General features: G+C 71.2%; 37 protein-coding genes and 1 rRNA gene (1 of these 38 running past the window's edge). 16 read left to right on the top strand and 22 right to left on the bottom strand.

The genetic code is table 11. The features are described 5' to 3' along the window. The 3 genes from prfB to ACFWU9_RS25725 all read right to left on the bottom strand — a co-directional run. On the bottom strand, positions 1-571 hold the 5' portion of the coding sequence (gene prfB / locus ACFWU9_RS25735; RefSeq protein ID WP_384322326.1) for a peptide chain release factor 2. The gene continues 536 nt to the left of window position 1, outside the view; only the first 571 of its 1107 coding nucleotides appear in the window; its start codon is at positions 569-571; its stop codon lies beyond the left edge, outside the window. Between the two features lie 75 nt (positions 572-646). After that, entirely contained in the window at positions 647-1897 is a 1251-nt protein-coding gene (locus ACFWU9_RS25730) for a protein kinase (protein WP_384322324.1), read from the bottom strand. Between the two features lie 177 nt (positions 1898-2074). Then, positions 2075-3730, bottom strand: coding sequence for a serine/threonine-protein kinase (locus tag ACFWU9_RS25725; RefSeq protein WP_384322321.1), 1656 nt, complete (start codon positions 3728-3730; stop codon positions 2075-2077). Positions 3731-4194: 464 nt separating this feature from the next. On the opposite strand from ACFWU9_RS25725, the gene ACFWU9_RS25720 reads away from it, so the two are divergent. The 6 genes from ACFWU9_RS25720 to ACFWU9_RS25695 all read left to right on the top strand — a co-directional run bounded on the left by ACFWU9_RS25720 (position 4195) and on the right by ACFWU9_RS25695 (position 14749). Further along, entirely contained in the window at positions 4195-7518 is a 3324-nt protein-coding gene (locus tag ACFWU9_RS25720; protein WP_384322423.1) for an FHA domain-containing protein, read from the top strand. 141 nt (positions 7519-7659) lie between these two features. Continuing rightward, positions 7660-8364 carry a VanZ family protein gene (locus ACFWU9_RS25715; RefSeq protein ID WP_384322319.1) on the top strand — a complete coding sequence of 235 codons (705 nt, stop codon included), beginning with the start codon at positions 7660-7662 and terminating at the stop codon, positions 8362-8364. 319 nt (positions 8365-8683) lie between these two features. Then, a complete protein-coding gene (locus ACFWU9_RS25710; protein ID WP_384322317.1) occupies positions 8684-10084 on the top strand; it encodes an ABC transporter substrate-binding protein in 1401 nt (466 codons plus the stop codon). A 4-nt stretch (positions 10085-10088) separates the two neighbouring features. Continuing rightward, the gene (locus ACFWU9_RS25705; protein ID WP_384322316.1) at positions 10089-11453 is read left to right on the top strand and encodes a carbohydrate ABC transporter permease; all 1365 of its coding nucleotides are present in this window, start codon (positions 10089-10091) and stop codon (positions 11451-11453) included. Continuing rightward, the gene (locus ACFWU9_RS25700) at positions 11450-12367 is read left to right on the top strand and encodes a carbohydrate ABC transporter permease (protein WP_384322314.1); all 918 of its coding nucleotides are present in this window, start codon (positions 11450-11452) and stop codon (positions 12365-12367) included. Before ACFWU9_RS25705 ends, ACFWU9_RS25700 begins: the two co-directional genes overlap by 4 nt. A 138-nt stretch (positions 12368-12505) precedes the next feature. After that, positions 12506-14749 (top strand): CDP-glycerol glycerophosphotransferase family protein, encoded by a 2244-nt coding sequence (locus ACFWU9_RS25695; RefSeq protein WP_384322312.1) that lies wholly within the window; start codon positions 12506-12508, stop codon positions 14747-14749. A 37-nt stretch (positions 14750-14786) separates the two neighbouring features. Here the strand turns inward: ACFWU9_RS25695 and ACFWU9_RS25690 are convergent, their stop codons facing one another. The 7 genes from ACFWU9_RS25690 to ACFWU9_RS25660 form a co-directional block, all read right to left on the bottom strand. Continuing rightward, a complete protein-coding gene (locus ACFWU9_RS25690) occupies positions 14787-15953 on the bottom strand; it encodes a glycosyltransferase (RefSeq protein WP_384322310.1) in 1167 nt (388 codons plus the stop codon). After that, the gene (locus ACFWU9_RS25685; protein ID WP_384322308.1) at positions 15950-18901 is read right to left on the bottom strand and encodes a CDP-glycerol glycerophosphotransferase family protein; all 2952 of its coding nucleotides are present in this window, start codon (positions 18899-18901) and stop codon (positions 15950-15952) included. Before ACFWU9_RS25685 ends, ACFWU9_RS25690 begins: the two co-directional genes overlap by 4 nt. Further along, the gene (locus ACFWU9_RS25680; RefSeq protein ID WP_384322306.1) at positions 18898-22491 is read right to left on the bottom strand and encodes a CDP-glycerol glycerophosphotransferase family protein; all 3594 of its coding nucleotides are present in this window, start codon (positions 22489-22491) and stop codon (positions 18898-18900) included. Before ACFWU9_RS25680 ends, ACFWU9_RS25685 begins: the two co-directional genes overlap by 4 nt. A 54-nt stretch (positions 22492-22545) precedes the next feature. Continuing rightward, positions 22546-23430, bottom strand: a complete 885-nt coding sequence (locus ACFWU9_RS25675; RefSeq protein ID WP_384322304.1) for a TylF/MycF/NovP-related O-methyltransferase — start codon at positions 23428-23430, stop codon at positions 22546-22548. A gap of 59 nt (positions 23431-23489) precedes the next feature. Beyond that, a complete protein-coding gene (locus ACFWU9_RS25670; RefSeq protein WP_384322302.1) occupies positions 23490-24338 on the bottom strand; it encodes a methyltransferase domain-containing protein in 849 nt (282 codons plus the stop codon). Between the two features lie 139 nt (positions 24339-24477). After that, positions 24478-26247: a glycosyltransferase family 4 protein gene (locus ACFWU9_RS25665; protein WP_384322300.1), complete on the bottom strand. Its 1770-nt coding sequence runs from the start codon at positions 26245-26247 to the stop codon at positions 24478-24480. A 1123-nt stretch (positions 26248-27370) separates the two neighbouring features. After that, positions 27371-28000, bottom strand: a complete 630-nt coding sequence (locus ACFWU9_RS25660) for a TetR/AcrR family transcriptional regulator (protein ID WP_384322420.1) — start codon at positions 27998-28000, stop codon at positions 27371-27373. A 137-nt stretch (positions 28001-28137) separates the two neighbouring features. On the opposite strand from ACFWU9_RS25660, the gene ACFWU9_RS25655 reads away from it, so the two are divergent. After that, positions 28138-29094 carry an ABC transporter permease gene (locus tag ACFWU9_RS25655; protein ID WP_384322298.1) on the top strand — a complete coding sequence of 319 codons (957 nt, stop codon included), beginning with the start codon at positions 28138-28140 and terminating at the stop codon, positions 29092-29094. Next, complete coding sequence (locus tag ACFWU9_RS25650; protein ID WP_384322296.1) at positions 29087-29878, top strand: ABC transporter ATP-binding protein; 792 nt, start codon at positions 29087-29089, stop codon at positions 29876-29878. Before ACFWU9_RS25655 ends, ACFWU9_RS25650 begins: the two co-directional genes overlap by 8 nt. A gap of 156 nt (positions 29879-30034) precedes the next feature. On the opposite strand, the gene ACFWU9_RS25645 is transcribed toward ACFWU9_RS25650, so the two are convergent. The 3 genes from ACFWU9_RS25645 to ACFWU9_RS25635 all read right to left on the bottom strand — a co-directional run bounded on the left by ACFWU9_RS25645 (position 30035) and on the right by ACFWU9_RS25635 (position 36759). Further along, positions 30035-35074, bottom strand: coding sequence for an NAD-glutamate dehydrogenase (locus ACFWU9_RS25645; protein WP_384322294.1), 5040 nt, complete (start codon positions 35072-35074; stop codon positions 30035-30037). 462 nt (positions 35075-35536) lie between these two features. Further along, positions 35537-36208, bottom strand: coding sequence for an HAD family hydrolase (locus ACFWU9_RS25640; protein ID WP_384322292.1), 672 nt, complete (start codon positions 36206-36208; stop codon positions 35537-35539). A gap of 44 nt (positions 36209-36252) precedes the next feature. Continuing rightward, on the bottom strand, positions 36253-36759 hold the full coding sequence (locus tag ACFWU9_RS25635) for a DUF6912 family protein (RefSeq protein WP_384322290.1): 507 nt from the start codon (positions 36757-36759) through the stop codon (positions 36253-36255). A 409-nt stretch (positions 36760-37168) separates the two neighbouring features. Here ACFWU9_RS25635 and ACFWU9_RS25630 point away from each other — a divergent pair, with 409 nt between their 5' ends. Next, positions 37169-37519, top strand: a complete 351-nt coding sequence (locus ACFWU9_RS25630; protein WP_384322418.1) for an Rv3235 family protein — start codon at positions 37169-37171, stop codon at positions 37517-37519. Positions 37520-37995: 476 nt separating this feature from the next. Here ACFWU9_RS25630 and secA read toward each other — a convergent pair whose 3' ends face one another. Next, positions 37996-40836 carry a preprotein translocase subunit SecA gene (secA, locus tag ACFWU9_RS25625; RefSeq protein ID WP_384322288.1) on the bottom strand — a complete coding sequence of 947 codons (2841 nt, stop codon included), beginning with the start codon at positions 40834-40836 and terminating at the stop codon, positions 37996-37998. Positions 40837-41076: 240 nt separating this feature from the next. Here secA and ACFWU9_RS25620 point away from each other — a divergent pair, with 240 nt between their 5' ends. Continuing rightward, entirely contained in the window at positions 41077-41682 is a 606-nt protein-coding gene (locus ACFWU9_RS25620) for a GNAT family N-acetyltransferase (protein WP_384322286.1), read from the top strand. A gap of 69 nt (positions 41683-41751) precedes the next feature. Further along, positions 41752-42942 carry a winged helix-turn-helix domain-containing protein gene (locus ACFWU9_RS25615; protein WP_384322282.1) on the top strand — a complete coding sequence of 397 codons (1191 nt, stop codon included), beginning with the start codon at positions 41752-41754 and terminating at the stop codon, positions 42940-42942. Here the strand turns inward: ACFWU9_RS25615 and ACFWU9_RS25610 are convergent. The 7 genes from ACFWU9_RS25610 to mtnA form a co-directional block, all read right to left on the bottom strand. Continuing rightward, positions 42935-43696, bottom strand: coding sequence for a response regulator (locus tag ACFWU9_RS25610; RefSeq protein WP_384322280.1), 762 nt, complete (start codon positions 43694-43696; stop codon positions 42935-42937). The two genes, ACFWU9_RS25615 and ACFWU9_RS25610, sit on opposite strands and share 8 nt — an antisense overlap. Positions 43697-43884: 188 nt before the next feature. Continuing rightward, complete coding sequence (hpf, locus tag ACFWU9_RS25605) at positions 43885-44574, bottom strand: ribosome hibernation-promoting factor, HPF/YfiA family (protein ID WP_384322278.1); 690 nt, start codon at positions 44572-44574, stop codon at positions 43885-43887. A gap of 315 nt (positions 44575-44889) precedes the next feature. Continuing rightward, positions 44890-45612 carry a ComF family protein gene (locus ACFWU9_RS25600; RefSeq protein ID WP_384322276.1) on the bottom strand — a complete coding sequence of 241 codons (723 nt, stop codon included), beginning with the start codon at positions 45610-45612 and terminating at the stop codon, positions 44890-44892. Positions 45613-45762: 150 nt separating this feature from the next. Next, on the bottom strand, positions 45763-47613 hold the full coding sequence (locus ACFWU9_RS25595; RefSeq protein ID WP_384322274.1) for an LpqB family beta-propeller domain-containing protein: 1851 nt from the start codon (positions 47611-47613) through the stop codon (positions 45763-45765). Continuing rightward, positions 47603-49687: an MtrAB system histidine kinase MtrB gene (gene mtrB, locus ACFWU9_RS25590; RefSeq protein ID WP_384322272.1), complete on the bottom strand. Its 2085-nt coding sequence runs from the start codon at positions 49685-49687 to the stop codon at positions 47603-47605. The genes ACFWU9_RS25595 and mtrB overlap by 11 nt, the downstream gene beginning before the upstream one ends. 1 nt (position 49688) lies before the next feature. Then, positions 49689-50366: a two-component system response regulator MtrA gene (mtrA, locus tag ACFWU9_RS25585; protein ID WP_005486885.1), complete on the bottom strand. Its 678-nt coding sequence runs from the start codon at positions 50364-50366 to the stop codon at positions 49689-49691. A 232-nt stretch (positions 50367-50598) separates the two neighbouring features. Next, a complete protein-coding gene (gene mtnA / locus ACFWU9_RS25580) occupies positions 50599-51747 on the bottom strand; it encodes an S-methyl-5-thioribose-1-phosphate isomerase (protein ID WP_384322270.1) in 1149 nt (382 codons plus the stop codon). A gap of 183 nt (positions 51748-51930) precedes the next feature. Here mtnA and ACFWU9_RS25575 point away from each other — a divergent pair, with 183 nt between their 5' ends. The 5 genes from ACFWU9_RS25575 to ACFWU9_RS25555 are packed head-to-tail and all read left to right on the top strand — an operon-like array spanning position 51931 to position 57454. Continuing rightward, positions 51931-53181, top strand: coding sequence for a hypothetical protein (locus ACFWU9_RS25575; RefSeq protein WP_384322269.1), 1251 nt, complete (start codon positions 51931-51933; stop codon positions 53179-53181). 4 nt (positions 53182-53185) lie between these two features. After that, entirely contained in the window at positions 53186-53875 is a 690-nt protein-coding gene (locus ACFWU9_RS25570; RefSeq protein WP_384322267.1) for a DUF4129 domain-containing protein, read from the top strand. A 50-nt stretch (positions 53876-53925) separates the two neighbouring features. Next, positions 53926-55152: a DUF4350 domain-containing protein gene (locus ACFWU9_RS25565; RefSeq protein WP_384322265.1), complete on the top strand. Its 1227-nt coding sequence runs from the start codon at positions 53926-53928 to the stop codon at positions 55150-55152. Further along, positions 55149-56132 carry an AAA family ATPase gene (locus ACFWU9_RS25560; RefSeq protein WP_384322263.1) on the top strand — a complete coding sequence of 328 codons (984 nt, stop codon included), beginning with the start codon at positions 55149-55151 and terminating at the stop codon, positions 56130-56132. Before ACFWU9_RS25565 ends, ACFWU9_RS25560 begins: the two co-directional genes overlap by 4 nt. An 11-nt stretch (positions 56133-56143) precedes the next feature. After that, positions 56144-57454 carry a DUF58 domain-containing protein gene (locus ACFWU9_RS25555; RefSeq protein ID WP_384322261.1) on the top strand — a complete coding sequence of 437 codons (1311 nt, stop codon included), beginning with the start codon at positions 56144-56146 and terminating at the stop codon, positions 57452-57454. A 125-nt stretch (positions 57455-57579) separates the two neighbouring features. Here ACFWU9_RS25555 and rrf read toward each other — a convergent pair. Beyond that, positions 57580-57671, bottom strand: a 5S ribosomal RNA gene (gene rrf / locus ACFWU9_RS25550); the annotation flags it as partial.

Here is a 57671-nt window from a genome sequence, read left to right as displayed (position 1 = left end):
GCGTGCCGTAGGCGTACGGCGCCTTGACGACGAAGGTGGTCGACTTGATGCCGGCCTCCTCCGCGTACGACGTCTCGTAGACCTCGGTCGGGTAGTTGTGCCGCTCGGCCCAGCGGACGTACATGCGCTGGAGCTGCTCGGCGAAGTCCGCCGCGTCGACGCCGCCCGCCTCGGCCCGGATGTTGACGAGCGCCTGGCGTTCGTCGTACTCGCCGGACAGGAGGGTGCGGACCTCCATCTCGTCGAGCGCCTTCTTCACGGAGGCGAGCTCGGACTCCGCCTCGTGACGGGCGTCGGCGTCGCCCTCGCTCTCGGCGAGTTCGAAGAGCACCTCGACGTCGTCGATACGGCTCCTGAGCGCCTCGGTCTTGCGCAGCTCGGCCTGGAGGTGCGACAGCTTGCTGGTGATCTTCTGCGCCGCCTCCGGGTCGTCCCAGAGGGAGGGCGCCGCCGCCTGGTCCTCCAGGACGGCGATCTCGGCCCTCATGTTGTCGAGGTCGAGGACCGCCTCGATCGACCCCATGGTCGAGGAAAGGGACTTCAGCTCTTCGGATACATCGACGACTGCCACGCACCCAGCCTAACGGCTGAGCGCCGAAACCCCGCCGCCGCTCCCGCGGGGGCCGCCGCAGGGGCGGCCCCGGGGTTAGGGAACCGGCGACGCCGAGCGTGTGGAGCCACCCGGGTCGGCCTCCGCGCCGTCGCTGCTCGACGCCAGCCAGCCGCCGACGCCGAGGACGGCGACCAGCAGGACGGCCGTCACACCCAGCGTGATACGGCGCTTGCGCACGGCCTCCGCCTTGTGCCGCGCCGAGCCGGGCCTGCGCTGGCCCGCCGCGCGCGGGGCCCTGGCCGTGCCGCGCGCGCCGCCCGCCAGCTCGTCGGGGGCCGGGACGCGCATGCTCGTGTGGGTGTCCCGGTTGGAGTCGGGGGCCGCTCCCGGGACGAGCGAGACCGCGCCCCTGCGGCGCGGCTGCTCGCCCGCCGGTGACTGCGCGGCGTCGGCCTCGGCGTAGGACCGCTCCTCCTCGATGGGCCCGCTGTCGGGCTCGTCCACCTCCAGGGAGGGGATGCCGGCCAGCTGGGGAAGCTGCTCGCGGAGCCGGGCGGCCAGCTCGGAGGCGCGCAGCCGGGAGGCCGGGGCCTTGGCCAGGCACTGGACGAGCAGCTGCCACAGCTCGTCCGGGATGCCGGGCAGCGGTACGACGGTCTCGGTGACATGGCGGCGCAGCACGGCTCCGGGGTGGCCTCCGCCGAAGGGCGTGAAACCGGCGAGGAGCTCGTACAGGACCGTCGCGAGCGCGTAGATGTCGACGGCGGCGCGCGGCGGCAGGCCCTCGACGATCTCCGGCGCCAGATAGTCCGGCGTACCGATGATCTTGGTCGCCTTCGTACGGCGGGGGGTGTCGATCAGTTTGGCGACCCCGAAGTCGGTGAGCAGCGCGGGGTGCGAGCCGCCCGGCCCGATCGGGCCCTCCATGTCGAGCAGGATGTTCTCCGGCTTGACGTCGCGGTGGACGACACCGGCGGCGTGCGCGGCGGCGAGGCCGTCGGCGACATCGGCGACGACGGCGACCGCGGCCTCGGGGGCGAGACGGCGCTCGCGGTCGAGGCGGGTGCGCAGGTCGGTGCCGCGCACCAGCTCCATCACGAGCGCGAGGTCGTTGCCGTCCACGACGAGGTCGCGGACGGCGACCACGTGCGGGTGGTCGAGCCCGAGCAGCGCGGTGCGCTCCTGGACGAAGCGCCCGACCAGCTCCTGGTCGGAGGCGAGGTCCTCGCGGAGCAGCTTGATGGCGACGGGCCCTTCGGGTCCCTCACCGAGCCACACCGTGCCGGCGCTGCCCCGCCCGAGGATCTGATGGGCGGTGTACCGGCTGCCGATATTCCGTGCCAAGACTGCTCCCTCAGCGGCTGGCTTTGCCCATCAAAGTACGCGGGTATCGGGGTGTTCACTGCCCGGTACCGCGTCAACGTTCACTTCTACGGGGGAATTGATCCCGCGGGAATCGACAAAGCGACAGACGCGCCCTGCCGGTGCCGATGCCGGTGGGAGGCCCCGCCGGCGCCGGTGTCAGTTGCTTCCGGTGGACCCGGAGGTCGTTCCAGAGGTGGATCCGCTGTCCGAACCGCCGAGCTCCGTGACCCAGTCGGACACCGTGTTGAAGGTGTCCTTGACCGCGTTCCAGTAGCTCTTGCCCTCGCCGATCCAGTCCTGGAGCGGAGTGAGCTCCCAGACGAGCCAGCTGGCGACGACCAGCAGGACGAGCGTGAACAGACAGCCCTTGAGGCAGCCGAGCCCCGGAATCCGCATCGGGTTGGCGCCGCGCTGCCGGGGCGGGCGCGGCGCGGGCTGCTGGGGCGGCGGCTGCTGCGGCGGGGCGTAGCGCTGTTGCTGCTGCGGGGGCGGGGCGTACCGCTGCTGCTGCGGCGGGTGGGCCTGCTGGGGCGGGTACGGCTGCGGTGCCCGCTGCCGGCGCTGCTGCTGGGGCGGCGGGGGCTGCTGGCCCTGGGGCCGCTGCGGCCTGCGCCGGAGCGGGTCCTCGCTCGGGTCCAGGTACTGGACCTGGGTCTGCTCGTTGCGGTCGCGCGCGGCCCTGAGCTGGTTCTGCCAGGGGTGCGGGTCCTCGGGGCGCGGTCCGCCGTCGGGGCCGCCGGGGCCGCCCGCGCCGACCGGCATCACGGACGTCGGGTCGGCGGCGCCGGGCGCGTTCGTCGGCAGCACGCTGGTCGCGGCGGCCGGGTCGTACGATCCCGCGTTGCTCGGCAGGACCTGGGTCGGGTCGGCCGCGCCGGGCTCACCGGGCACGGCGGTGGGGGACGGGTCGGGCGCCAGCAGGGCGCCGACGCCCATCGCCGCGTTGATCTGGGCGGAGTTCGCGCGCGCGCCGATGCCGGAGGCGACGGTGCGCAGGGCGCGGGCGAGGTTGACCGCGCTGGGCCGCTCGTTCGGCTCCTTGCGGAGGCAGCGCTCCATGACCGTCCACAGCGGTTCCGGGACGCTGGAGGGACGCCGGGGCTCCTCGCTGAGATGGCGGTGGAGCACTTCGAGGGCGGTTCCGCCCGCGAACGGCGGGCGGCCGGTGACGAGCTCGTACATGAGGATGCCGGCGCCGTAGATGTCCACGGCGGAGGTCTGCGGGCGGCCTTCGGCCGACTCCGGCGCGACATAGGCGGGCGTGCCGACGAACTCGTGGGTCCGGGTCAGCCCGGGCGAGTCGGCGAGCCGGGCGATACCGAAGTCGGTGAGCATCGGGTGCAGCTGGTCGCCGTCGTCCTTCAGGAGGACGTTGGCGGGCTTCAGGTCGCGGTGCACGACGCCGTCGGCGTGGCTGGCGGCCAGCGCGTCCGCGATCTGGGCCGTGAGCAGTGAGGCCGCGACGGGGCTGAAGGGGCCGTTCTGCCGCAGGTAGTGGTGCAGGTCGGGGCCCTCGACCAGGTCCATGACGAGGGCGAGGAGGTCACCCTCGACGACGAGGTCGCGGGTCCGCACGATGTTGGGGTGGGTCAGCCGCAGCAGGACGGAGCGCTCCCGCAGGAAGCGCATCACCACGTCCGCGTCGTTCGCGAGCTCCTCCTTGAGGACCTTGATCGCGACGGTCTCGCCGGGCTGCCCGGCCACCGCGGCCTCGGCGCCTGCGGTCTCCCGCTGACGGGCTCTCCAGACGGTGCCCGTGGCGCCGCGCCCGAGGGGCTCCTCCAGGAGGTACTTGCTGCCTACCGGCCGCACGTCACGCTCTCCCTGCTGCTGGTGGTCCTTGCATGGCCCCGGGGCCACCCGGGTGTCCGACCCACTTTAGGGCCTGTCGTTCGAATCCTGTCGGGCTCGCGGGGCCCGGACGCCGTTCGTGGGTCCCCGGGCCGGGTTCCCCGCGCTCATGTTCGGGTGGAAGACGCGCGCCTCCTGCGGATGGTTGCCGTTCACGTGTACCCGCGGGGGCCGGGACGATCCCAACACGCTCCCAACCACGCACTTTTGCACCCACAGCCGACCATTCAAGATCACTTGCCGGTGGTCCGTGGGCGTGTTGTCGGTGGCAGGTGCGAAGATGCCACCCAGCACTCGATGTGTGGGGTCGTTCGCTCACCGTCCGTGCCGACCTGTACCGGACGATGTGTCGGTGCCGGGTGGGGGGATTCACACAGGGCAGCACCCCTGCCGGGCACCCCGCGCAGAAGGGACCGCTGACGGCGATGCAGATCCGGCTGACCGTCCTCGCGCCGCGCAGCGGCCATCCCGCGGGGCGCGCGTGCGACGTGCTCGTCACCGCCCCGGCGGGGACGGCTCTCGCGGCCGTCGCCTCCGGTCTGGCCACGGCCGTCGCCGGACCCGATGTCTCGGGCCCGGTCGTGCTGTACGCGGGGCGGGAGCGGCTGGACACCCAGCGCCGCACGCTGGGCGAGCCGCCGCTGGTCGACGGCGCGGTGCTCTCCCTCCAGGTCCCCGGTGAGGACGACGCGCCCGCCGACGACGTCCCGGCCCAGCTCCATGTGGTCGCGGGTCCGGACGCGGGCGGGGTGCATCTGCTGCACGGCGGTCAGGTCAGGATCGGCCGTTCGGCCGAGGCCGACGTACCGCTCGACGATCCGGACGTCTCACGGCTGCACTGCGCGGTGACCGTCGCCGACGACGGCCATGTCTCGGTGGCGGACCTGCATTCCACGAACGGCACGACCCTCGAAGGCGTACGGGTCGGGTCCTCGGCCGTGCCGCTCCCGGCGGGCGCCCTGCTGCGGCTGGGCGAGTCCGCGCTGCGGCTCACCTCGGGCGGCCGGACGCCGACGCTGGCGGCCACCCCGGACGGCGAGGGGCATCTGCGGGTCGCGCGCGGCGCCGTGAGCGGCCCGGCAGGCGGCGAAGCGGGCGCCGCGACGGCGTCCGGCGCCCGGCCCGGCCAGGACTCCGCTCCGTACGGACCGGGCGCCGGTCCCGCCGGCCGGACCGTCCACGCGCAGGGCGGCCCGGCCGTCACACCCCGCGTGCCCGACCCGCGCACCCCCCGGTCGGAGGCCGACACCCGGTACGGCGACGCCCTGTACGTGCCGGTGCCCGGCGCCGGCCGGCGTCCCGCCCACGACCGGGCCGAGAGTGACGAGACTCACGGCGCCCCCGACGAGGACGGCCCGCAGGGACACAGCCGTACGCCCGGCTCCCGCGGCCAGGGCACGCCCACCCGCGGCACGGAGCTGCCCGAGGGGCCCGGCAGGCGTCGCGGCGGGATAGGCGCCTGGGCCAGACGGCTGGCCGGCACCCGCGACGAGGAGTTCGCGGACGACGACCTCCCGGAGGCCACGGCATCCGGGCCCCGCGCCACCGGCCGGGCGCCCCTCGACGACACCTGGCCCGACCCCGCCTCCGTACTGATGACGGCGCTCGGCCCCGGCCCCCGGCTCTGGGAGCGCGGCCCCGGCCACCCCGAATCGCTCGTCCTGCGCCTCGGCACGGCCGAGCGGCACTCCCCCGACGGAGGGGTTCCGGGGCCCACGGCCCCGGTGACCGTGAGCCTGCGCGAGGCCGGTTCGCTCGGTCTCGCCGGTCCCAGGGAGCGGCTGACCGGTCTCGCCAGGTCCGCCGTGGCCCAGCTCGCCGCGCTGCACGCCCCCGCCGATCTGGAGATCGTGCTGGTCAGCGCGGACCGCAGGAACAGTGTCGAGCAGCGCAAACGGGAGTGGGGCTGGCTCGGCTGGCTGCCGCACGTGCGCCCGGCCCACGGCCAGGACTGCCGGCTGCTCCTCGCGTACGACCGCGACCAGGCCACCGCCCGGCTCGGCGAGCTGACGCGCCGGCTGGACGAAGGACCGCTCGGTACGGGGTGGGCGTCGGCCGACAGCGGGTCGATCGCGGAGGCCGCCCGGCGGTACGTGGGGGCGGCGACGCTGGTGGTCGTGGACGGCGATCCCGGTTCGGCGGCGCTGCGTGAGACGGCCGCGCGGCTGGCGGGCGCCGGCTCCGTGGCCGGTGTCCATGTGATCTGTCTCGCGGAGACCCCGGCGGCCTCCCCCGTCTCCCCGGTCGCCGCGACGTACGAGACGGCGTGCGCGGCCTCGGTCGCCTTCCGTGAGTGCGGGGCGGTGGCCCTGCTGAGCGGCGATGTCGCGACGGCCCTGCGGCTGCTCCGTACGACGGTGGGACAGCCCGCCGGGCACGGCACGGTCGCGACGGTGGACGCGGTGTCCTCGGCGTGGGCCGAGCGTTTCGGCCGGGCGCTGGCTCCCCTCCGTACGGAAGGGGGCACGCAAACCCCGGGGCGCAGCCGGCAGGCGGCCGAGCTGCCCCGGTCGGCCAGGCTGCTGGACGAGTTGGGGCTGGCGCGCGCCACGCCCGCGTCGCTGATGGCCCGTTGGGCGACGGCGGCCGGGAGCACCACGGTGCTCGGCACGGGGCCGCACGGCCCGGTGACGGTGGATCTGGTGGAGGAGGGCCCGCATCTGCTGATCGAGGGCCCGCCGGGCAGCGGCCGTACGGAACTGCTCCGCGCGGTGGCCGCCTCGCTGGCCGCCGGGGGCCGTCCGGACCGGCTGGGTCTTCTTCTGGTGGACGGGGCGGGCGGTGAGCGCGGCGAGGGTCTGGGTGCCTGTACGGAACTGCCGCATGTGACCGAGCACCTGGTGGCGTCGGACCCGGTCCGGATGCGGGAGTTCGCACAGGCGCTGGGGGCGGAGCTGAAGCGGCGCGCCGAGGTGCTGGGGCGGCTGGACTTCGCCGAGTGGCACAACAGACGTGAGGTCGCGGAGCGGATGGTGGGCCAGCGCGCGCCGAGCCCGGCCGAGCAACGCGGTCCGCGGCGTGAGCGCGCCGAGCAGCAGATGCCGGGGCAGCAGCAGGCGGCCGGGCCCAGAACGCCCTCGGGGGGCGCCCAGGGTCCCCCGGTCACGGGCGGGCCGGAGCAGCCGCCGACGGGCCCTCCGGGCGCGGGCGGCGCCCCGGACGGCGGCACCCTGCGGCTGCGCCAGACCTCCGCCCGTACGCGCGGCGAGCCCGGCCCCGGCCCCGTCCTCCCCCGGCTCATCGTCCTCGTCGACGACTACGACGCCCTGGTGGCGCCCGCGCTGGGCAGTCCGGGCCGGCCGGCGGCCGGTTCGGTCGTACGGGCCCTGGAGGCGATCGCGCGCGACGGCGAGCGGCTGGGCGTCCATCTGGTCGCCACGTCCGCCCGCCCGGAGCGGACGTCGGAGACGGAGCTGGCGGGCCGGACCCGGCTGCGGGTGGTGCTGGACACCCCGCCGACCGCGCCCGGCCCGGACGATCCCCTGCCGGGCCGCGGCAGGCTCGGGCATCCGGACGGGCGCGTGACGCCGTTCCAGGGCGGCCGGGTGACCGGCCGTATCCCACGTACGGCGACGCAGCGGCCCACGGTCGTCCCGCTGGAGTGGGAGCGCATGGGCGACCCGCCGACCCGCCGGCCGGTACGTGAACTGGGCAACGGGCCCACCGATCTGGCTCTGCTCGCGAGTGCCCTGGAACGTGCGGCCCGTTCGGTCTCCGCGGTACCGGTGGGACCCCTGGGGCGCGTCTGACGACGACCAAAGGCGGCCCCCGTGAGGAGGGCCGCCGGTCACCGTCGTCAACAGCCGCCCCGCCGCCGGGGATTGGATGTATCGCGGGCATATCGAAAACCGGATACGCCACCGCAACATCCCGCCGTCTTCAATGGGTTCATGAAGCACGACGCATCCCCGTCGGCACGGCCCCGCCGCACGCGCGGGACCGTGCTCCTCGTCCTGGCCGTCCTCGCGCTGGCGGGCGCCGCCCTCGTCGTACGGGGGCCGCTCATGATGGCCGCCCCGAGGTGCGCGGCGGGGCGGTGGCACGGCTGCTACGACACGTTCAACGGTGTGCTGCTCATGATGGTGGTGACGCTGCCGCTGTCGGCGCTGGTGGTGTGGGCCCTGGCGTACCGCCGGCGTGGCGACGGTGTCACCTGGGCGTGGCGGAGGTCGCTGGCCGAGGTGGGCATGGTCCATGGGACGGTGCCGCTGGTGTGGCTGATCCTCATACCGGGGGCGGCGGCGGGGAGCGTCCCCGGACGGGTGAGTCTGGTACCGCTGCGTGACCTGGCCACGATGGGGCCGCTCGGGATCACCGGCAATCTGCTGATCTTCGCGGCGCTGGGGTTCTTCGCCCCGATGCGCTTCGCGGCGCTGGCGTCCCTGCCCCGGATTCTGGCGCTCGGTGCCGGCTGCTCGGCTCTGGCCGAAACCGCGCAGTATGTCCTTCAGCTGGACCGGGTGTCCTCCGTGGACGACGTCCTGGTCAACGCCACCGGTGCCGTACTCGCCGCGCTGGCGTCCCGCCGCTGGTGGCGCGACTCGCCCTCGGCGCCCTCGGACCTGCCTCGCCCGGCCCTCGCGCCGGCCGGCTGAGCCGTCCGTCCGGCAGGGGTCGCCAGGGGGTCACCCGGTGACCGAAAGCGGACATCCTGACTCCATGGACCATTTCCGTCCGGATCTCGACGGCCGCCCTGCCTTCACATCTCTGAAATTACCCCTACGTCCGTAAACCACGTCACGAGCCCATCACGATCTTCGAATTGAAGCTCAAGACAGTATTGCGGCCTACGGTCACTGCGCGTAGGACTTACCGCACGGGACAAGGACGGCGTCGTCGGCTCGCTCGGGGCGCGCGTCCGCATGCGTAAACATGCGTCAAGATCCGCACGCGCACGGAAGAGACGGGGCAGTCATGCGTACAACTCTTAATGGCCGCAAGGCATTTGGAGCCGGAGCACGCTCAGCAGGCCGGGGGTCGCACAGAGCGGTGGTGGCGGCCGTCGCCGTGGGCGCCGTGGTGCTCACCGGTTGTAGTGGCGGCTCCGACGACAAGGAGGACGGTGGCGGCGAGAGCAAGAAGCCCGCGGCCACGGTCGAACTGCCCAAGTTGGACGGCGAGAAGATCCAGGTCGCCGCCGTGTGGACCGGCCCCGAGCAGGCCAACTTCACCAAGGTGCTGGACGAGTTCGAGAAGCGGACCGGGGCGACCGTCACGTTCGTCCCCGCGCAGGACCCGATCGTCAACTTCCTCGGTACGAAGATCGCGGGCGGCAGCCCGCCGGACGTCGCGATGCTCCCCCAGGTCGGCGCGATCACGCAGGCCGTGGAGAAGAAGTGGGCCAAGCCCGTCGGCGCCGAGGCGAAGGCGCAGCTGACGAAGAACTACAGCAAGGGCTGGCAGGACCTCGGCGCGGTCGACGGCGAGCAGTACGGCGTGTACTACAAGGCCGCCAACAAGTCCCTGGTCTGGTACAACAACACGGCCTTCGAGAACGCGGGCGCGGCCGAGCCCAAGACCTGGAAGGACTTCCTGACGACCGCCGACACGATCTCGGCGTCGGGTGTCACCCCGGTCTCCGTCGGCGGCGCCGACGGCTGGACGCTCACCGACTGGTTCGAGAACATCTACCTCTCGCAGGCCGGCCCGGAGAAGTACGACCAGCTGGCCAAGCACGAGATCAAGTGGACCGACGCGTCGGTTGCCACCGCGCTCACCACGCTCGCCGAACTGTGGGGCAAGCCGGCCTTGATCGCCGGCGGCGCCGACGGCGCGCTCCAGACCGAGTTCCCCGCCTCCGTCACCCAGACCTTCACCGGTGGTGACGCGCCGAAGGCGGGCATGGTCTTCGCCGCCGACTTCGCGGGCGTCAACGTGACCGAGGCCGGCGCCAAGGTCGGCACGGACGCGAAGGTGTTCCCGTTCCCGGCCGTCGGCGCCGACTCCCCGGTGGTGACCGGTGGCGACGCGGCCGTGGCCCTCACGGACAGCAAGGGCGCGCAGGCGCTGCTGACCTTCCTGGCGTCCACGGACGCCGCGCAGATCCAGGCGGAGGCCGGCGGCTTCATCTCGCCGAACAAGGCCCTGGACGGCGCGGCGTACCCCAACGACGTGCAGCGCGACATCGCCAAGGCGCTCATCGACGCCGGTGACGACTTCCGGTTCGACATGTCGGACCAGATGCCGCAGTCGTTCGGCGGTACGCCCGGCAAGGGCGAGTGGAAGGCCCTCCAGGACTTCCTGAAGAACCCGAAGGACGTCAAGGGCGCTCAGCAGCAGCTGGAGTCGGACGCCGCCAAGGCTTTCAAGAGCTGACGCGGTGAAGTCGGCGACAACAGGGGGCACCGACACCGCGGTGCCGGCGCCCCCGCCCCCCACCAAGGGGAAGCGCAAGAGCGTGACAGGCACACGTAAAGGCCTCGCGGTGGCGTTCCTGCTGCCCGCGCTGGTCCTGCTGGGCGCGCTCGTGGTCTACCCGATCGGGTTCTCCGTCTACAGGTCGTTCCTCGACCAGTCCGGCGACAACTTCGCGGGCTTCGACAACTATGTGGAGATCTTCACCGAGGACACCATCCGGACCGCGATCAAGAACAACTTGATCTGGGTGGTGGTGGCCCCCACGGTCGCGACCGCTCTCGGTCTGATCTTCGCCGTACTCACCGAACGGGTGCGCTGGGGAACGGCGTTCAAGATGATCGTCTTCATGCCGATGGCGATCTCGATGCTCGCCTCGGGCATCATCTTCCGGCTGGTGTACGAGCAGGCTCCCGAGCGCGGCATCGCCAACGCCGTCGCCGTGGGCGTGCACGACACGTTCTCCGAGTCGGCGGGATATCCCAAGGCCCGCCCGCTGCCCGTGCATCCGCTGAAGCCGGGCGACGCCAAGGGCTCGTTCGTCACCAAGCAGCCCGTCTCGGCGGGCACGCCGGTGCTGATCCCGCTGGTCGGCGTACCGCCGGACAAGATGCCGTCCGACGCCCAGCCCGCCAAGGCCGCCGAGAGCGGCGGCGGCGAGATCACCGGCACCGCCTGGCTGGACTTCACCAAGGGCGGCGGCGGCAAGCCCAATATCGTCGACTCCAAGGAACTCGGCCTGGGCGGCCTGAAGATCGAGGCGGTCAAGGACGGCAAGGTGATCGCGTCGGCGAGCGCGGCCTCCGACGGTACGTTCACCCTGCCGGCCTCGGCCGACGGAGCCGTACTCCAGCTGCCCGAGAGCAACTTCAAGGAGCCGTACAACGGTGTGGACTGGCTCGGCCCGTCCCTCGTGACCCCCGCGATCATCGGCAGCTACCTGTGGATGTGGGCGGGCTTCGCGATGGTGCTGATCGGCGCCGGTCTGGCGAGCATGCCCCGTGAACTCCTGGAGGCGGCACGGGTCGACGGCGCGAACGAGTGGAACGTGTTCCGCCGGATCACCGTCCCGCTGCTCGCTCCGGTCCTGGCCGTCGTCATGGTCACCCTGATGATCAATGTGCTGAAGATCTTCGACCTGGTGCTGATCATCGCGCCGGGCTCCGCCCAGGACGACGCGAACGTGCTGGCGCTCCAGCTCTACCGCTCGTCGTTCGGCACGGACGCCGACGTCGGCGTGGGCAGCGCGATCGCCGTATTCCTCCTGCTGCTCGTGATCCCGGTGATGCTCTTCAACATTCGCCGGATGCAGAAGGAGAACCGCCGATGACCACGACAGACACAGCGGTACAGGCGGAGCGGCCCCTGCCGGCGGAGACGTCGGTGAAGCCGAAGCCGTCCCTGCCCGCCCGTATCGCGGCGAAGACCGGCGGCGGGGCCGTCTCGGTCTTCCTCATCCTGGTCGCCCTGTTCTGGATGATGCCGACGATCGGTCTGCTGATCTCCTCGCTGCGCGGCTCGTCGGACATCGCGGCGAGCGGCTGGTGGGAGGTCTTCACCAAGCCGGCGCAGCTGACCACCGAGAACTACTCGGAGCTGCTCTCCAACGACATCATCACCAACTCCCTCTGGTCCACGGTGATGATCACGGTCCCCTCGACCGTGCTGGTCGTGGTGATCGGCTCGCTCGCCGGGTACGCGTTCGCGTGGATGGACTTCCCCGGCCGCGACTGGTGGTTCATGCTCGTCGTCGGCCTGCTGGTCGTCCCGGTGCAGGTCGCGCTCATCCCGGTCTCCGAACTCTTCGGTGAGATCGGGATCTTCGAGACGACCTTCGGCGTGGTCATGTTCCACGTCGCCTTCGGACTCCCCTTCGCGATCTTCCTGTTGAGGAACTTCTTCGCGGAGATCCCGAGGGAGCTCCTGGAGGCCGCCCGGCTCGACGGCGCGGGCGAGATCCGGCTCTTCACGCGGGTCGTGATGCCGCTCGGCGGTCCTGCCATCGCCTCGCTCGGCATCTTCCAGTTCCTCTGGGTCTGGAACGACATGCTGGTCGCGCTGATCTTCGCGGACTCAGACTCCCCGCCGATCACGGTCGCGCTCCAGCAGCAGGTACGGCAGTTCGGCAACAACATCGATGTGCTGGCGCCCGGCGCCTTCCTCTCGATGATCATCCCGCTGGCCGTGTTCTTCCTGTTCCAGCGGCAGTTCGTCTCGGGCGTCATGGCGGGGGCGGTCAAGTAGGGCCACTTCGGGCACCCGTTCGACGGAGAAGTACGCCAAAAGGGGCGGGCCGGTTCAACCACCGGCCCGCCCGGCGTATTTGTCCCCCGTATGCCACGTCTGGCGTAACCAGGTCACTCCATCGGCCGTTCCCGAGCCATGGCCCGGTTCAGCATCATCGTCCCCGCGTACAAGGTCCAGGCGTACTTGCAGGAGTGTCTGCGGTCGGTGCTCGACCAGACCTACGAGGATTTCGAACTCATCGCCGTGGACGACGGATCACCCGACGCCTGCGGGACCATTATCGACGAGACCGCCGCCGGGGACCCGCGTGTGGTCGCCGTACACCTTGCCGAGAACGAGGGCCTCGGCCCGGCCCGCAACGCGGGAATGGCCCATGCCACGGGCGATTATCTGATCTTTCTCGACGGTGACGACACCCTGACCCCCGGCGCCCTCCAGACCATCGCGGACCGGCTCAAGGAGACCGACGGGCCCGATGTCCTGGTCTACGACTACGCCCGTACGTACTGGTCCGGCGAGGTCGTCCGGAACGTCCTGTGCGACCTGCTCGACGAGAGCGGCCCGGCGCCCTTCCGGCTCACCGACCGGCCGGGGCTGCTGCGGGTGCTGATGGTCGTCTGGAACAAGGCCTACAGCCGCGAGTACATCGCCCGCCACGGCTTCAGCTTCCCGCCGGGCTACTACGAGGACACGCCCTGGACGTTCCCCGTCCTGATGGCCGCCGACTCGATCGCGACGCTCGACCGGGTCTGTGTGCACTACCGGCAGCGGCGCCAGGGCAACATCCTCTCCACGACCAGCCGCAGGCACTTCGACATCTTCGACCAGTACGACCGGGTCTTCGCCTTCATCGACTCACGGCCCGCGCTCGACGAGTGGCGCCCCGTGCTCTTCCGGCGGATGCTCGACCACTTCTCCAAACTCGTCGCGGCGGGCGGGCGGTTGCCGCGCCGCAGCCGGCCCGAGTTCTTCCGCCGGGCCCGCGCCCACCACCGCCGGCACCGCACCCCCGGCTCGGCGCCGCTGCTGCGGGCGCGGCTGCGCCACACCCTGTTGCGGTTCGGCGCCCACCGTACGTACCGCGCCCTGTGGACGGCGCAGCACCTGCAACTCGGCGCCCACCGGATCGCGACGACGCTCGGCCGGGCCGTCCGCGCCGGGGCGTTGCAGCTGCACTACCGGATCCAGCGGTGCCTGCCGGTACGGCAGAACAGGGCGGTCTTCGCGGCGTACGACGGCCGGGGGTACGCGTGCAACCCGGCGGCCATCGAGGAGAAGGTGCGCGAACTCGCCCCGCACATCGCCACGTCGTGGATCGGGCGCGCCGAGTACCACCACACCGTGCCCACCGCCACCCGCAAGCTGCGCCCCGGCAGTTTCGGCTACTGGACCGCCCTGGCCCGCGACAAGTACCTCGTCAACAACGTCAACTTCGACCCGCGCCTGGTCAAGCGCCCCCAGCAGGTCCTGCTCCAGACGCACCACGGCACCCCGCTCAAGTCGATGGGCCTGGACCTCCAGGACCACCCGGCGGCGGCGGGCCGTACCGAGTTCGACCGGCTCCTCGCGGGCGCGGACCAGTGGGACTACTCCCTGTCCGCGAACCGCCACTCCACCCTCGTCTGGGAGAAGGCCTATCCGGCGGGGCACACGGCCCTCGAATACGGCTACCCGCGCAACGACGTGTTCCAGCGGGCCACTTCGGCGGACGTGGCCCGGCAGCGGGAGTGCCTGGGCATCCCGGACGGCTTCACGGCCGTGCTGTACGCGCCCACCCAGCGCGACTACCGGCGCACCCCGTACGTCCCGCTGGACCTGGAGCGGCTCGCCCAGGCGCTGGGCCCCCGCTTCGTGGTGCTGACGCGCGCCCACCACACGTACGAGGCCCCGCTGCCGCACACCCCGCACCCGCGCATCATCGACGTCTCGGGGCACCACCGGGTCGAGTCGCTGTGCCTGGCGGCCGACGCGCTCATCACGGACTACTCGTCGCTGATGTTCGACTACGTGAATCTGGACCGTCCCGTGGTGATCCACATCGACGACTGGGAGGCGTACGAGGCGGCCCGCGGCACCTACTTCGACGTCCGCGCTTTCCCACCGGGCGCGGTGGCCCGCGACGAGGACGACCTGATCGACATCTTCACCACGGACCACTGGCGCGGCTCCCGCTCGGCCCAGCTCCGCGCGGCCTTCCGCGCTCGCTTCTGCCCGTACGACGACGGCCACGCGGCGGAACGGGTCGTGCGCCGCGTCTTCCTGGGCGAGACGGCGAACCTCCCGGAACCGATCCCCCTGGAAGGGCGCACCCCGGCACCCTCCCCCCTGTCGCTGCCGCACCAGCGGCACGGACGGAAGATGTCGCAGCTACGGCGCTGAGGCGCGCGGGGGCCAGGGGGGGGAGCTTCGACGGGCTCTAGAGGTCCAGCAGCGCGAACAGCTCGTGCCAGCGGCGCAGGATCTCCGGCTGTGAGTAGCGCTGGACGTTCGCGCGGGCGCGGTCGCCCAGGGTGTCGCGGAGGCGGGGGTTGCCCGTCAGACGGAGCAGGCGGTCCGCCAGGGCGTCCGTGTCGCCGGGGGGTGCGAGGAGGCCGTCCTCGCCGTCCGTGATGATCTCCCGGACGCCCGGGGCGCAGTCGAACGCCGCGCAGGGCAGGCCGCTCGCCATCGCTTCCATCAGGGCCAGCGGAAAGCCCTCGCCCCGCGAGGACTGGACGAAGACCGAGCTCTCGGCCAGCGCGGCCGGTACGTCGTCGGTGCGGCCCATCCAGTCGACCGAGCCGTCCAGGCCCAGCGCGGTGCACCGCTTCCTCAGCGCCTCCGCGTCCTGGCCGGCGCCGTAGATCCGCAGGCGCCAGTCGGGGCGCTCCGCCGCCACCGCCGGCCAGGTCTCCAGGAGCAGATCGATGCCCTTCTGGTCGTCCAGCCTGCCGATGCTGGCGACAGTCTTCCCGGTGCGTGGCGAGGGCTGTTCGGGGAGGGAGCCGAGCGCGTTGGGCATGGCGCCGACGTTGTCGAAGCCCTCCGCGATCCAGGCGTCCGCGTCCTCCTGGGTGAGGGTGAGCCAGCGGTCGACCCGGGGGTAGCTGTTCTTGATCCAGCGGAAGCGGTGGCACCGCTTGCTGTACTCGTACGACTCGTGGCTCATCCCGATCAGCCGCAGACCCGTGGTGTCGGCCTCCAGGACCCACTCCATCGGCCAGACCTGCGTGATGATCACCAGCGCCCCGGGCCCGGCCGCCCGGAAGATCTCCGTCAGACGGGCGACGGCACGCCGTTTGTCCGCCACCCTGGCCGCCTCGCGGCGCCGTGCGCGGAGGTCGAAGCGGTCGAGCGGGGTACGCGGCTGCCAGGGGGTCGGCGGGTGGGAGGGGTAGAGCGCGGTCACCGGATAGGCGGGCGGCTCGGGGAGGGTGAGTTTCAGCTCGGCCTCGTGGATGCCGACGACCTGGACGCGGTGACCGTTCGCGCTGAAGAGGCGGGCCATCTGGTGGGTCCAGGCCGTGACGCCGCCGAGGACGTCGGTGGCGTTGGCGAGGAGGATCAGCTCGCGGGGGACGGTGGTGAGCGCGGTGCCGGTCACCGGCGGGTCCTTCCTGCGAAGAGCACGTCCAGGGCGGTACGGGCGGCCAGACCGCTCTCGAAGCCGCCGAACTTGTGGGCGAAGCGGGCGCGTTCCGCCCGGTGCCCGGTGTCGGAGAGCTTCAACTCCGCCATCACTCGGAGCAGTTCGTCCTGGGTGGCGACCACAGGTCCGGGGGCCTCGGCGCGCAGGTCGAAGTAGCTGCCGCGGGCCGCCACGTACTCCTCCAGGTCCGGGGCGAAGAAGACCATCGGCCGGTCCAGCAGGGCGTAGTCGAACATGATCGAGGAGTAGTCGGTGATCAGCACGTCGGCGAGACAGAGCAGTTCGCTGACGTCATGGTGGCGGGACACGTCGATCACCGTGCCGGGCGGACAGACGGGCAGCACGGCGGACTCCAGATAGTGCGCCCGTACGAGCAGGACGTACTCGTCACCGAAGCGCTCCGCGAACCGCTCCGCGTCGAGGGGCAGTCGCACCGCCCGGCCCTTCTTCGGCATCCCCCGGAAGGTCGGCGCGTACAGCACCACCGTGCGATGGTCGGGGATGCCCAGCTCGGCCGCGAGCGCGGGGCGCGGGAAGCGGCCCCGGGTCTCGTCGTCGGCGCGGGCGCGGACCAGCCGGTCGTTGCGCGGATAGCCGCAGCGCACCAGGGACTCGGGGGCCTGCCGGTAGTCGCGTGCCAGGGTCGTCACATCGTGCTCGGACCGTACGAGGAAGTGGTCGAAGCGGGCGAGCGCGGCGCTCAGCTTGTCGCGCTCGGAGACGTTCTGCGCCTTGATCCGGCTCTCGGCGAACCCCATGCGCTTGTACGCGGAGCCGTGCCAGGTCTGGAGGTACGTGGTGCGGGGAGGCTTCCTCAGGTCGAGCGGGAAGCCCTGGTTGTCGACCCAGAACTGGGCGCGGGCCAGCGTCCACAGATACCGCCAGGAGAGCCGGCGGACCAGCCGCGCGTCGGCGGGAAAACCGTCGGTGGACGACGCGTACGACCAGGCGCAGCGCACCTTGCGGCGGCCCTGCGCGCGCAGTTCCTCGTACATGGCGCGCGGGCTGTCGCCGTAGCACTTGCCCATATGGCTCTCGAAGATCACCGAGCCCCTGCGGACGGGGAGCCGGATCAGCAGCCGGTTGTAGACGCGCGTCTTGATGGAGCGGGAGGAGAGCCGGTCGAAGCGCCGGCGTACCCCCTTGGCCAGCCGCTTCAGCTTGCGCGCCGGGCGGAAGTGGGTGAGGTAGTGCAGGGCCGCCGCCGCGACGCGTCCCGGGAGGCGGCGCGCTTCGAGTTGCAGCGCGAGGTGGTGCTTGACCGTGACGTACGGCTTCCAGGTGTCGCCGAACAGCCGCCCCGGGCGCGGACGCGCCAGGTAGCTGCCCGCCGCCTCGACCCGCTCCCGCTCCAGGAACAGCGGACCGCTGGTGGTGCCCGCCGGTGTGTGCAGGGCGAGGTGCGGGTCGCACACGCGCTCCCGCGCTCCGCCGACGCGCAGCAGCGCGCCGATCTCGACGGAGGCGCGCCAGCGCACGGCGTCGCCCTCGCGCCACACCTCGTCCACGGGTGCCCGGAACACGCGCCGCCCGTCGCTGCCCCGGGCCAGGAACTCCAGCGTGGCGGTCAACGGGGCTTCGGGGGCGAGGAGTTGGAGCGGCGCCGGGAGCCGTCCTTCGAGAACGAGCCGCTCGCCCTCCTGCCCGCAGTGGGTGAGGCGGTTCATCAACGGGGTGCCGGCGAGGGGCCGGTACTGGTGGCCCAGCGCCGTGACGTCGAGCGCGGCCCGCTCCCTCGGGTCCTCGGGCAGCGCCGCACGCCAGTAGACCCGCCCGTCCCGCTCGGCCAGCGCCGAGGTGACGGTGTCGGGCCTGCCGAGCGCGTAACCGGCGGCCAGGGCGCCGTCGGCGTCCCCGTCGACGAGGAGTTGGAGGCAGACCCGCTCCAGGGGCGCCAGGTCGAGCCTGAGGTCCGGGTCGGTACGGACGGCGGGCAGTGCGGCGACCAGGGCGGCGGCGCGGGCCCGCGCGTCCGCGTCGAGCTTGGGGAACTGGCGGGCCAGCGGCAGCAGCCGGTCGGTGAGAAAGGCCCGGTCGCGGGCCTCGCGCAGCGCCGTACGGTTGCGGAACAGGGGCAGTTCGGCGACGCGTACGTGCGCGGCGAGCTGTCCTTCCAGCGTGCCGGCCGGGTCCTCGGCCGCCCGCCCGCTGACGACCAGGTTGGGGACGAGCGTGATCCGGCGTGCGGCGGCGGCCATCTCCGCGCCGAACAGGATCTCGGCGCGGTCGAGGTCCTCGGCGTATCTGAGTCCCGCCCGGTCGAGGAGCGCGGTGCTGACACAGAATCCGGTCACCAGGGCGTCGGCGACGACGAGTTCGGGGGCGTCGCCCAGCTCGTCGACGGTGCGGGAGCGCGCGTAGAGCTGGCTCTCGACGATCCGGGCCGGGGGCTGCTCCTTGACGCGGCGCCCGGCGCGCCGGGTCCACCGGCCGGCGACGAGTTCGGCGCCGGAGCGTTCGGCGGCCTCCCAGAGATTGCGGCAGGCGTCCTGCTGGAGGCGTTCGCCCTCGCCGAGCACGGTGGCGTACCGGCCGCGCGCCTGGTCCAAGCCGTGGTTGCGCAGTGCGGCGGTGGTGGGGGCCTCGGCGCCGGACGTGACGATCCTGACGCGCGCCGGGTCCAGCGCGGCGAGTTCGTCGGCCACGGCGCGTACGTCCTCGGCGGCTGAGTCGGCGTCGGCGAAGCCCGCCGCACCGGCCGGCCGCCCGGGGCCGAGCCCCTCACCGCCGGCGTCCCCCGCGCCCCCGCCCGCGGTCTCCGGCGGCCCGGCGGCCGTCAGCCCGAGCACCACCACCGCCTCCGTGGCCCGCATGGTCTGGGCGACGACGGACTCCACCGACCTGCGCAGCGCCTGCGCGTCCCGCCCCGCCGTGACGACACAGCTGATCTCGACCGCGCTCATGCGCCGCCCCCCACGGGCATCAGGTCCGCGACACGGCGGGCGGCGCTGCCGTCGTCCAGATCGCAGAAGGTCTCCCGGAACCGGTCGTACGCGTCGTTGGGCAGCCGCGTCCGGGGGTCCCGCAGGGCCGCCACGAGTGCGGCGGTGTCGGCGACGACCGGCCCCGGCGCCTTGGACGCGAAGTCGAAGTAGAAGCCGCGCAGGGTGTCCCGGTAGTGCTCCAGGTCGTACGCGTGGAAGTACATCGGCCGGCCCGTCTGCGCGAAGTCGAACATCAGCGACGAGTAGTCGGTGACCAGGACGTCGCTGATCAGCATCAGCTCGGCGACGTCCGGGTAGCGGGACACGTCCCGTACGAAGCCGGACCCCGCGCCCGGGACCGTGCCGCCCACCAGATAGTGGCGGCGGACGAGCAGCACATGGTCGTCCGCCAGCTCCTCGGCGGCGTGTTCCAGGTCGAGCCGGAGGTCGAGCCCGTACCGGCCGCCCTTTCGTGGCTGGTCCTCGCGCCAGGTCGGCGCGTAGAGGATCACGCGCTTGTCCTCCGGAATCCCGAGGTGTTCGCGCAGGGCCGCGGCGACCTTGGACCGGTCGGGCGCGTACAGCAGGTCGTTGCGCGGATAGCCGCACTCCAGGACCGTGCCCTCGTAGCCGAAGGCGCGGCGCATGATCGGGGTGGAGAAGCTGTTGGGCGAGACGAGCACGCTCCACTGCGCCGCGCGCGCCGGCAGGGTGGCGATGTACGCCTCGTCGGCGTGCGCGCCGCCGGTGAGATCGCGGCCGATGCGCTTGAGCGGCGTGCCGTGCCAGGTCTGTACGACGTGCTGGCCGTCCGCCCGCTCGAACCACTCCGGCAGATGGGTGTTGGTGACGATCGACCGGCTGCGGGCCAGCGCCTCGTACCACTCCGCGCTGTGCAGTTCGACGGCGCGCACGTCCCGCGGCAGGGCCACCTGCCGGTCGCGTACGACCCACAGGTGTTCCACGGGGGCCCGTCTGCGCACCAGTTCCTCGTGGACGGCGCGTGGCGAGTCGGAGTACTGCCTGCCGTCGAAGCTGCTGTAGAGGACGGCGTCGCGCAGGGGGCCCGCCGTGCGGCGGTCGGAGTAGAGGCGGCGCAGCCGTTGCTGCCGGTAGGCGCCCCGGTCCTGCTCGGGGAGGACGGACCCGGAGTGCAGCTGGAGCATGTCCTGCTGGTGCCGGTCCAGGGTGAACTCGCGTCCGTCCAGGCTTCGTACCAGCGGGAGCGTCTGATGGCGCGAGGGCTGGATCCGTACGGCGGTGTAGCGCTCGGGGTCGCTCTCGCCCGGCTCGCGCACGGACAACAGCCAGCGTCCTTCGGGCAGTTGGTGCACTCCGTTCAGCCCTTCGACGGCGCCCGGCCGCAGGGCCGTGCGGAACCGGCCGTCCGGGAGGACATGGAGGGGGAAGACGTTCTCCTCGCGGTGGGCGCTGTGCCGGAGCACCAACTCGGCCGCGCGCAGGGCGGGTTGGCTGCCCTCAAGGACCAGCTCACCGTCGTCGGTCCAGTCGACCGTGTCGACCACCGGCTGCTCGGTCTGGTCGCTGAGGACCAGATCGCCCGCCGCGTTGGCGGTGACGTACAGCTCCCGGCCGTCGCCGAGTCCGTAGTGTCCGGGCCGGACCGCGCCGCGCGCCGCCACGGCGAAGCGGCTGCCGTTGGCCCGTACGAGATGGACGCCCCAGGGCACGGTGGCCCGCCGGCGCGCGGCGGGGTCGCCGAAGACCGACAGCGGTACGTCGGCGCTGAACCTGCCGTCCGCGAGGCGCAGCGGGAAGGCGTGGACCTCCTTGGTGTACCAGTTCTGGACGGCCAGGCGGGTCGGTGGGCTGCTGCTCGTGGGGTGGAGCAGCCCCTCGATCCGTACGGCGCCGTCGACGGCGCCGCCCCCGGTCGTGCCCTCGTCCGCCGTCGTGCCGTCATCCGCTGTCGTCGTGCGGTCGTCCGTCGTCGGGGGGCGGCCGTGGCCGGTCAGCAACGCGCGGACCGGCTCGACACGCAGTTCGAGCTTGTTGCCGGAGAGCGCGGGCACGACGCGGGTGGTGTCGTCCACGTAATGCACGGCCGGTACGGCGGGCGCCGCGCCCGAACCGGTCAGCCGCAGCGGGGCCCGCCGCAGCCGCCCCGCCCCGTACACGCCCATCTCCAGCCTCCACACGGTGCGGGAGTTACGGGATCCCGCCCCCTTCGCCTTCGCGAGCCGGCCCGGGTCGACCACGGTCTCGAACCCGGCCCAGTCGTAGGCGTGCAGCCCCTGCCTCGACTCGTACGTCGCCGCGGGCATCCGCACGGTGCGCGTCCGCAGCGGCAGCATCCGCCGCTTCCCGGTACGCAGCCACGCCAGCTTGAGGGACTTGCGGCGCGCGTCGGCGGGCACGTTGCGCACGTACGCGTAGCCCTTGAGGTGCAGTCGCCCCTCGCGCCAGACCGCCTCCGTGAGATGCGAGGTCACCGGCAGCTCCTTGGGCCTGAGGGTGGCGACGGCCCGGGGCAGACCGCCGGTGAGCACCGGGTACTCGGCGCGGGACCTGCGCAGCCCCCGTACGCCGAAGGCCCCGGGGTCGGCCTTCTCATGGGCCAGCAGCGCGAGGAGTTCGGGCATCCGGTGTTCGCGGATCAGATGCCACTTGACGCGCAGATGCAGCGGCAGGGCGTCGAAGACGCTCTGGTCGACCGTCGCGGCGAAGGCGTTGGCGTGGTCGAGGAAGGCCGCGTGGAAGTCGGCGTCACCCTCGGGCAGCGCCTCGATGAAGAGCCACAGATCGCCGGAGAGGACGTGCTGGTGGTAACGGCGCCGTGCGTCGGCCCAGTCGATGTCACCGCCGCCCGCGTCCGTACGCCCCCGCTCGGCGAGGAAGTCGCAGACCGAGGAGACGGCGGTGACCCGGTCCCGGATCCCCCTGGGCACCGCGCGCTTCGCGGTGATCGAGCCGTCCCTCGTACGCCAGTGGTAGACGGGCCCGGAGAGTACGTCGACACCGCCCGCCAGGAAGTACGCGGGGAGCACGACGGCGATGTCCTCGTACAGCACCCCGGAGGGGAAGGCGAAGGCGTGCCGGTCCCAGAAGGTCTTCCGGAAGACCTTGTTGCAGGCGATACGGTCCCCGAGCAGCACCCAGTCGCGGGTGAGCCGGGTCCCGGAGCGCTCCGTCGCCATCGGCTTGCGGAACATCGGCGCCTGGACGAGCGCGCCGCCGGGACCGAGCCTGAGCACGTTGCCGGTCGCGAAGTCGGAGCCGGAGGCGTCGAGCGCGGCGAGCATCCGCTCGTACGCGTCGTCCGGCACGACGTCGTCACTGTCGACGAAGGTGAGGAACTCCCCCCGGGCATACCGGACTCCGGTGTTGCGCGCCGCGCCGAGCCCGGCGTTCTCCTGCTCGACCAGCCGGAACCGTTGATCCCGTTCGGCGAACCGTCTCGCGATCCCCGCGCTCCCGTCCGTGGATCCGTCGTTCACCATGACGATCTCGGAGTCGGCCATGGTCTGTCCGGCCAGTGAGCGTAGGCAGTCGTCGAGGTACTCCTCCACGTTGTAGATGGGCACGACGACGGTGAGGCGGGGGGTCATGCGTGGTGCACGGTCCTTCCGAACTTCCGGATCTGCGTGGGAACAGCGGTGGATTCAGGGCTTGACGGCGATCCGGCCCTCGTCCATGCGCAGCATGAGCAGCCGTTCGCCCGTCTTCTCCAGGAACTCGTCCACGGCCTGGCGCGAGCCCTGCCAGTAGCCGTAGTCGTCGATGAGCAGCACACCGCCGCTCACCAACCGGGGGTAGAGGAACTCCAGTTCATGCCTGGTGGAGGCGTACCAGTCGGTGTCCAGGCGCAGGATGGAGATCTGCTCCGGCGCCTGCTGCGGCACGGTGTCCTCGACCATGCCCTGCACGTAGTGGACCCGCTCGCCGGGGTACGGCACCTTCTCGAAGCCCGCCTGTACGTCCTCCAGCGAGGCGATCGCCCAGATCGGCCGGTCCTTGCCCTGCGCCGCGAGCAGCTCCCGCGCGGACTTGCCGTCGCGCCGCAGATCCTCGGCGGTGGGCGGCGGCATGCCCTCGAAGGTGTCGAAGAGATGCAGGCCGCGGTCGGTCTCGCCGAGCGAGAGGAGCGTCTTCGCGCAGGCCTGCATCGAGCCGCCGCGCCAGACGCCGCACTCGACGATGTCACCGGGGATGTTGTGCCGTACGACATGGCGGGTGGCGAGGATGAAGGCGTTGAGGCGCTCCGGGGAGGTCATCGTGTACGGCTTGACCGCGCGGATGATCGACTTCGCCTCGTCGTCGTAGTCGGCGGGGAGGGCCGCCGCCTTCGGCTTGGGCTTGGGCTGTGCCTGCCCCGGCACCTGCGCCTGGCCCGGGGACTCGGCCTTCGCGGTGGCGGCCGGCCGCTCCTGCGCCGGTACGGCGGCGGGCGCCGATGTCGCCGGCCGGGGGGCGGGGACCGGGATCCGCCTGAGCTGATATCCGGTGAGCTTTTCGAGTGCGCCGTTCACTGCGCTTCGCCATGCCATGCCGACGGACGGTACGCGGAGAACTCCGCGGATGTCACCTTTCGTCAACTCCCTCCGTGTTATGCCTCTTTCGTGTCTGTCTTGGCCGTTACGGGCTCCGCGGCCCCGGGCCGTGCCTCCGGGGACGGCGCGGGTACGAGGGGGGCGGCGGGGGCCGTCGGGGTGGAGGGCGCGGAAGGCTTGGCGGGGGCTGTTGGGGCGCCGGGGCCTGCGGGAGCTGCTGGGGTGGCCCGGCCGCAGCGGTCGCGCCCGGCGACCGGCTCGGGCAGCGGGACATCCTCGACGCCGCCGACGCGGTTGGCGTACCGCACGGTCAGTTCCCGTACCGCGTACTCCCACACCCGCCGCCTCGCCCGGCGCGGCCGGCGGAACACCCCCACCGAGTCGCCCCAGTAGGCGCGCTTGCCGTCGATGGCGGCGTAGTCGAAGCGGATGCCCTTCATCGGCGGGAAGTCCGTGTAGGCCTCGGCCAGTTCGAGCCCGGCGAAGGCGGCCATGGCCCGGAACCCGTCCGGGTAGTACCGCCAGCAGTCCTGCGCGTCGTGCACATGGCCCCGGGAGGGGGCGGTGACGAACGCCAGCCCGCCGGGGCGCAGGACGCGTGAGATCTCCATCATCGACGCCCAGAAGAACGGGATGTGCTCGAAGGCCTGGCCGGAGAGCACGAAGTCGGCGGTCCTGGACCGCACCGGGATGCGGTAGGGCCTGGGCATCACGATGTCGACGTTGGGTCCGTCCAGGACATCGACCCCGATGTACTCGACATCCCGCCCGTCGAGCAGACCGCGGTGGGTGAGGGACTGGTTGGGCGAGATGCGCGAGCCCAGGTCGACCACCCGGTGGCGGCCGGACGCGGGCATGTACTCCTTGACGCAGAGCTCCATCTGCTCGTACGCGGACTTGTGCACGGTGACTCACTTTCCATCCGGCTCGTTGGGTGCGGCGCTCCCCCGACGCCGGTGACGTCTCGTCTCGTCTCCCGACGTTCGAGGACATCAACGCCCGTACGGCCGTATGGTCACGTGATCACGCGCCGGGCCCGATAGGTCAGTTGGCGGTCGCCCCCGCAGGGTCGCCGGGCTCCGTCTCCTCGCCGGGCCCCGGTCGGCCACCGGGCTTCCGCCCGCCTCCGGGCGGCGATTCGCCGGCGGGCAGCGGTCCGCGTCCGGACGCCGTTTCGCCGACGGCCGTCTCGCCGACGCCCGTCTCACCCATCGCGCGGTTGCCGACCACCGCTCCGTCCAGCGGGACCGTCGCGGCGACCGTCGCCTCCGCCGGGGCCGCGAGCAGCGTGCGGTAGACCCCGTCAAGGATGTCGGCCTGCGCCTCCCAGGTCCACTGCGCCAGCAGTCCCGGGCGGTCGTACGCCGCGCGGTAGGCGGCGGGGTCGGCGAGCACGTCCCGCGCGGCCCGTACGAAGTCGGCGGTGTCCTCGGCGCGGAACACCTCGCCCTGCCCGGTCTCGCGCACCTTCTCGGCCATCGTGCGTACGTCGCTGACGACGATGGGCAGCCGCGCGTGGGCGTACTCCATGAACTTGGTGATCAGGGCGAGTTCATGGTTCGGCCAGTGGTGGATCGGGATGACGCCGATGTCGGCGGTGGCCAGGAAGGGCACGATCTGCCAGTGCGGCACGTACGGCAGCGGGTGCACGCGGTCGGCGACGCCGAGTTCCGCCGCGTGCTCCAGCACCTTGCGTACGACCCAGCCTTCGGGCGCCGGGACGATCAGCGCCGCGTGCGCGCCCGGCAGGTGGGGCAGCGCCTCGATGAGGGTGGCGAGCCCGCGCTGCGGCGCGAGGGCGCCGCTGTAGACCAGCAGCGGGGTCGCGGCGTCGACACCGCACAACTCCCGCAGATCCGGGACCGGTTCATGGGCGCGCTCGGCGGGCGGGCCTCCGCCGGGGGCGTTGAGCACGACGACGGGCATCCGGGACAGCCGGTGCTCCTTGTGCAGCAGCTCGGCCAGCGTCTGCGAGACGGTGACGACGGCGTCCGCGCACCGCCCGTACTCCCGCTCGTGCGCGACATGCGCGGGCATCCAACGCCGGTACCCGGCGCGGGGCTTGATGCCCGGCAGATACTCGTGCGCGTCCCAGACCAGCTTCACGCTCCGGCCCCGGCCCCGCGCGCGGTGCACGGCACGGGCGCCGACCCCGATCATCCGGAAGTCGTTGGCGTGGATGAGATCGGGTTCGAGCGCGTCGACGACGGGGCCGAAGGCGAACTCGTAGTCCCACAGATACGGTTCGAGTCTGCGCCAGCAGCGGTCGCCGAGCAGGGCGCGCCACATGGCCGTACGGAGCCGCTCGGGGAGCGAGTCCGGGTTGCGTCTGCCTTCCACCAGGGCGAGTTGGCGATGCCGGAAGCCAACCCAGCGGGCCAGGATCCGCGCCGCCGTACGCCGGATCAGGAACCGCCGCCCCTCGGCGGACCTGCGGGCCAGCAGATCGGCGCGCCACGCCTTGACCCACTGCTTGCGGTGGTGCGCGATGCCGCCGCGCCGGTAGGCGAAGAGCCGGGGAAGAACGACTCTGCGGTAGTCCCTTCGGCGTTTCGCGAGCGTCATCACCACGGGGACCAGCTGGACTTCGGCGTCACCGATGGTCCAACGGTGCCGGTCCCGGTCCGGCGACTGGCCGAGCAGCACCACGTCCCAGCCGGCGTCGGCCATGGAGCGGGCGGCCTTCTGTACGCGGGAGTCACCGTTGACGGCGTTGTCGACGAGCATGACCACCCGGCCCCGGCCGCGTCCCCTGCCGCCCGCGGCGACCGGCTCTCGGGGCCGTCCGGAATCTGGTGTGGAAGCGACAGTCATGGCGCCATTCCTTCGGCTCGTCCTCACGCGCTCGGCTTCGCGCTCGTCTTCGCGGAGGGACCTGCCCTGGTCCGCCCCACCGGGCAACGAAGGTTGGTCCACCAGGGCTACGGAGACGGACACCATGTCACCCGTACGGCGGCTACAGCAGCCGGGGGGCGCGCACCGAAGCGAAGACGGGCGGGGGCGCGGACGGGGCGCATCGGACCGGCGCGGAGGGGGAGTTGGGGGTACGGACGGGGCGCGTCGGACCGGCGCGGACACGGGGTCGATCGCACGTGCTCGTGCGTATGAAACCGCGCGAGCAAGGCACGTCAAGCCGGCGTCGTCGCACGTACGAAAGCACGCGCGAGACGCGTCAGTCCCGCGCAAAAGGGGCAGCTGCGCGTACGTACCGCGGCACGGGCAGGGCGCACCAGACCGGCACGGACCCACGTACCGGTGCGCGCGAGACGCGTCAGTCCCCCGCGGACGAGAAGCTACGCATACATACCAGGGCGAGCGCCAGGCGCATCGGAACTGTGCGGACGGGGGCTCGAACGCACGTGCCGTGCGTAAGAGCCCCGCGCGAACAAGGCGCGTCCGACCGGCGCGGATGACGGGCCGATCGCACCTGCTCATGCGGTTGAGACCGCGCGAGCAAGGCGCGTGAAGCCGGCGTCGTCGCACGTACGAGTGCACACGCGAAACGCGTCAGTCCCGCGCGAAGGGGCAGTTGCGCGTACATACCAGGCAGGCGCCAGCCGCATCGGACCAGCGCGGACGCGGGGGTTGATCGCACGTGCTCGTGCGTAGGAAACCGCGCGAGCAAGGCACGTCAAGCTGGCGTCGTCGCACGTACGAAAGCACGCGCGAAACGCATCAGTCCCGCGCGGACGGGAAGCTACGCGTACATACCGGGCAGGCACCAGCCGCATCGGACCAGCGCGGACGCGGGCTCGAACGCACGTGCTCGTGCGTAAAAGCCCCGCGCGGACGGGAAGTTACGCGTACGTACCGGGGCGCCCGGCGTATCGGACCGGCGCTGAGCCGGGCGAAGGAGCCCCGCGTGGGCAAGGCGCGTCGGACCGGTGTGGTCCTGCGTACCCGGCCCGACCCCGCCGACGGCGACCCCGCCCCCCGATCACGCCCCGCCCTCGCGCGTCAGCGCGGTCACCGCCGTCGTCGCGAGGTCGTCGAGGTAGCCGGCCGGCAGATCGCCCCGTACGACGACGAGACGCCAGTACAGCGGACCCGCGATGAGGTCGAGCGCCCGGTCGGGGTCGGTGGCCCCCGGCAGCTCGCCGCGCGCGACCGCCTCGCGTACGACCACCGCCGCGATGCCCTTCTCCTTGTCCAGCAGCGCCGACTTGATCGCCTCGGAAATCTCCGGATGCCGCGCCGCCTCCACCAGCAGGTCGGGGATGACCCTGGACGCCAGCGGGTGACGCAGGGCGTGCGACGCCACTTCGAGCAGGGCGCGTACGTCCCCGTACAGCGAACCCGTCGCCGGGACGGGCAGCCCCTGGGCCGCGACGGCGGAGACCAGGTCGAGCACCAGCGCCAGCTTGGACTTCCAGCGCCGGTAGACGGCGGTCTTGCCGACACCGGCCCGTCGCGCGATGCCCTCGATGGACATCCGGGCGAAGCCGACCGCGGCCAGCTCCTCGAAGACGGCCGAGCGGATGGCGTCGGTCACATCCTCACGGAGCACGGCGGCTCCCGCTGGGGCGCGGCGTGAGAGGCGGGGATCCGTGGGCATGCCGACGAGCATAGCGTCACGCACGTCACGACGAAACGGTTGCGTTGCGACGCACTCCGCCCTAATCTCATCGTTACGACGAAACGGTCCCGTCCCGTCGCCCCGCCGACCGCGCCACCGCTCGATGTCCCTCGTCGAAAGCGATCTCCGTGAGCCAGACGACCGCACCCCCCGCCCCGGTCCGGGCCCCCGAAACCCCACCGGCCGCCCAAACCCCGGGGGCCACCCCACCCCTCCCGGACGATCTCCGCGCACTCGCCGCCCGGCACGGCCTGACCGAGAGCGGGGCGCGTCCCACGCTCCCCGCCTATCTGCGCGGGCTGCACTCCCGACGCCACTTCGTCATCGCCCTGGCCACCGCGCGGCTCACCTCCCAGTACAGCCAGGCGAAGCTCGGCCAGCTCTGGCAGATCATGACGCCGCTGCTCAACGCGACCGTCTACTACTTCATCTTCGGCCTCCTGCTCAACACCAAGGACGGCGTGCCGGACTACGTCCCGTTCCTGGTCACCGGCGTCTTCATCTGGACGTTCACCGCCGGCACCGTCACCGCGGGGACCCGCGCCGTCTCCGGCAACATCGGTCTCGTCCGCGCCCTGCACTTCCCGCGCGCGTCGCTGCCCCTCGCGTTCGCCCTCCAGCAGTTGCAGCAGCTGATGTTCTCGCTCGGCGCGCTGACCGTGATCCTGGCCGTCTTCGGGCAGTATCCGCGCCCCGCCTGGCTGCTGGCCGTGCCCGCCCTCGCGCTCCAGACCGTGTTCAACACCGGGCTCGCGATGATCTTCGCGCGGCTGACGGCGTCGACACCCGACATCGCGCAGCTGATGCCCTTCCTGCTCCGCACCTGGATGTACGCGTCCGGTGTGATGTGGAGCCTGGACACGGTGTTCAAGGACGGGGACGTACCGCATCTGGTCCGGCTGGCGCTCGAATGCAATCCGGCGGCCGTCTACATCGATCTGATGCGCTTCGCGCTCATCGACAGTTTCACCGCCGCCCAACTCCCGCCCCACGTCTGGCTGGTCGCCACCGGCTGGGCGGTGCTGCTCGGGGCCGGCGGATTCCTGTTCTTCTGGCAGGCGGAGGAGAAGTACGGCCGTGGCTGAGACCGAGCGGGTTCCGACCGTCGTCGTCGACGACGTACACGTCACTTACCAGGTGCACGGCACCAAGGCCGGCAAGGGCAGCGCCACCTCGGCGCTCAGCCGGATCGTCTCGCGCGGGCCGGCCCCCGGGGTGCGCGAGGTGCACGCCGTACGGGGCGTGAGCTTCGTCGCGTACAAGGGCGAGGCCATCGGTCTCATCGGCTCCAACGGCTCGGGGAAGTCGACCCTGCTCAAGGCCGTCGCCGGGCTGCTGCCGCCGAGCCAGGGCAAGGTCTTCACCCGTGGCCAGCCCTCGCTCCTCGGGGTCAACGCGGCGCTGATGAGCGATCTGACCGGCGAGCGCAACGTGATACTCGGCGGGCTCGCGATGGGCATGACGCGCGAACAGGTCAGGAACCGTTACGCCGACATCATCGAGTTCTCCGGGATCAACGAGAAGGGCGACTTCATCACCCTGCCGATGCGCACGTACTCCTCCGGTATGGGTGCCCGGCTCCGCTTCTCCATCGCGGCGGCCAAGGCCCATGATGTCCTGCTGATCGACGAGGCGCTGTCCACCGGGGACGCCCGCTTCCAGCGGCGCAGCAAGGAACGCATCGCCGAGCTGCGCGCGAAGGCGGGCACCGTCTTCCTGGTCAGCCACAGCAACAGGACGATCACCGAGACCTGCGACCGGGCGCTGTGGCTGGAGTCGGGGACGCTGCGGATGGACGGGCCCGCGGCCGAAGTCGTCGCGGCGTACGAGGAGTTCACGGGCGCCCCGAAGAAGAAGGCCAAACGGTAGCCCCCTCCCGGCACCGGGTCCTCCCCGGACCCGGCACCCCGGCCGGCCCGCCGGACCGGCCCGCCGGACCGGCCCGCTGGACGGGCCCCAACAGCCCGTCCGGCGGGCACGTCGAGCCCGTCCGGCGATTGAGGACAGCCCCCGCCGGGGGACCGGCTACGCGTGCGTCCGCAGCAACGTACGCATCGTCCGCATCGCGACCGACAGATTCGCCAGGTCGAAGGAGTCCGAGCTCTGGATCTCCTCCAGCGTGCTACGCGAACGCCCGAGAATCGCCGCGTTCTTCTGCTCCCACGCCTTGAAGCGCTCCTCCGGCGTCGAGGTCCCGTTACCGACGGACAGCACGTCCGACGCCAGCGCGGCGTGCGCCGCGTACAGGTCCTCGCGGATCGACGCGCGGGCCATGGACTGCCAGCGGTCGGCCCTCGGCAGCTCGATGATCCGGTCCATCAGCTGGGTGATCCGCAGCCGGTCCCCGAGGTCGTAGTACACCTCGGCCACCGCCAGCGGGTCCTTGCCCGTACGGTCGGCGATCTGCACGATGTCGAGCGCCGGGAACGCCGCGGAGAATCCGGCGACCCGCAGCGCCAGCACCTCGGGCACGCCCACCGAGGTGAGCTCCTCCAGGATGTTCTGATACCACTCCAGGTCGGCGCCGCGCAGCAGCCGCGGCAGCTCCTGCCACACCTGCTCCACGCCTTCGGAGAAGAACTCGACCGTCTCCGCGATCTCCACCGGCTGCGGCCGGTTGCCGAGCAGCCAGCGCGTACCGCGCTCGACCAGTCGGCGTGAGTGGAGCCGGATCCGGGTCTGGACATCGGCGGCGACGGTGTTGTCCAGCGCCTCGACCGCGTCCCAGACCGGTCCGAGACCGAAGATCTCCCGGGCGACCGTCTGCGCCCGTACGATCTCCTCGATCGACGCCCCGGTCTCCTCGCGCAGGCGGTGCAGGAAGGTCGAACCTCCCGCGTTCACCGTGTCGTTGACCAGCACCGTCGTGATGATCTCGCGGCGCAGCGCGTGCGCGTCGATCTGCTCGGAGAACTTGTCGCGGAGCTGCGCGGGGAAGTACGCGTACAGCAGCTTCCGCAGATACGGGTCGTCCGGGAGCTTGGTGGAGATCAGCTCGTCGGCGACGGTGATCTTGGTGTACGCGAGCAGGACGGCGAGTTCCGGCTGGGAGAGGCCCTTGCCCGCGTTGAGCAGTTCGCGGATCTGGCGGTCGGTCGGCAGGAATTCGAGCTGCCGGTCGAGGCTGCCGTCCCGCTCCAGCCTGCGCATGAACCGCTGGTGGGCGTGGAGCAGGGACGGCGCCTGGAGGACCGCGTTGGCGAGCGCCACGTTCTGCGCGTAGTTGTTGCGCAGGACCAGCTTGCCGATCTCGTCGGTCATGGCCGCGAGCAGCTTGTTGCGCTGCTTGACGGTCATGTCCCCTTCCTTGATGAGGCCGTTGAGCAGGATCTTGATGTTCACCTCGTGGTCGGAGGTGTCCACACCGGCGCTGTTGTCGATGGCGTCGGTGTTGATCCTGCCGCCCTCGCCGCCGGCGCCGCGCCGCGCGAACTCGATCCGGCCGAGCTGCGTCGCGCCCAGGTTCCCGCCCTCGCCGACGACCTTGGCCCGCAGGTCCTCGCCGTTGATCCGGATGGCGTCGTTGGCCTTGTCGCCCACGTCCGCGTTCGACTCGGCGGACGACTTGATGTACGTACCGATGCCGCCGTTCCACATCAGATCGACCGGGGCCCGGAGGATCGCCCGCATCAGATCGGCCGGCGTCAGCTTGGTCACGCCCGCCTCGATCCCGAGCGCCTCGCGGACATGCGCGTTGACGGGGATCGACTTCGCCGTGCGCGGGTGGATCCCGCCGCCCTGCGACAGCAGCGACTTGTCGTAGTCGGCCCAGGAGCTGCGCGGCAGTTCGAAGAGACGGCGGCGCTCGGCGAACGAGGTGGCCGCGTCCGGGTTCGGGTCGATGAAGATGTGCCGGTGGTCGAAGGCGGCGACCAGACGGATGTGCTCGGAGAGCAGCATGCCGTTGCCGAAGACGTCACCGGACATGTCGCCGACGCCCGCGACGGTGAAGTCCTCGGTCTGGGTGTCGTGGCCCAGCTCGCGGAAGTGCCGCTCGACGGACTCCCAGGCGCCGCGCGCCGTGATGCCCATGCCCTTGTGGTCGTAACCGGCCGAGCCGCCCGAGGCGAAGGCGTCGCCGAGCCAGAAGTCGTAGGAGATCGCGACCTCGTTGGCGATGTCCGAGAAGCTGGCGGTGCCCTTGTCGGCGGCGACGACCAGATAGGTGTCGTCCTCGTCGTGCCGCACGACGTCGGCCGGGGGCACGACCTCGCCGCCCACCATGTTGTCGGTGATGTCGAGGAGGGCGGAGATGAACGTCTTGTAGGCGGCGATGCCCTCCGCCAGCCAGGCGTCCCGGTCCACGGCCGGGTCGGGGAGGTGCTTGGCGACGAAACCGCCCTTGGCGCCGACGGGCACGATCACCGTGTTCTTGACCATCTGCGCCTTGACCAGGCCCAGGATCTCCGTACGGAAGTCCTCGCGCCGGTCGGACCAGCGCAGCCCGCCTCGGGCGACCTTGCCGAAGCGCAGGTGCACACCCTCCACGCGGGGCGAGTAGACCCAGATCTCGTACGCCGGGCGCGGCGCGGGGAGGTCGGGGATGGCCTGCGGGTCGAACTTCATCGACACATAGGTGTGGTGCTTCTCGCCCGCGCTCTTGCGTCCCGTCCCCTCGGCTACCTTGCTGGCGCTCTGGAAGAAGTTCGTGCGCAGGGTGGCCTTGATGACGGTGAGGAACGAGCGCAGGATGCGGTCCTCGTCCAGACTCGCCACCTGGTCGAGGGCGCCGGTCAGCTCTTCGAGGAGGCCTTCGATGAGCTCCGTGCCGGCCCGCTGGCGGTTGGGCGCCATCCGGGCCTCGAAGAGCGAGATCAGCAGCCGGGTGGTGTGGACGTTGTTACGGAGGGTGTCCTCCATGTAGTCCTGGCTGAAGGTCGCTCCGGCCTGGCGCAGGTACTTCGCGTAGGCGCGCAGCACCATCGCCTCGCGCCAGTTGAGCCCGGCGCGCAGGACGAGGGAGTTGAAGCCGTCGTTCTCCGCCTCGCCCGTCCAGACGGCGGCGAAGGCGTCCTGGAAGCGCTCGCGGGCGTCCTCGGCGAGGTGGTCGTCCTTGGCGTGAGCGCCCTCGCCGTGCGGCATACGGAGGCCGAAGTCGTAGATCCAGGCCTGTGCGCGGTCCGAGCAGCGCAGCTCGTACGGCCGCTCGTCCACGACCTCGACACCGAGCTGCTGGAGCACCGGCAGGACGGCGGAGAGGGAGACCTGCTCTCCGGTGCGGTAGATCTTGAAACGGCGCTCGCCGGGGCCGGCGCCGACCGGCTCGTAGAGGGAGAGGGCGAAGTCCTTCTCCTCCCGGCTCAGCTCCTCCACCCGTACGAGGTCGGCGACCGCGGCACGCGGCGAGTGGTCGGCCTTGTACCCCTCGGGGAAAGCGTTGCCGTAGCGGCGGAGCAGCTCGGCGGCGCGCTCCTCGCCCAGCTCGGCGTTGAGCGCCTCGCCGAAGCCGTCGGCCCAGGAGCGGGCGGCCTCGACGAGCCGTGCCTCGATACGGTCGACGTCCGGGTCGGTGAGCCCGGCGAGCTCGGTGCCCTGCGGGACACGCACGACGAAGTGGAGCCGGGAGAGGATCGACTCGGTGTTCCAGGCGGTGAAGTCGACGCTGGTGCCGCCGAGCTCCTCCTTGAGGATGTCGATCAGACGCAGCCGGACACCGGTGGTGTAGCGGTCGCGCGGCAGGTAGATGAGGGCCGAGTAGTAGCGCCCGTACTCGTCCTGGCGCAGATAGAGGCGCAGCCGGCGCCGCTCCTGGAGGTACAGGACGCTGGTGACGATGGAGCGCAGCTGCTCGACGGGCGTCTGGAACAGCTCGTCGCGCGGGTAGGTCTCAAGGATCTGCATCAGGTCGCGGCCGTCGTGGCTGTTCGGCGAGAAGCCGGCGCCCTTCAGGACCTCGGCGACCTTGCGCCGGACGACGGGCACGCGGCGCACCGACTCGGTGTACGCCGCCGAGGAGAAGAGGCCCAGGAAGCGCCGCTCGCCGACGACGTTGCCCTTGTCGTCGAACTTCTTCACACCGACGTAGTCGAGATAGCTCGGACGGTGGACGGTGGAGCGGCTGTTGGCCTTCGTCAGGACGAGAAGCTTGTGCTCGCGTGCCTTGGCGCGCGCGTCGGCGGGGAGCCGGTTGAACGACGGGCTCACCGGATGGGCCTCGTCGTCGGTGTGCTTCGGGTCGGAGCGCAGGATGCCGAGGCCGGTGCCGGGCACGGCGGCCAGCGCGTCGTCGCCGGTCAGCTCGTACTCGCGGTAGCCGAGGAAGGTGAAGTGGTTGTCGGCGAGCCAGCGCAGCAGCTCGCGCGCCTCCTCGACCTCCTGGTCGCGCAGGTCGTCCGCGGTCGGCTCGCCCGGCAGCTCGTCGGCGATGCGCAGAGCGGACTTGCGCATCTTCTCCCAGTCCTCGACGGCCTCGCGGGCGTCGGAGAGGACACGCAGCAGGTCGTTGGTGATCTGCTTGAGATCGGACCGGTCGGTCTCACGGTCGATCTCGACATGGATCCAGGACTCGATCAGGGTGTCGTGGCTCAGCTCGGCGCCCTCGGCCCGGCCCTCGGGAAGGACCTCGATGAGCTTGCCGGTGACATCACGGCGCACCAGGATCTGCGGGTGGATGACGGCGTGGATGCCGCGGTTCTGCCGGGAGAGTTCGTTGGTGACCGAGTCGACCAGGAACGGCATGTCGTCGGTGACGACCTCGACGACCGTATGGGTGCACGTCCAGCCGTTCTCCTCGACGGTCGGCGTGTGGACCCGTACGTTGGCCGTGCCCTGCGGGCGGTTCTCGGCCAGACGGAAGTGGGAGAGCGCCGCGCCGTAGATGTCGACCGGATCGCGGTCGGCGAGGTCGTCCGGCGCCGTGTGCAGGTAGTACCTGTGGAGGAAGGCGAGCAGCGCCTCGTTGTCCGGGTGCTTCTCGTCGCTCGTACCGTCGTCGGTCGCCGTCGCGGCCGAGTTGTTCCGGGAGGTGCCCCCCAGACCCCCAGCCCCCCCGGCTGGGCTGTTCTCAGCGACCCGTGCCGCCCGTGCGAGCAGCTCGGCCTTGGCTTCGTCCAGCTTGGTCTGCATGTCCTCTGGCTCCTGTCGCGCGCCATTGCGTGACGTCGATGAAAGAAGCGACACGACGCCACGACGCGGGGTGTCCGGTCGGAGTCGACGCTATGCCGCGATGAGAGATGTCCGGGACGTTATTGGCCAAATTTGACGGCCACGCCGGATTGTGGGGATCAGGGAGGCCCGGGGCGCTGTGGCACTCCGGGCGCTGGCCGGGAGCTTCACTGCTCCCACGGCGTATCGCACTGATCACGACCCCAGGCTATCTCGCCGCACCCCGGGCCCGTCATGAACCGCATATGTACAAAAGAAGGGCGGGAATTTTGCGGTTCCGACCAATGACAAATGACCAGGTCAGGGGGAGGGTGGGACGCGGACGGGTCCATCAGCCCGCGGTCCGGCCACAGGCGGCGGCCGGCAGCCGGCGGTCGCTGATCAGCGGCCGGTGGCCGGCGATCAGTGGTCCGCGATCAGCGGTCAGCGCGCGATGCTCTGCGCCAGGTCGACGGCCTCGGCGAGACTGTCGACGACGGGGACACCCACCGACTCCAGGCTCTTGCGGCTGTGCGATCCGCCCGTGTAGAGCACGGCACGGGCTCCCACATGGGCGGCTGCCAGGGCGTCGTCGACGGCGTCGCCGATCACCACCGTACGGTCGGGGGCTATCCGGCCGTCCCCGGCGAGCGCGGCCAGATGGCGCTCCATATGAACGGCCTTGGTGCCGCCGGACGGTCCCGTGCGTCCGTCGACCCGGACGAAGTGCTGATGAATCCCGTAGTCCCGCACCACGGGCACCAGTTGCTCGTGCTCGTACATGCTCAGGATCGACTGGCTGCGGCCCGCCAGCGTCCACTGCGTCAGCAGCTCCTCGACGCCTTCGGTCAGCAGGCACCCGACGCGCCGCTCCACGTAGTGCCGGTGGAAGGTCTCGTCCATGACCAGCCACTCGGCGTCCGTCGGGAGACGGCCCATCAGACGCTCGTAGAAGACGGGGATCGGCATGCAGTACAGATCCCTGTAACGCTCCGCGGTGATCGGCTCCAGGCCGATTTCCTCGAAGGCGGCGTTGGTCGCCCCGATGACCGCGTTGAAGTCGTCGAGCAGAGTACCGTTCCAGTCCCAGACCAGATGAATGTCGTGCTTCCCCATGCCGAAAACGTTACCGGCCGGGTCTGACAACGCGCCGCAGAACCCTACGCGACGATGCTCGGGATCTCCTGGACCCCGAACCAGAGCAGTTCGTGGTCCTCGGCGCCGTCCACCGTGAACTGGGCGTCGTCGTCGCCGTGGTCGGCGGCGCCCAGCGCCGCCGCGGCGGCGGACACGTCGGCCTCCGCGTCGTCCGCGTCGATGTGCACGGCGGCGGCCTTGGCCAGGGAGACGGCCGAGGCGATCCGCACCTCGCCGAGGCCGGCGGAGTCCACCCCCCGGTCGGGGTCGGAGGCGGCGTCCCTGTCCGGTACGTCGACGGCGACGACGACCCGTCGCCGGGCGGCGGACGGGTCACCGGCGAGCATCCGGAGCGAGGCGGCGGCGGCGCGGTTGAGCGCCGCGTACTCCAACTCCTCTATGTCGTCGGAGAGATACCACTCGCGCAGTCCGGGCGTCACCGCGTAGGCCGTCAGCGGCCCGGGACCCAACTCGCCCGTCTTGTGCGCCTCGGCGAGACCGGGGAGGGTCAGGGGGACGTAGACGCGCATGCGAGGACCGCTTTCGTAGTCGGAGGAGCGGTTCAAGGATACGTGCGGCACTTCCCGGCGGTCCCTCGTCGGGGTGACACTGCGGAGCCGTCCCGCGACCTCTCGAATACGCAGAGTGACGCCTGAAGCCCTGCTGCGACTTGGCCGGCCACTCGGACAGGTGACGCCCTACGCGTGCGCCGCCCCGGAATCCGGTCCTTGCGACCGCCGCGGATCACCCGTAGAAGATCTCCAACACAAGTTACCGCCCGGTAATGCGATGACGGACCGGGCCGGCGGAACGGGGGCGATCTGCGTGAGCGACACCGAGACCAGCAGGACGTACGACAGGGCGGCGGCACGGGCGGTCGCCGCGTCCGCGGCCACCACCCGCCCACCGGCCAGGCGCGACCCACGCAGGCCGGGCCGGGTGGTCTCCCAGCGCCGCCGGCCCTGGCTCCAGCCGCACGAACGCTTCGCGGAACTGCTGCTCGCGGTCCTCAGCGGCCTGCGGCCGGTCCACTCGATGCTGGGCCAGACGGTCGGCGAGGCGTACGACCAACTCGTCCACCTGGCCCCGGCAACCCCTCTGCGCGCCCGCAACACCACACCGGTGATCCGTACCTGCCGGGGCTTCCATCCGCGCCCGGGAGTGGTCGAGGCCTGGGCGAGCATCGCGGCGGGCGACCGCGTCCGCGCGATGGCGTTCCGCCTCGAACAGGGCCCCGACCTCCGCTGGCGCTGCGCGGCGGTAGAAGTGGGCACCCGCCCGCACGGGTAGCCCCCGAGCCCGCCGGACCCAGCCCAGCCCGCCCCCGGCGCTTGAGGGCGAGCCCACCGGGCCCACAACCAGCCCGCCCGGCGTTTGAGGGCAAAACTCACCAGGGGCTGCTGGGACCGGCCCGGCCACATCCAGCCCGTCCGGCGTTTGAGGACGACCCGGCCGCCGGGCCGCAGGGACTATCCGGCCGCCCACCACCAGCCCGCCCGGCGCTTGAGGGCACGCCCACCGGCCACAGGGGCTACCCGACCGGCCACCACCAGCCGGCCCGGCGCTTGAGGGCAAAACCCACCAGGACTGCTGGGACCAGCCCGGCCACATCCAGCCCGTCCGGCGTTTGAGGACGAACCGACCGCCGGCGGACCCGGCCTCACCACCCGGCAGAAGCACAGGGCCCCGCACACGCACGGCGGCCGGCCCCGGACATCGTGTCCGGGCCCGGCCGCCGCCGAAACACCGAGTACCGCGACCGCCGCCTACTTCTTGCGGCGCCGCCCCCCACCCTTCTGCGCCTTCCGCCGCTCCGCCCGCGTCGAGCCGGAACCCGCCTCCGTACGATCCGCGCCGCCGTTGCTCTCGAAGTCGCCCTCGACGACGCCGCCCTCACCGTCCACCGTCGGCGCGGAGAAGTGCAGCCGGTCGCGCCGCTGCGGAGCCTCCAGGCCCTTCGCCCGGATCTCCGGACGCGCGCCGCCACCACGCGCACCCGCACCCGCCGGCGCGTCCGCCTTCGCCAGCGACGTACGCTCCGCCGCCGCGTCCTGCACCGGGACCTCCTCGACCTGCTGCTCGACCTGGACCTCCAGGTTGAACAGATAGCCGACGGACTCCTCCTTGATGCCCTCCATCATGGCGGTGAACATGTCGAAGCCCTCGCGCTGGTACTCGACCAGCGGGTCCTTCTGCGCCATCGCGCGCAGCCCGATGCCCTCCTGGAGATAGTCCATCTCGTAGAGGTGCTCACGCCACTTGCGGTCCAGCACGGACAGCACCACGCGCCGCTCCAGCTCGCGCATCACGTCCGGGCCCAGCGACTTCTCGCGCTCGTCGTACTGCTCGTGCGCGTCGTCCTTGATGGACTCGGCGATGAACTCCGCCGTGATCCCCGCGCGGTCCCCCGTCGCCTCTTCCAGGTCCTCGACGGTGACCTTCACCGGGTAGAGCTGCTTGAACGCGCCCCACAGCCGGTCCAGGTCCCACTCCTCGGCGAAGCCCTCGGCCGTCTCCTGGCCGATGTAGTCGTCGATGGTGTCGTCCATGAAGTGCCGGATCTGCTCCTGGAGGTCCTCGCCCTCCAGGACGCGGCGGCGCTCGCCGTAGATGACCTGGCGCTGCCGGTTGAGCACCTCGTCGTACTTCAGGACGTTCTTACGCGTCTCGAAGTTCTGCTGCTCCACCTGCGACTGCGCCGAGGCGATGGCACGGGTGACCATCTTGTTCTCGATCGGGACGTCGTCGGGGACGTTCGCCATCGACATGACGCGCTCGACCATCTGCGCCTTGAACAGCCGCATCAGGTCGTCGCCCAGCGACAGGTAGAAGCGGGACTCGCCCGGGTCGCCCTGACGGCCGGAACGACCGCGCAGCTGGTTGTCGATCCGGCGCGACTCGTGACGCTCCGTACCGAGGACGTACAGGCCGCCGAGCTCGACGACCTCCTCGAACTCCGCCTTCACGGCCTGCTCGGCCTTCTCCATCGCGGCGGGCAGCGCGGCCGCCCACTCCTCGACGTGCTCTACCGGGTCGAGCCCGCGCTGCCGCAGCTCCGCCTCGGCGAGGTCGTCGGGGTTGCCGCCGAGCTTGATGTCGGTACCACGGCCGGCCATGTTCGTGGCGACCGTGACCGCGCCCTTGCGCCCGGCCTGGGCGATGATCGGCGCCTCACGGTCGTGCTGCTTGGCGTTCAGCACCTCGTGCTGCACGCCCCGCTTCGAGAGCTGCTGCGACAGGTACTCGGACTTCTCCACGGAGGTCGTGCCGACCAGGATCGGCTGGCCCTTCTCGTGCTTCTCGGCGATGTCGTCGACGACCGCCGCGAACTTCGCGACCTCGGTGCGGTAGATCAGGTCGGGCTGGTTGACCCGGATCATCGGCCGGTTCGTCGGGATCGGCACGACGCCCAGCTTGTAGATCTGCTGGAACTCCGCGGCCTCCGTCATGGCCGTACCGGTCATGCCCGAGAGCTTCTCGTAGAGACGGAAGAAGTTCTGCAGGGTGATCGTGGCGAGGGTCTGGTTCTCGTCCTTGATGTCCACCCCTTCCTTCGCCTCGATCGCCTGGTGCATGCCCTCGTTGTAGCGGCGGCCGGCGAGGATACGGCCGGTGTGCTCGTCGACGATCATGACTTCGCCGTCGATGACGACGTAGTCCTTGTCGTTCTTGAAGAGCTCCTTGGCCTTGATGGCGTTGTTCAGATAACCGACGAGCGGGGTGTTCACCGACTCGTACAGGTTGTCGATACCCAGCCAGTCCTCGACCTTGGCGACGCCGGACTCGTGGATCGCGACGGTGCGCTTCTTCTCGTCGACCTCGTAGTCGCCGGTCTCCTCGATGCCCTTGAGCTGGTTGCCCGCCTCGCCCTTGGTGAGCCGCGTCACCAGCTTCGCGAAGTCGCCGTACCACTTCGTGGCCTGGTCCGCGGGGCCCGAGATGATCAGCGGCGTACGGGCCTCGTCGACCAGGATCGAGTCGACCTCGTCCACGACCGCGAAGTTGTGACCGCGCTGGACGAGCTCCTCCGAGGACCACGCCATGTTGTCGCGGAGGTAGTCGAAGCCGAACTCGTTGTTCGTGCCGTACGTGATGTCGCAGTTGTACTGCTCGCGGCGCTGCGCGGGCGACATATTGGCGAGGATGCAGCCGACACTCAAGCCCAGGAACTTGTGGACCCGGCCCATCATCTCGGAGTCGCGCTCGGCCAGGTAGTCGTTGACCGTGATCACATGAACGCCCTTGCCGGACAGCGCGTTCAGATAACAGGGCAGCGTGCCGACGAGGGTCTTGCCCTCACCGGTCTTCATCTCGGCGACATGACCGAGGTGCAGCGCCGCGCCACCCATCAGCTGGACGTCGTACGGACGCTGGCCGAGGACCCGCTTGGCCGCCTCACGGACGGTCGCGAAGGCCTCGGGGAGCAGGTCGTCCAGACTCTCGCCGTCGGCGTAGCGCTGTTTGTACTCGTCGGTGAGGGCCTGCAACTCGGCGTCGGAGAGGGCGGTGAAGTCCTCTTCGATGGAGTTGACCTGGTCCGCGATGCGGTGCAGTTTGCGCAGGATCTTGCCTTCGCCTGCACGCATGAGCTTGTTGAAGACGGACACTGAGGTTGGTCTCCTTGCCGGTCGGGCCTGGCACTGGGTCTGGTGATGGACACTGGCGCGGGCGCGGCAGGCCGACCCCACCGCAACGGCCATCGTAAGCGAGGACCCGGCCGCCTCGGGAGGTCCACGTGACGCCGGCCTCCTGTTCACCCGCCCTGAGAACGCGCGGGGGGCGTGGAAGGTGCCGGTGAGGTACGAAAAGCGCTCGCGCCGGGGAACCCCGCTCACCAGAATCCCTCCATGGAGCCAGTCATCCCAGATTCCGTCTCGCCGGACACCTCGGCCATCTCCCTGATCACCGAGCGTCTGCGGCTGCGTCCCCTGGGCCCGGGCGACATCGACGCGGTGTACGCGGCCTGCCAGGACCCCGACATCCAGCGCTGGACGACGATCCCCTCTCCGTACGAAAGACAGCACGCCGTGGACTTCATCGAGCGGATGGTGCCGGAGATGCTCCGGGCCGGGACCAACTTCGTCTTCGCCGTCGAGCCGGTCGGCGGCGGCCCGCTCCTGGCCTCGGTCAACGCCCACAGCCAGACCGGTGTGTGGGAGGTCGGCTTCTGGACGGTCAGGGAGCACCGCGGCCGCGGCTACACCACCGAGGCCCTGCGCGCACTGGTCCGCTGGATCTTCACGGATCTGGGCGCCGAACGCGTCGAGTGGCGCGCCGAGGCCGGCAACGAGGGTTCTCGCGCGGTCGCGCTGAAGGCCGGTTTCGTGCTGGAGGGCACTCTGCGCGCCGCCCTCCTCATGAAGGAGACGACGCGTGACGCCTGGATCGGCTCGCTCCTGCCCTCCGACCTCGGTCTGCCGTCCAGACACCCGTACCTGCCCTCCCGCCCCTAGCCGGGGAGCCTCGGGGCCCGGCCGGCTGTCCCCGGCCGGCTGTCAGTGCCGCCGTCTATCGTTCGGGGCATGACCACTGCGCCGACTCCCGCCGCCGAGCTGTCCGCCGACGAGGCCCGCCGTCTGGCACTGCGCGCCCAGGGGTTCCTCGGCGCGCCCGACCGTCGCGGCGGCGTGCGGGGTGTGCTGCGCCATCTCGGGGCCGTCCAGCTGGACACGATCTCGGTGCTCGCGCGCTCGCACGAGCTGATTCCGTACGCGCGGCTGGGTGCCGTGGGCCGTAAAAAGGTCGAGGAGGCGTACTGGACCCCGGCGGCCACCGCCGGTGACCCGCCCCGCCCGCACGCCTTCGAGTACTGGTCGCATGCCGCCTGCCTCCTCCCGATCGAGGAATGGCCGCATTTCGCGTTCCGGCGCCGCGCCTACCGCGCCCGTCCGCACTGGCACCACGAGCTGTCGGACGGGGCGTACGACGCGGTGATCAAGCAACTGCGTGCCGAGGGCCCCCTCACGGCGACCGAACTGGGCGGCGCGAAGAACGGCGGGGAGTGGTGGGACTGGTCCGAGGCGAAGGTCGCGGTCGAGCGGGCGCTGATGCACGGCGAGGTGGTCTGCACCGAGCGCCGGGGCTGGAAGCGGGTCTACGACCTCGCGGAGCGGGCCGTTCCGGACGAGGTGCTGCACGACGATCTGGATGACACCGAGTGCCTTCGCCGGCTCGTACGGCTCGCGGGCCGCTCACTCGGCGTGGGCACCCGCTCGGACATCGGTGACTACCACCGCATCAAGGGTGAGCAGGTCGACGCGGTGATCGCGGACTCGGGGCTCGTCCCGGTGACGGTCGAGGGCTGGGCGAAGCCCGCCTGGGCCGACCCGGAGGCGCTGGCGAGCGTCCCGCGCGGGCGGCACCGTACGACTCTGCTCTCACCGTTCGACTCACTCGTCTGGGAGCGGGCCCGCACCGAGCGGATCTTCGGCTTCACGCACCGTCTGGAGGCCTACGTCCCCAAGCCGAAGCGGATCCACGGATACTTCGCGATGCCGCTGCTCTCGGGCGGGAAGCTGCTCGGCCGTGTCGACCCGGCCCGTGAGGGCAGCACGCTCGTCGCCCGGCAGGTCTCGCTGGACACCCCCGCGGCCGTCGAGCCCATGGCACGGGCGCTGCGGGAGGCCGCCGAGTGGGTGGGCTGCGACTCCGTACGGATCGAGCGCGTCGACCGCCCCGATCTGGCGGCGGCGCTGACGAGGGCCGTCATCTGATTTCGAGGATCTTCTCCCGCATCGCGTAGACCACGGCCTCCATCCGGGAGTGCAACTGCAACTTCTCCAGGATGTTGCGGACATGGTTCTTCACCGTGTTCTCGGAGATGAACAACTCCTTGGCGATATCACGGTTGTTCATTCCGGTGGCAACCAGCTTGAGGACTTCGAGCTCCCGCTCGGTGAGCCTCGGCGCGGGGACGAGTCTGCGCTCGTCGGTGCGCTGAATCATCGACTTGAACTCGGTCAGCAGCTTGGAAGCCATCGAAGGGCTGATCTGTGACTGCCCGTCGGCGACGGCGCGAATAGCGGTGGCCACCTCGTCCGTCGAAATCTCCTTGAGGAGATAGCCGGTGGCGCCCGCCTTGATCGCGTCGTAGAGGTCGGCCTCCTCGTCGCTGATCGTCAACATGATGATCTTGGCACTGGGGGCCACCTCCTTGATGGAGGTACAGGCCTCGATGCCACCGCGCTTGGGCATCCGGACGTCCATCAGCACGATGTCGGGAAGCAGGTCGGCGGCCTTGTCGACGGCCTCCGCGCCGTCCCCGGCCTCTCCCACCACCTGGATGTCCTCCTCCTGGGCGAGGACGATCTCCAGCCCCCGGCGGAAGAGGGCGTGGTCGTCCACGACCAGGACCCTGATCGGCTCCTTGCCGGGGTCGTCCGGGTCCGCACCGCCGCCCGGTCCGGCACCGCCGGTCTTACCGCCGGCACCGTGGGCGTGGTGCACCGGCCCGAAGCTGTCCGCCATCGTTCCTCCCCCTGAAGGCCATGGGCCGAAGTACATGCGAGCTACACCAACCCCAGGTCAGGGACAGGCTGTTGGCGTGCGTGGCCATGATTTCATGCCCGGCCGACAGAGCGGTGATCCAGTGGTCGCACGGGGCGCCCCCACGGCCGGATCAGGACCGCGGGGGCACCGCCGAGGGATCGTCTCTCTCAGCCGCCGAGCGCGCCGCCCGCGCCCGCCGCCTCGGACTCGGCCAACTGGTCGGTCCGCAGATGGATCACGCCGTAGTCGTAGGCGTGCCGCCGGTAGACGACACTCGGCTCCTTGGTCTCGGAGTCCACGAACAGATAGAAGTCATGACCGACCAACTCCATCTCGTAGAGAGCCTGGTCGAGGGTCATCAGGGCCGCGGTGTGCGTCTTCTCGCGGACCACCAGCGGTCCTTCGCCCTGCACCTCGAGCGAGCCCATCCTGGTGGTGCGTACGCCGTTCGGCGACTCGTTCACGGGGGCCGGACCCACACCGTTCAACTGGGCGACCCCAGGAACGACGTCGGCGACCTCCGCGGCCGAAAGCCTGCCGTTGCCACGGCGGTTGTGACGCTTCTCGTGCTGCCTGCGCAGCCGCGCCTCCAGCTTGCCTGTGGCCAGGTCGAGCGCTGCGTACGGGTCGGCGGCGGCGGCTTCCGCCCTGATGACGGGACCGCGGGAGTGGAGCGTGATCTCCACCCGGTCGCAACGGTCCGCCTGACGCGGGTTGTGCTCCTTGGACACCTCGACGTCGAGGCTGATCACCTTGCCGTCGAGCTTCTGGATCTTCTCCAGCTTCAGCTTCTCGGCCACGTGCTTGCGGAACCGCTCGGGTACCTCTGTCTTGCGGCCCTTGACGACGATGTCCACGCAGAACTCCGTTCCCGGATTCGCTCCGCCGCGTTGCGGAACTACTCCCTCTTGCACCCGACCCCGATGGTCATCGAGGCCTCGGACTTGGTGACTTTCACCTCCTCCTCCCCCGTGGGCAAGATCCCCATTCCCTCTGTCTCAGAGGTTCTGGAAAACGCTCCAACACGCCGCTGCATATCGGTGAGTACGGCTTTCGCCTTTCCTCACAACCGAACATAGCTCTCTTGGACGGGTATCGGCACCCGCTACCCGCGCGTACGTCCGTTCCGGTGTTTTACGACCCTCACCACCTGCAACGAAGCAAACTTGTGATCAGTTCCGGTTTATTTCGAAAGAGAGCGGCGGTGCGGCGACCACAGCCGCGCTCACCTGTGCGAAGAGCGAGTTCCCCGATCTCGTCGCGGCATGCACCGCACGCGAAGCCTCCACAAGCGAGGCGCCGGTTGTCATGAGATCGTCCACCAGCACGACTCTGCCGCCCCCCAGGAGCCCCGCGCCCCCGACGGCGACCTCCAGAGCCCCGGACAGATTGGCGAGCCTCTGACGGGCGCCCAGGCCCGATTGGTCGGCCACCGCGCGCCGCTGCCGCAGCACCGGGAGCACCCGGGCCGAGCGGCCGGAACTCCGCAGTTCCCCTGCCGCCGCCAGCGCGATTCGGCGCGCCGCGTCATGGCCCCGGGCACCGACGGCCCGTTTCGTCGACGGGACCGGCACCAGCATCAGCGGCCCGACACCGGTGCCCGGCGGCACGGCGGCCTCGATCGCCCCGGCCAGTGCCCGGCCCAGGGGCGCCGCCAGTCCGAGGGTGCCCCGCTCCTTGTGCGCCAGCAGCACGGCCCGCACCGCGTCCTCGTACGGCGCGGCGGCGTGCACCACCGGCAGCCCCACGGGCTCGGGAGCCGGCCGCACCCGGCAGGGCCACATCCCGTACAACGCCCTCCCGCACGCGTCGCACAGCGGCGTCCTGGGACTCCCGCAGCCGCCGCAGGCGACCGGAAGGACCAGCCCGGTGATTTCTCGCCACCACCCGCGCATGTCACCCACTGTGCCAAGGTCTCGGACCTGCGGCCACCCCTGTGGATAACCCGTTTCGAGATCCGGCCACCATGCCCTCACAGGAGCCGCACCCGACCCGCCGGCCAGGGCTCCGCGCAGGGTGCGACAGGGGGGCGGCCAGGCGTGTCGCTAGCCCGGATAGACCGGTGACGAGCCCTCTTTCACCATCGTCTGCCAGTTCGCGCCGGTCGGCAGCCGCACGATGCCCGCGTCGTCCGAGTCCGCGACCAGCGGCTGCTGTTCGTCGTCGGCGGCGGCGATCCCAGTGACCTGATTCAGCCCCGGCAGCACACCCGCGGCCGACGTCGAGCCGTCCGTCTGCACATAGCTCACCTGCTGCACCCCGCCGGCCTCCTTGCCGACCACGACGAGCCTGCTGGGCCCGGCCCACGACACGGCGGTCACCGTCTCCATACGGGGCGCAACGGCCTTCAGCTCCGTCACGGTCACCGTCTGCTGCGTGGCGGGCCCACGACGCTCCACCCGGCCGATCTGGAGGGTCGTACGTCCGTCCTCGGAGAGGAGCAGCGCCACCCGTACACCGTCGGCGGAGACCCGCAGCGCCTCGATACGCGCGTCACCGAGCCCCTCCACCGTGACCTCGCGCGGCGCGTCCGCGCCGTCCGCGAGGCGCAGCAGCCGGGGCTGGCCGGGGTCCCGGTCCGCTATCCACAGATCGCCGTTGCCGTCCCAACTCGGGGCCGACAGCCGGTCCTCCTTCTTCGCGGCCTTGCTGACGACGAGGGCGTCGCCCACCTCGCCCGCCGAGATGATGGACCCGACGTACATGGACTTGGCGTCCTGGGAGACGCCCGCCGCGTGCTTCTCGTCCCGCGCCACCGCGACCTGGCCCAACGGCATCGTGCCGTCGCCGAACGGACCGCGCACCCGCGGCGGGTCGATCGGCTCCTTGCTGCTCGCCGACAGTTGCGCGAGGCGGCCCTTGGCGTCGATGAAGTACGGGCTGTCCGCGCCGCCCGACGTACGGTCGGCGGCGAACTCCTCGGCCTGGTCGCCGCTCAGCGTGCAGAGCGAAGAGCCGTCCTGCCGCAGCAGCTCGACCCGTTCGCCCCGGGTGGACGTCAAGTCGCGGAGGGTGAAGAGCAGTTGCGCCGCCATCTTGCGGCACTGCTCACGCCCGACGTTGTCGACCTTCGAGTTGAGCGGGACCTTCAGGGCGTTCCGGTCGTCGAACTCCAGTGTCCGGGTGCCCCGCTTCAGCTCCGTGCCGGTCGGGAAGGGCGAGTCGACCACCGGCCGCATCCAGTCCGTGGGCCCTTCGAGAAGCACCTTCACGGCCTGGGTGACCGGGTCCATCCGCGTCACCGGGTCTATCCGCTGCCGGATGTAGACGGGGTCGGCGACGAGCCAGCCCTGCCCGGCGGCGAAGTAGTACTTGTTCACCGCACGGTAGTTGCGCTGGAAGTCCGACTCACCGAGCACCAGCCCCTGCGGGAGGTCGTCGATGCGCCATTCCTTGCCCTCCAGGACGTTCTCCTGGACGAGATGGATCGAGCCGTTGAACGGCTCCGGCGCCACCGGCTGGTAGGCGTGCCCGGCGTCGACCGCGGCGATCTGCTCGCCGTACAGCGGGTAGGTGAGGCCGGGGCCGTCGGGACCGGACGGGCCCTGGGGGTCGGCGGGGTCGGGGGCGGCCGCCAGCACCGTCGTACGGTTCGCCGGCTGCCAGCTCTGCGACGCCTGCTTCGTCAGATACTTCCTGGCCACGGCGAAGTCGGGGTCGTCGCTCGTCATCGCCTCCAGGAAACCGTCGACGATCTCGTTCGGATCCGCGCCCTCGGCGGGAGCGACGGGATACACCCGCACCTGGGAGTCACCGCGCGGGGACGCCTTGACCGGCTCGACGTCCCCGCTGTTGGGGATCGAGGCACAGCCGGCCAGCAGTGCGGCACCGCACCCGAACACGAGAGGAAGCCGCACCGAACGCCTGCGGCCGCGACGAAGGCGGTCAACGCCCACGAGTTGTGTCCTCCCGCTGAGGTGCCTGCGCCGCGGACGCGCCCGCGGGGGCAGATGACGATGTGGTCCCCGACGGCGATGACGGGGACGCCGACGCGTCCGGATCGCGTTCCGTGGGATCGGCCGCACGCGGCACCACCCGGGCACCGTTGCCGGGCAGCGCCGTCGGGTCCACCACCGCGGCCGGAGGCGGTACGGGAGCCCGGGACGGCACCGGAAGCGAGGACGCCGTCGCCGACTGGGCAGGCACACTCGCCAACCGGTGGGCCCCGCTCTCCTTGGAGTCGAAGGCGGAACGCTCCCGGCCGCGCCGCGAGTCCTCGGGCTCCAGCGGTATGGGCGAGCCCCGCAGCGGCTCGTCGGCGGTGCGCGGCAGCGTCAGCCGGAACTGCGAACCGCCGCCCGGCTCGCCCCACGCCTGGAGCCAGCCGCCGTGCAGGCGCGCGTCCTCGACGGCGATCGACAGACCGAGCCCCGTACCGCCGGTGGTACGGGCCCGCGCCGGGTCCGCCCGCCAGAACCGGTTGAAGACCCGGGTCGCCTCGCCGGGCTTGAGACCCACCCCGTAGTCCCGTACGGCCACGGCGACGGCCCCGCCCGCCACCGCCATCCGCACCACCACGTCCCGCCCCTCACCGTGCTCAACGGCGTTGACAACCAGATTGCGCAGCACCCGCTCCACCCGCCGGGCATCGGCCTCGGCGACGACCGGCTGCTCGTCGCCGATGACACGGATCCGGGTGCCCTTGCGCTCGGCGAGCGGTTCGGCTCCGCCGATCACACGGCGTACGACCACCCGCAGGTCTATCGGCTCGGCCTCCAGCGCCGCCGCGCCCGCGTCGAACCGGCTGATCTCCAGCAGGTCCGAGAGCAGTGACTCGAAACGGTCGAGCTGGTCGCCGAGCAGCTCCGCCGAGCGCGCGGTGACGGGGTCGAAGTCGACCCGGGCCTCGTGGATCACGTCCGCGGCCATCCGGACCGTGGTCAGCGGGGTACGCAGCTCGTGCGAGACGTCCGACACGAAACGGCGCTGCATCCTGGAGAGCTCCTCCAGCTGCTGGATCTTGAGCTGAAGATTCTGGGCCATCTTGTTGAAGGCCTCGCCGAGACGGGCGATGTCGTCCTCACCGGTGACCTTCATACGTTCCTGGAGGCGGCCCGTGGAGAGCCGCTCGGCGATCCCCGCCGCCATCCGTACGGGCGTCACGACCTGCCGTACGACGAGCCAGGCGATGGCCCCGAGCAGTACGACGACGAACAGCCCCGCGGTGGCGAGCGTCCCCTTGACCAGATTGAGCGACTGTTCCTCCTGGGTCAGCGGGAACAGGTAGTACAGCTCGTAGGAATTGCCGTCGACATCCGTCAGCCGCTTGCCGATCACCAGCCCGGACTCGGGCTCTCGGCCGTCCGTGTACTGGATCAGGGTGTACGTCTGGAACGTCCCCGTGCCCTTGGCGACGTCCGACCGCAGATCCGCCGGAACGCTCGCGATGTGGTCCACACCGCCCGACGCGCGCGGGAAGCGGCTGCTGGAGCCCGCGCCGTTCGCGTCCGCGCTCAGCGCCACCACGTTGAACGCGCTCTGTCCGCCGCTGGCCAGCTGTACGACCAGATCGGAGCGCCAGTTGACGGAGTTACGGCTCGACCTGCCGTCGCCCGCGCCGCCCTCCTGGCCACCGGGCTCGACGGGCGCGTCGGCCTTCTCCTTGGCGACGGTGAAACCACCGGCGGCCTGGCTCTGGGCCGCTTTCTCCTTGGCGTCGAGCAGACCGTTGCGGACCTGGCCGATCACGACGAAACCGAGCAGCAGCACGACCCCCAGCGACATCAGCAGGGTGGTGGTGACCACCCTGAGCTGGATGTTCCGCCGCCACAGCCGCACGGCGGGCAGCACCGGACGCCTGAGCCAGCGCACGACGAGGCGCAGCACGGGACTTCCCGCCGCCCCGTCCTGAAGCAGCCGGCCACGGCGGCGGAGCCTGCCGAGACGTGAGGCCAGACGACCCCGGTCGGCAGTCCGCCCCGCACGCACTCCCGGCTCCCCGGGCTTCGGGGCAGCACTGCCGCTGGACATCTCAGCTCGGTCCGGCCTTGTAGCCGACACCGCGTACGGTCACGACGATCTCCGGGCGCTCCGGGTCCTTCTCGACCTTGGAGCGGAGCCGCTGCACATGCACATTGACCAGGCGGGTGTCGGCCGCGTGCCGGTAGCCCCACACCTGCTCCAGGAGGACCTCACGGGTGAAGACCTGCCACGGCTTCCGGGCCAGCGCGACGAGCAGGTCGAACTCCAGCGGCGTCAGGGCGATGGACTGCCCCTCGCGCTTCACCGAGTGACCGGCCACGTCGATGACCAGATCGCCGATGGCCAACTGCTCCGGCGCCGGCTCCTCGGACCTGCGCAGCCGCGCCCTGATCCTGGCGACGAGCTCCTTGGGCTTGAACGGCTTGACGATGTAGTCGTCGGCGCCCGATTCGAGCCCCACCACCACATCGACCGTGTCGCTCTTGGCCGTGAGCATGACGATCGGCACACCGGACTCGGCCCTGATGAGCCGGCACACCTCGATACCGTCCCGGCCGGGAAGCATCAGATCCAGCAGCACCAGATCCGGCTTGGCCTCACGGAAAGCGGCGAGAGCCTTGTCGCCGTCCGCTACGAACGACGGCTCGAACCCTTCACCTCGCAGCACGATGCCGAGCATCTCGGCCAGTGCGGTGTCGTCATCGACGACAAGGACGCGTCCCTTCATATCGACATCATCCCATTTTCGTTTCCGTTGCGTAGACTTGCGTGATCCAGCTCACTGACCTGGGACGACGTGGACGAATGTCCTTCATGGACCGTCACGGCTCGCTGCTGTCGATGTCAACCACAGATGTCAGGCCCTGTCTCGTTGACCTTCTCCGACAGGAACCATAGCGAGCCGCCCGCGCGGCCCACCCCGACAGCGCCTCTCCCCCACCCCTCGCGCACCTGCCCCCTCAGGCCCCCGCCTCCTGTCGCGCCTGGGCGCACAGCTCCGCGATCCCGTCCCGGGTCACCGGCGACAGCGCCCCGTACTCGGTGACCAGCGCCGTCACCAGCTCCGGAGGCGTCACATCGAAAGCCGGGTTGTACGCCTGCGTCCCCAGTGGCGCGATGGGCATCCCACCACCCGGCTCGACCCCGGCCCCGGCCGCCTGCGGAGCCGTGAGCTCGGTGACCTCCTGCCCCGGCCGCTGCTCCACCTCGATCGCCGCGCCGTCCGCAGTCCCCAGGTCCAGCGTCGTGGTCGGCGCGACCACGATGAACGGCACATGGTGGTACTTCGCCTGCACCGCGAGCGGATAGCTGCCCACCTTGTTCGCCACCGAGCCGTCGGCGGCGATCCGGTCCGCCCCGATGAGCACGGCGTCCACCTCGCCCGCCGCGAACAGCGAACCGGCGGCGTTGTCCGCGAGCAGCGTGTACGCCATCTCGTTGCGGGCCGCCTCGTACGCCGTCAGCCGCGCACCCTGGAGCAGCGGACGCGTCTCGTCGACCCACAGCCGCCTGAGCCGCCCCGCCCGGTGCGCCGACAGCGCCACGGCGAACGCGGTGCCCTCGCCGCCCGACACCAGCGCCCCCGTGTTGCAGTGGGTCAGGATCCGGTGACTTCCCCCCGGCAGCAACTCGTCGAGGAGAGCCAGCCCCGATGCCGCCATTCGGGCGCTGGCCAGCGCGTCCTGCCGGTGCAGCACCCTCGCCTCCGCCAGCGTGGCCGCTGCCGCCTGCTCCTGATCGGCTCCCCCGGCCATCGCCGCTCGGTGCGTCTCCAGCGCCCGGCGTACCCCGTACCCGAGGTTCACGGCGGTGGGCCGCGCACTCTCCAGCAGCGCCGACGCCTCGTCCACGTCATATCCACGGGCGGCGGCCAGAGCGACACCGTAGGCCCCGGCGATGCCCAGGAGCGGCGCCCCACGCACGGCGAGCGTCCTGATCGCCTGGACCAGCGCGGGCACGTCCGTACAGACGAGCTCGGCCTCCTCGACCGGCAGCCTCGTCTGGTCGAGGAGGACCAGGACGGGCCCCTCGGGCAGCTCGTCCCAGCGCAGCGCCGGAGACATGGACGGCTCGGCAGCGAGCGGCGATGGTGCGTACTGATCAGTCATCCGCCCAGTCTGCCCGGTACCGCTCGGACTATGAAGGCGAGAAGGAGATGGAGCACCCCGCCCACCAGCGGGCCACGCGTGGCACGATGGCTGCCAGCCTCCCGCTCTGCTTCGCAGACAGGCACCGTTGATGCGCAGGCTCCCAGAGCCTGCCTCCGTAACCAATCCACGAGGTGGACGACCGTGAACGACACTCCGGGCTGGGCCTCGCCCGGATCTGCCCCGTCCGACGGACAGGACGCGAGCGTGCCCCGCCCCGCCGAGCCCGTCGACGGCTCCGGCACGCCATCGGACTCCCCCTCGAAGTGGTCGAAGACCCAGCCGCCGCCCGGCCAGTGGTCCGCGCCCAGCGCGCCGGGCCCCGTACCCCCGCAATCCAGGGCCGCGTCGGGCTGGGGCGGCCCGGGCCCCGGCGGCGGACGCCACCCCGGCTGGGGACAGCCGCCCCTCGCGGCCAAGCCCGGCGTCATCCCGCTGCGCCCCCTGGGCGTGGGGGAGATCCTCGACGGCGCCGTGTCCACGCTGCGCGCGCACTGGCGCACCGTCCTGGGTGTCACCATCGTCGTCGCGGTGATCTCGCAGATCGGCGACATACTCGTCCAGCGCTATCTCCTGCCGGAGCCGGTGGACATCGACCCGGACGCGAGCCCGACGGAAGCCCTGAACCAGGCTGTCGACGCGATGCAGTCCAGCCTCCTGGCACTGGCACCGTCGCTGTTCATCACCATCATCGGCACCCTCTTCACCACGGCCGTGCTGACCGTCGTCATCAGCCGCTCCGTGCTCGGCCGGGGCGTCACCCTGTCCGACGCCTGGACCGAGGCCCGGCCCCGGCTCGTCCAACTGCTCGGTCTGACACTGCTGTTGCCCGTCCTGGGCGCCGCCATCGTGACCGTCGGTATCCTGCCCGGACTGCTCGTCGGCTCCGGAGCCGGAGTCGCGCTGACGATGCTCGGCGGACTCGCCGCCGCAGTGGTCGTGATCTGGCTGATGGTCAGCTTCAGCCTCGCCTCGCCCGCCCTGATGCTCGAACGGCAGGGAATCGTGGCGTCCATGCGCCGCTCCGCCAAGCTGGTGAAGGGCACTTGGTGGCGGATCTTCGGCATCCTGCTGCTGACGATGCTGCTGACCTTCGTGGTCTCCATGATCATCGCCGTGCCCTTCAGCCTCATCGCCATGGCGGTGGACGGCGACGGCGTCAGCGGACTGTTCTCCGAGACAGGTCCGGACTTCGGCTGGCCGTTCCTGATCATCACCGGTATCGGCACCGTGATCAGCACCTCCATCACCCTGCCGATCTCCGCGGGTGTCTCCGTGCTCCTCTACGTGGACCAGCGCATCCGGCGAGAAGCCCTGGACCTCGAACTCGCACGCGCCGCCGGCGTACCGGGCTACGGCTCCGAGCGGCCTGGCAACGACGCCCCCAGGGGCTGATGCGGTGTTCGGCACGGGGGGTTCGGCAACGGCATGGCTGACGGCACGCACGAGCGACGACATACCGGTGGACACCCCGCGTGTCCCCGCTCGTGAAGCCGCGGAGAACGAGCTGTCCAAGCCGATGTACCACGAGAACGACCCGAATCTCCTCCAGCGCGCGATGGACCGCTTCTGGGAGTGGATCGGCGACCTCTTCAACTCCGTCGCCGGCTCCGGCGTCACCAGCCCGATCGGCCTTGCCGTGATCGCGGCGCTCGTCGCGGCACTGATCGCCGCCCTCTGGTGGCGGCTCGGCACTCCCCGGCGCACCGCCCTTCCCACGGACGCGCTCTTCGACTCCGGCCCGCGCGGCGCCGCCGAACACCGCGCCGACGCAGAGGCACACGCCGCGGCCGAACGCTGGAACCAAGCCGTCCAGGAACGGATGCGCGCCGTCGTCCGCTCCCTCGAAGAACGCACGATCCTCGACCCACGCCCCGGCCGCACCGCCGACGAGGCCGCGGCCGACGCCGGCCGTTCACTCCCCGAGCACGCGACCGCTCTGCGCGCGGCCGCCAGAGCCTTCGACGACGTCACATACGGCGGACGCACAGCGGATCGCCAGACATACCAGCGCCTGCGCGAACTGGACCTCGCTCTCGAGAGCAGCAAACCCCAACTGAGCGGCGCCACCCCGGGAGCCTTCGGATGACCGGCACCGGGACAGCCGCCCCACCTCGGCCCACGACCAGCCCGACCTCCATGTCGCCCAGCGCCCAGCAGGTCTGGAAGCGCGTCCGCGGGCTGCTGGGCGCACTCGCCATCCTGCTCGTGGCCGGGATCGCCCTGGCAGCCGTACGCTCCGGCGACCAGCACGGCCGCCTCGACCCCCGTTCCGCCGACCCGCTGGGCAGCCGCGCCATCGCCGAACTGCTCAAGGACCGCGACGTCTCCACCCGCGTCGTCACCACACTCGCCGAAGCCACCGCGGGGACCGGCCCGGACACCACCCTGGTCGTCACCTCTCCCAACCTGCTGACCCTCCACCAGCAGCGCACCCTGCAGACCGCCACGGAGCTCTCCGGCGGCCGCACCGTCCTCCTGTCGCCGGGGCCGCCCTCCGTCGGCTTCCTCGCTCCGGGCGTCACCGCGACCACCGAGACACCGGTGACCGCACGTGACCCCCGCTGCTCCCTGCCCGCCGCCCGCGAGGCGGGGGCCGTCGACATCGGTGGATGGCGCTACTCCACCGACTCGCCCAACAGCGACGCCTGCTACCCGGCCGACGGACGGCCGTCCCTTATCCGGGTCGACACCACGGCCGGCGGCGACACCGTCCTGCTCGGCTCCCCCAACCTTCTCTACAACGAGCGCCTCGCCAAACAGGGCAACGCCTCGCTGGCCCTTCAACTCCTCGGCTCCCGGCCTCATACCGTCTGGTACCTCCCCTCTCTCAGTGATCCCTCCGCCACCGAATCCGGCAGCGGCATCGGCAATGGGGACGGCAGTGGCGACAGCACCGGCGGCGAGGAGGGCCAGGACGGAGGAGGCAACGAGTCAAGCTTCCTCGACCTGATCCCCTCCGGCTGGCACTGGGGCACCCTCCAACTCGCCCTCGCCGCCGTACTCGCCGCCATCTGGCGCTCCCGCCGCCTGGGCCCCGTCGTGGCCGAACGGCTCCCTGTCGCCATCCGCGCCTCCGAAGCCACCGAGGGCCGAGCCCGTCTCTACCGCAAGGCCAACGCCCGCGACCGCGCCGCCTCGGTCCTCCGTGCGGAGACCCGCACCCGCCTCGCTTCCCTCCTCGGTGTCCCCCCGTCCGAGACCCACACCCCGGAGTCCCTCGTCCCCGCCGTCTCCGCGCAACTCCCCGACGACTCGCGGGACCTCCGCACGCTGCTCTTCGGCCCGGCGCCGACCGACGACGCAGCGCTCATCCGCCTGACGGACCAACTCGACGCCCTCGAAAGAGAGGTACGCACCTCATGAGTGCCCCGACCCCCGTGACCGCTGAGAACTCGGACAGCGCCCGCGCCTCCCTGGAGGCCCTGCGCACCGAGATCGCGAAGGCCGTGGTCGGCCAGGATCCCGCCGTGACCGGACTCGTCGTCGCCCTGCTCTGCCGGGGCCATGTCCTCCTCGAAGGAGTCCCCGGCGTCGCCAAGACCCTCCTGGTACGGGCCCTCGCCGCCTCTCTCGAACTCGACACCAAGCGAGTCCAGTTCACCCCCGATCTGATGCCGAGCGATGTCACGGGCTCTCTCGTCTATGACTCACGGACGGCAGAGTTCTCCTTCCAGCCCGGCCCGGTCTTCACCAATCTGCTGCTCGCCGACGAGATCAACCGCACCCCGCCGAAGACCCAGTCGTCACTGCTCGAAGCGATGGAGGAGCGCCAGGTCACGATCGACGGAACGCCTCGGCCGCTCCCCGATCCCTTCCTGGTAGCCGCCACACAGAACCCGGTCGAGTACGAGGGCACCTATCCCCTCCCGGAAGCACAGCTCGACCGTTTTCTGCTGAAGCTGACCGTCCCCCTCCCGTCACGCGACGACGAGATCAGCGTCCTGACCCGACACGCGGACGGCTTCAACCCACGCGACCTCCAGGCTGCGGGCGTCCGTCCCGTCGCCGGCCCTGCCGACCTCGAAGCGGCACGCGCCGCCGTCGCCAAGACGTCCGTCTCCCCGGAGATAGCGGGCTACGTCGTCGATATCTGCCGTGCCACTCGTGACTCCCCCTCGTTCTCCCTCGGCGTCTCCCCGCGAGGCGCCACCGCTCTGCTCTCCACCGCCCGTGCCTGGGCCTGGCTCACCGGCCGCGACTACGTCACGCCCGACGATGTGAAGGCTCTGGCACTACCCACCCTGCGTCATCGCGTCCAACTCCGCCCCGAGGCGGAGATGGAGGGAGTCACAGCCGACTCCGTCATCACCGCGATCCTCGCCCATGTCCCCGTACCCCGATGAGGCGATGAACCGTGGCCCTCACCGGACGGGCGGCATTCCTCGCCGCCCTGGGCTCGCTCCCCGTCGGCATCCTCGCGCCCAGTTGGGCCGGGATGCTGGCGGTCAACGCGCCCCTCTCACTCGCAATTCTGTGCGACTACTACCTGGCCGCGCCAGTGCGAACGCTCCAGTTCACTCGAAGTGGTGATACGTCAGTTCGACTCGGCGAAAGTGCCGAGGTCCAGCTCACGGTCGTCAACCCCGCACGCCGTACCCTGCGGGCCCATATCCGCGACGCCTGGCCGCCGAGCAGCTGGCCGACGGGCACCGAACAGGCCGCCTCCCGCCATGAGTTGACCGTTCCGGCCGGTGAGCGCCGACGCCTCTCCACCCTTCTCCGCCCCACCCGCCGCGGCGACAGGCACACGGAACGAGTGACCGTCCGTTCCTTCGGCCCGCTCGGGCTGGCCGCTCGCCAGGGCAATCACGATGTCCCGTGGACGGTCCGCGTCCTGCCGCCCTTCACCAGCCGCAAGCACCTGCCGTCCAGACTCGCCCGTCTACGCGAACTCGACGGCCGGACAAGCGTGCTCACCCGCGGCGAGGGCACCGAGTTCGACAGCCTGCGCCCGTACGTACCGGGAGACGACACCCGGTCCATCGACTGGCGCGCCACCGCCCGTCTGTCCGCGGTGGCGATTCGTACCTGGCGGCCCGAGCGTGACCGCCACATCCTCGTCGTCCTCGACACGGGCCGCACCTCGGCCGGCCGTGTGGGCGATGTCCCGCGCCTCGACGCCGCGATGGACGCCACCCTGCTCCTCACCGCACTCGCCACCCGTGCCGGCGACCGGATCGACCTCCTGGCGTACGACCGCCGGACACGGACCCAGGTCCGAGGCCGCTCGGCGAGCGACGTGCTGCCAGCGATGGTGAACGCGCTCTCCACACTGGAGCCCGAGCTCGTGGAGACGGACGCACGGGGCCTGGCGGCCACGGTCCTGAAGAGTGCACCGCGCCGTTCCCTCATCGTGCTGCTGACCAGCCTTGAGACGGCTCCGGTGGAGGAGGGACTATTGCCGGTCCTCCCTCAACTCACTCAGCGCCACACGGTGGTGGTCGCCTCGGTGGCCGACCCGCACGCGAAGGCCATGAGCACGGCACGCGGTTCGGTGGACGCGGTGTACGAGGCCGCGGCGGGCTCCCAGGCCCAATCCCAGCGACGCCGTACGTCGGAGAAGCTCCAGCGCTACGGCGTCACGGTCGTGGACGCGGTACCCGACGCACTGGCGCCGGCACTGGCGGACGCCTATCTGGCGCTGAAGGCTGCGGGACGTCTGTAAAGAGAGAAGCCCACCGTGGGAGGCCTATTCCCCCGCCCGTCGTAAGGCGTAAGGGGGCCTGAGAAAAGGGTCGTGAACGCGAAAATGCCCCGCACCTGAAGGTGCGGGGCATCCCCACAAAAATTGTTCGGCGGCGTCCTACTCTCCCACAGGGTCCCCCCTGCAGTACCATCGGCGCTGAAAGGCTTAGCTTCCGGGTTCGGAATGTAACCGGGCG

This window comes from Streptomyces sp. NPDC058653, assembly GCF_042716895.1.
Taxonomy (GTDB): domain Bacteria; phylum Actinomycetota; class Actinomycetes; order Streptomycetales; family Streptomycetaceae; genus Streptomyces.
The sequence above is the reverse complement of the archived record's forward strand: the minus strand, read 5'-3'. Positions and strand labels throughout refer to the sequence as shown.

What these genes read in the sequence shown, in the direction of transcription:
- ACFWU9_RS25720 (WP_384322423.1), top strand. Translation starts at nt 4,195, where the DNA reads ATGCAGATCCGGCTGACCGTCCTCGCGCCGCGCAGCGGCCATCCCGCG.
- ACFWU9_RS25715 (WP_384322319.1), top strand. Translation starts at nt 7,660, where the DNA reads ATGAAGCACGACGCATCCCCGTCGGCACGGCCCCGCCGCACGCGCGGG.
- ACFWU9_RS25710 (WP_384322317.1), top strand. Translation starts at nt 8,684, where the DNA reads ATGCGTACAACTCTTAATGGCCGCAAGGCATTTGGAGCCGGAGCACGC.
- ACFWU9_RS25700 (WP_384322314.1), top strand. Translation starts at nt 11,450, where the DNA reads ATGACCACGACAGACACAGCGGTACAGGCGGAGCGGCCCCTGCCGGCG.
- ACFWU9_RS25695 (WP_384322312.1), top strand. Translation starts at nt 12,506, where the DNA reads ATGGCCCGGTTCAGCATCATCGTCCCCGCGTACAAGGTCCAGGCGTAC.
- ACFWU9_RS25685 (WP_384322308.1), bottom strand. Translation starts at nt 18,901, where the DNA reads ATGAGCGCGGTCGAGATCAGCTGTGTCGTCACGGCGGGGCGGGACGCG.
- ACFWU9_RS25680 (WP_384322306.1), bottom strand. Translation starts at nt 22,491, where the DNA reads ATGACCCCCCGCCTCACCGTCGTCGTGCCCATCTACAACGTGGAGGAG.
- ACFWU9_RS25675 (WP_384322304.1), bottom strand. Translation starts at nt 23,430, where the DNA reads ATGGCATGGCGAAGCGCAGTGAACGGCGCACTCGAAAAGCTCACCGGA.
- ACFWU9_RS25665 (WP_384322300.1), bottom strand. Translation starts at nt 26,247, where the DNA reads ATGACTGTCGCTTCCACACCAGATTCCGGACGGCCCCGAGAGCCGGTC.
- ACFWU9_RS25660 (WP_384322420.1), bottom strand. Translation starts at nt 28,000, where the DNA reads ATGCTCGTCGGCATGCCCACGGATCCCCGCCTCTCACGCCGCGCCCCA.
- ACFWU9_RS25645 (WP_384322294.1), bottom strand. Translation starts at nt 35,074, where the DNA reads ATGCAGACCAAGCTGGACGAAGCCAAGGCCGAGCTGCTCGCACGGGCG.
- ACFWU9_RS25640 (WP_384322292.1), bottom strand. Translation starts at nt 36,208, where the DNA reads ATGGGGAAGCACGACATTCATCTGGTCTGGGACTGGAACGGTACTCTG.
- ACFWU9_RS25635 (WP_384322290.1), bottom strand. Translation starts at nt 36,759, where the DNA reads ATGCGCGTCTACGTCCCCCTGACCCTCCCCGGTCTCGCCGAGGCGCAC.
- ACFWU9_RS25620 (WP_384322286.1), top strand. Translation starts at nt 41,077, where the DNA reads ATGGAGCCAGTCATCCCAGATTCCGTCTCGCCGGACACCTCGGCCATC.
- ACFWU9_RS25615 (WP_384322282.1), top strand. Translation starts at nt 41,752, where the DNA reads ATGACCACTGCGCCGACTCCCGCCGCCGAGCTGTCCGCCGACGAGGCC.
- ACFWU9_RS25610 (WP_384322280.1), bottom strand. Translation starts at nt 43,696, where the DNA reads ATGGCGGACAGCTTCGGGCCGGTGCACCACGCCCACGGTGCCGGCGGT.
- ACFWU9_RS25600 (WP_384322276.1), bottom strand. Translation starts at nt 45,612, where the DNA reads ATGCGCGGGTGGTGGCGAGAAATCACCGGGCTGGTCCTTCCGGTCGCC.
- mtrB (WP_384322272.1), bottom strand. Translation starts at nt 49,687, where the DNA reads ATGTCCAGCGGCAGTGCTGCCCCGAAGCCCGGGGAGCCGGGAGTGCGT.
- mtrA (WP_005486885.1), bottom strand. Translation starts at nt 50,366, where the DNA reads ATGAAGGGACGCGTCCTTGTCGTCGATGACGACACCGCACTGGCCGAG.
- mtnA (WP_384322270.1), bottom strand. Translation starts at nt 51,747, where the DNA reads ATGACTGATCAGTACGCACCATCGCCGCTCGCTGCCGAGCCGTCCATG.
- ACFWU9_RS25565 (WP_384322265.1), top strand. Translation starts at nt 53,926, where the DNA reads ATGTCGCCCAGCGCCCAGCAGGTCTGGAAGCGCGTCCGCGGGCTGCTG.
- ACFWU9_RS25560 (WP_384322263.1), top strand. Translation starts at nt 55,149, where the DNA reads ATGAGTGCCCCGACCCCCGTGACCGCTGAGAACTCGGACAGCGCCCGC.